Source organism: Vibrio sp. JCM 18905, from assembly GCF_055393305.1.
The window spans coordinates 692,058-749,589 of record NZ_AP043879.1 but is presented as its reverse complement, the minus strand read 5'-3'; the positions used below and the strand labels follow the sequence as shown (position 1 = coordinate 749,589).

General features: G+C 45.5%; 51 protein-coding genes and 21 tRNA genes (2 of these 72 only partly in view). 54 read left to right on the top strand and 18 right to left on the bottom strand.

Going from position 1 to position 57,532, the window contains the following annotated elements; translation table 11 throughout:
- Both ACZ5ZC_RS11720 and ACZ5ZC_RS11715 read left to right on the top strand, forming a co-directional pair.
- A protein-coding gene (locus ACZ5ZC_RS11720) for a heavy metal translocating P-type ATPase (protein WP_464931934.1) crosses the window boundary here: on the top strand, positions 1-1,450 show its 3' portion. It extends 1,280 nt beyond the left edge of the window; the window shows 1,450 of its 2,730 coding nt (coding positions 1,281-2,730); the start codon falls outside the window, past its left edge; it ends in the stop codon at positions 1,448-1,450.
- Between the two features lie 21 nt (positions 1,451-1,471).
- Positions 1,472-1,921, top strand: coding sequence for a DUF411 domain-containing protein (locus ACZ5ZC_RS11715; protein WP_012842060.1), 450 nt, complete (start codon positions 1,472-1,474; stop codon positions 1,919-1,921).
- Between the two features lie 55 nt (positions 1,922-1,976).
- Here the strand turns inward: ACZ5ZC_RS11715 and ACZ5ZC_RS11710 are convergent, their stop codons facing one another.
- Entirely contained in the window at positions 1,977-2,669 is a 693-nt protein-coding gene (locus ACZ5ZC_RS11710; RefSeq protein WP_005382004.1) for an oligogalacturonate-specific porin KdgM family protein, read from the bottom strand.
- A 438-nt stretch (positions 2,670-3,107) separates the two neighbouring features.
- Entirely contained in the window at positions 3,108-5,759 is a 2,652-nt protein-coding gene (locus ACZ5ZC_RS11705) for a beta-N-acetylhexosaminidase (protein ID WP_054868256.1), read from the bottom strand.
- A 494-nt stretch (positions 5,760-6,253) separates the two neighbouring features.
- Here ACZ5ZC_RS11705 and ACZ5ZC_RS11700 point away from each other — a divergent pair, with 494 nt between their 5' ends.
- Both ACZ5ZC_RS11700 and ACZ5ZC_RS11695 read left to right on the top strand, forming a co-directional pair.
- Positions 6,254-7,126: a TraB/GumN family protein gene (locus tag ACZ5ZC_RS11700; protein ID WP_006743037.1), complete on the top strand. Its 873-nt coding sequence runs from the start codon at positions 6,254-6,256 to the stop codon at positions 7,124-7,126.
- A 127-nt stretch (positions 7,127-7,253) separates the two neighbouring features.
- Complete coding sequence (locus ACZ5ZC_RS11695; protein ID WP_182037321.1) at positions 7,254-7,676, top strand: hypothetical protein; 423 nt, start codon at positions 7,254-7,256, stop codon at positions 7,674-7,676.
- Positions 7,677-7,860: 184 nt separating this feature from the next.
- Here ACZ5ZC_RS11695 and ACZ5ZC_RS11690 read toward each other — a convergent pair.
- Positions 7,861-7,937, bottom strand: a tRNA-Pro gene (locus ACZ5ZC_RS11690).
- Positions 7,938-8,197: 260 nt separating this feature from the next.
- On the opposite strand from ACZ5ZC_RS11690, the gene ACZ5ZC_RS11685 reads away from it, so the two are divergent.
- The 3 genes from ACZ5ZC_RS11685 (at position 8,198) to rluF (ending at position 10,305) form a co-directional block, all read left to right on the top strand.
- Positions 8,198-8,338 carry a DUF3149 domain-containing protein gene (locus ACZ5ZC_RS11685; protein ID WP_005382236.1) on the top strand — a complete coding sequence of 47 codons (141 nt, stop codon included), beginning with the start codon at positions 8,198-8,200 and terminating at the stop codon, positions 8,336-8,338.
- A 132-nt stretch (positions 8,339-8,470) separates the two neighbouring features.
- Positions 8,471-9,052, top strand: a complete 582-nt coding sequence (smrA, locus tag ACZ5ZC_RS11680; RefSeq protein WP_464931933.1) for a DNA endonuclease SmrA — start codon at positions 8,471-8,473, stop codon at positions 9,050-9,052.
- Positions 9,053-9,147: 95 nt separating this feature from the next.
- Positions 9,148-10,305, top strand: a complete 1,158-nt coding sequence (gene rluF / locus ACZ5ZC_RS11675; protein WP_054868252.1) for a 23S rRNA pseudouridine(2604) synthase RluF — start codon at positions 9,148-9,150, stop codon at positions 10,303-10,305.
- Between the two features lie 65 nt (positions 10,306-10,370).
- Here rluF and ybaK read toward each other — a convergent pair whose 3' ends face one another.
- The 8 genes from ybaK to hemA form a co-directional block, all read right to left on the bottom strand.
- Positions 10,371-10,844, bottom strand: a complete 474-nt coding sequence (ybaK, locus tag ACZ5ZC_RS11670; protein ID WP_005382231.1) for a Cys-tRNA(Pro) deacylase — start codon at positions 10,842-10,844, stop codon at positions 10,371-10,373.
- Positions 10,845-10,946: 102 nt separating this feature from the next.
- A complete protein-coding gene (gene ushA, locus ACZ5ZC_RS11665) occupies positions 10,947-12,629 on the bottom strand; it encodes a bifunctional UDP-sugar hydrolase/5'-nucleotidase UshA (protein WP_464931932.1) in 1,683 nt (560 codons plus the stop codon).
- 151 nt (positions 12,630-12,780) lie between these two features.
- Positions 12,781-13,632: a 3-deoxy-8-phosphooctulonate synthase gene (kdsA, locus tag ACZ5ZC_RS11660; RefSeq protein ID WP_005384095.1), complete on the bottom strand. Its 852-nt coding sequence runs from the start codon at positions 13,630-13,632 to the stop codon at positions 12,781-12,783.
- A 53-nt stretch (positions 13,633-13,685) separates the two neighbouring features.
- Positions 13,686-14,495: a SirB1 family protein gene (locus ACZ5ZC_RS11655; RefSeq protein ID WP_005384098.1), complete on the bottom strand. Its 810-nt coding sequence runs from the start codon at positions 14,493-14,495 to the stop codon at positions 13,686-13,688.
- Positions 14,496-14,501: 6 nt separating this feature from the next.
- Positions 14,502-14,885, bottom strand: a complete 384-nt coding sequence (locus tag ACZ5ZC_RS11650; protein WP_005382225.1) for a SirB2 family protein — start codon at positions 14,883-14,885, stop codon at positions 14,502-14,504.
- A 40-nt stretch (positions 14,886-14,925) separates the two neighbouring features.
- Entirely contained in the window at positions 14,926-15,780 is an 855-nt protein-coding gene (gene prmC, locus ACZ5ZC_RS11645; protein WP_203343825.1) for a peptide chain release factor N(5)-glutamine methyltransferase, read from the bottom strand.
- Between the two features lie 3 nt (positions 15,781-15,783).
- The gene (gene prfA, locus ACZ5ZC_RS11640) at positions 15,784-16,872 is read right to left on the bottom strand and encodes a peptide chain release factor 1 (protein WP_005382222.1); all 1,089 of its coding nucleotides are present in this window, start codon (positions 16,870-16,872) and stop codon (positions 15,784-15,786) included.
- Between the two features lie 29 nt (positions 16,873-16,901).
- Positions 16,902-18,158: a glutamyl-tRNA reductase gene (gene hemA / locus ACZ5ZC_RS11635; protein WP_005384104.1), complete on the bottom strand. Its 1,257-nt coding sequence runs from the start codon at positions 18,156-18,158 to the stop codon at positions 16,902-16,904.
- Between the two features lie 161 nt (positions 18,159-18,319).
- Between hemA and lolB the strand changes: the two genes are divergently transcribed.
- The 25 genes from lolB to ACZ5ZC_RS11510 all read left to right on the top strand — a co-directional run bounded on the left by lolB (position 18,320) and on the right by ACZ5ZC_RS11510 (position 25,335).
- On the top strand, positions 18,320-18,931 hold the full coding sequence (gene lolB, locus ACZ5ZC_RS11630; protein ID WP_464931931.1) for a lipoprotein insertase outer membrane protein LolB: 612 nt from the start codon (positions 18,320-18,322) through the stop codon (positions 18,929-18,931).
- Positions 18,928-19,800: a 4-(cytidine 5'-diphospho)-2-C-methyl-D-erythritol kinase gene (gene ispE, locus ACZ5ZC_RS11625; protein ID WP_042524125.1), complete on the top strand. Its 873-nt coding sequence runs from the start codon at positions 18,928-18,930 to the stop codon at positions 19,798-19,800. The genes lolB and ispE overlap by 4 nt, the downstream gene beginning before the upstream one ends.
- A 27-nt stretch (positions 19,801-19,827) precedes the next feature.
- Positions 19,828-20,772: a ribose-phosphate pyrophosphokinase gene (locus tag ACZ5ZC_RS11620; protein WP_005393176.1), complete on the top strand. Its 945-nt coding sequence runs from the start codon at positions 19,828-19,830 to the stop codon at positions 20,770-20,772.
- A 151-nt stretch (positions 20,773-20,923) separates the two neighbouring features.
- Positions 20,924-21,514, top strand: coding sequence for an aminoacyl-tRNA hydrolase (gene pth / locus ACZ5ZC_RS11615; protein ID WP_005384112.1), 591 nt, complete (start codon positions 20,924-20,926; stop codon positions 21,512-21,514).
- A 10-nt stretch (positions 21,515-21,524) separates the two neighbouring features.
- Positions 21,525-22,616 (top strand): redox-regulated ATPase YchF, encoded by a 1,092-nt coding sequence (gene ychF, locus ACZ5ZC_RS11610; protein WP_005393178.1) that lies wholly within the window; start codon positions 21,525-21,527, stop codon positions 22,614-22,616.
- Positions 22,617-22,900: 284 nt separating this feature from the next.
- Positions 22,901-22,977, top strand: a tRNA-Met gene (locus ACZ5ZC_RS11605).
- A gap of 40 nt (positions 22,978-23,017) precedes the next feature.
- A tRNA-Leu gene (locus ACZ5ZC_RS11600) sits at positions 23,018-23,102 on the top strand.
- Between the two features lie 32 nt (positions 23,103-23,134).
- A tRNA-Gln gene (locus tag ACZ5ZC_RS11595) sits at positions 23,135-23,209 on the top strand.
- A 77-nt stretch (positions 23,210-23,286) separates the two neighbouring features.
- Positions 23,287-23,363 (top strand) — tRNA-Met (locus ACZ5ZC_RS11590).
- Positions 23,364-23,417: 54 nt separating this feature from the next.
- A tRNA-Leu gene (locus ACZ5ZC_RS11585) sits at positions 23,418-23,502 on the top strand.
- A gap of 30 nt (positions 23,503-23,532) precedes the next feature.
- Positions 23,533-23,607 (top strand) — tRNA-Gln (locus tag ACZ5ZC_RS11580).
- 53 nt (positions 23,608-23,660) lie between these two features.
- Positions 23,661-23,745, top strand: a tRNA-Leu gene (locus ACZ5ZC_RS11575).
- A gap of 30 nt (positions 23,746-23,775) precedes the next feature.
- Positions 23,776-23,850: transfer RNA gene (locus tag ACZ5ZC_RS11570), tRNA-Gln, on the top strand.
- Between the two features lie 69 nt (positions 23,851-23,919).
- Positions 23,920-24,004 (top strand) — tRNA-Leu (locus ACZ5ZC_RS11565).
- Between the two features lie 30 nt (positions 24,005-24,034).
- Positions 24,035-24,109: transfer RNA gene (locus ACZ5ZC_RS11560), tRNA-Gln, on the top strand.
- 53 nt (positions 24,110-24,162) lie between these two features.
- Positions 24,163-24,247: transfer RNA gene (locus tag ACZ5ZC_RS11555), tRNA-Leu, on the top strand.
- A 22-nt stretch (positions 24,248-24,269) separates the two neighbouring features.
- Positions 24,270-24,346, top strand: a tRNA-Met gene (locus ACZ5ZC_RS11550).
- A 54-nt stretch (positions 24,347-24,400) separates the two neighbouring features.
- Positions 24,401-24,485 (top strand) — tRNA-Leu (locus tag ACZ5ZC_RS11545).
- Between the two features lie 30 nt (positions 24,486-24,515).
- Positions 24,516-24,590, top strand: a tRNA-Gln gene (locus ACZ5ZC_RS11540).
- Between the two features lie 53 nt (positions 24,591-24,643).
- Positions 24,644-24,728: transfer RNA gene (locus ACZ5ZC_RS11535), tRNA-Leu, on the top strand.
- Between the two features lie 22 nt (positions 24,729-24,750).
- A tRNA-Met gene (locus ACZ5ZC_RS11530) sits at positions 24,751-24,827 on the top strand.
- Between the two features lie 46 nt (positions 24,828-24,873).
- Positions 24,874-24,958, top strand: a tRNA-Leu gene (locus tag ACZ5ZC_RS11525).
- 29 nt (positions 24,959-24,987) lie between these two features.
- Positions 24,988-25,072: transfer RNA gene (locus ACZ5ZC_RS11520), tRNA-Leu, on the top strand.
- Between the two features lie 50 nt (positions 25,073-25,122).
- A tRNA-Gln gene (locus tag ACZ5ZC_RS11515) sits at positions 25,123-25,197 on the top strand.
- 53 nt (positions 25,198-25,250) lie between these two features.
- Positions 25,251-25,335 (top strand) — tRNA-Leu (locus ACZ5ZC_RS11510).
- A gap of 135 nt (positions 25,336-25,470) precedes the next feature.
- On the opposite strand, the gene ACZ5ZC_RS11505 is transcribed toward ACZ5ZC_RS11510, so the two are convergent.
- Entirely contained in the window at positions 25,471-26,649 is a 1,179-nt protein-coding gene (locus tag ACZ5ZC_RS11505) for a 2-octaprenyl-3-methyl-6-methoxy-1,4-benzoquinol hydroxylase (RefSeq protein ID WP_395219350.1), read from the bottom strand.
- Positions 26,650-26,906: 257 nt separating this feature from the next.
- On the opposite strand from ACZ5ZC_RS11505, the gene miaB reads away from it, so the two are divergent.
- The 5 genes from miaB (at position 26,907) to lnt (ending at position 32,525) form a co-directional block, all read left to right on the top strand.
- Positions 26,907-28,331: a tRNA (N6-isopentenyl adenosine(37)-C2)-methylthiotransferase MiaB gene (gene miaB, locus ACZ5ZC_RS11500; RefSeq protein WP_005391310.1), complete on the top strand. Its 1,425-nt coding sequence runs from the start codon at positions 26,907-26,909 to the stop codon at positions 28,329-28,331.
- 73 nt (positions 28,332-28,404) lie between these two features.
- The gene (locus ACZ5ZC_RS11495; RefSeq protein ID WP_005373033.1) at positions 28,405-29,502 is read left to right on the top strand and encodes a PhoH family protein; all 1,098 of its coding nucleotides are present in this window, start codon (positions 28,405-28,407) and stop codon (positions 29,500-29,502) included.
- A gap of 2 nt (positions 29,503-29,504) precedes the next feature.
- Positions 29,505-29,969, top strand: coding sequence for an rRNA maturation RNase YbeY (gene ybeY / locus ACZ5ZC_RS11490; protein WP_005391311.1), 465 nt, complete (start codon positions 29,505-29,507; stop codon positions 29,967-29,969).
- Positions 29,970-30,074: 105 nt separating this feature from the next.
- Positions 30,075-30,974: a CNNM family magnesium/cobalt transport protein CorC gene (gene corC, locus ACZ5ZC_RS11485; RefSeq protein ID WP_005384118.1), complete on the top strand. Its 900-nt coding sequence runs from the start codon at positions 30,075-30,077 to the stop codon at positions 30,972-30,974.
- 33 nt (positions 30,975-31,007) lie between these two features.
- On the top strand, positions 31,008-32,525 hold the full coding sequence (gene lnt, locus ACZ5ZC_RS11480; protein ID WP_104974405.1) for an apolipoprotein N-acyltransferase: 1,518 nt from the start codon (positions 31,008-31,010) through the stop codon (positions 32,523-32,525).
- Between the two features lie 84 nt (positions 32,526-32,609).
- Here the strand turns inward: lnt and ACZ5ZC_RS11475 are convergent, their stop codons facing one another.
- A complete protein-coding gene (locus ACZ5ZC_RS11475) occupies positions 32,610-33,080 on the bottom strand; it encodes a zinc ribbon-containing protein (protein WP_005373024.1) in 471 nt (156 codons plus the stop codon).
- Positions 33,081-33,233: 153 nt separating this feature from the next.
- On the opposite strand from ACZ5ZC_RS11475, the gene leuS reads away from it, so the two are divergent.
- The 12 genes from leuS to lipA all read left to right on the top strand — a co-directional run bounded on the left by leuS (position 33,234) and on the right by lipA (position 45,766).
- Positions 33,234-35,807, top strand: coding sequence for a leucine--tRNA ligase (leuS, locus tag ACZ5ZC_RS11470; RefSeq protein WP_464931930.1), 2,574 nt, complete (start codon positions 33,234-33,236; stop codon positions 35,805-35,807).
- A 152-nt stretch (positions 35,808-35,959) separates the two neighbouring features.
- A complete protein-coding gene (locus ACZ5ZC_RS11465) occupies positions 35,960-36,499 on the top strand; it encodes an LPS-assembly lipoprotein LptE (protein ID WP_005373019.1) in 540 nt (179 codons plus the stop codon).
- A gap of 5 nt (positions 36,500-36,504) precedes the next feature.
- Positions 36,505-37,524, top strand: coding sequence for a DNA polymerase III subunit delta (gene holA, locus ACZ5ZC_RS11460; protein WP_054867907.1), 1,020 nt, complete (start codon positions 36,505-36,507; stop codon positions 37,522-37,524).
- A gap of 88 nt (positions 37,525-37,612) precedes the next feature.
- Positions 37,613-37,930 carry a ribosome silencing factor gene (rsfS, locus tag ACZ5ZC_RS11455; protein ID WP_005373015.1) on the top strand — a complete coding sequence of 106 codons (318 nt, stop codon included), beginning with the start codon at positions 37,613-37,615 and terminating at the stop codon, positions 37,928-37,930.
- A gap of 4 nt (positions 37,931-37,934) precedes the next feature.
- Complete coding sequence (gene rlmH / locus ACZ5ZC_RS11450) at positions 37,935-38,405, top strand: 23S rRNA (pseudouridine(1915)-N(3))-methyltransferase RlmH (RefSeq protein ID WP_017821762.1); 471 nt, start codon at positions 37,935-37,937, stop codon at positions 38,403-38,405.
- A gap of 29 nt (positions 38,406-38,434) precedes the next feature.
- Positions 38,435-40,351: a penicillin-binding protein 2 gene (mrdA, locus tag ACZ5ZC_RS11445; protein WP_012842067.1), complete on the top strand. Its 1,917-nt coding sequence runs from the start codon at positions 38,435-38,437 to the stop codon at positions 40,349-40,351.
- A complete protein-coding gene (gene rodA, locus ACZ5ZC_RS11440) occupies positions 40,351-41,472 on the top strand; it encodes a rod shape-determining protein RodA (RefSeq protein ID WP_005391317.1) in 1,122 nt (373 codons plus the stop codon). The genes mrdA and rodA overlap by 1 nt, the downstream gene beginning before the upstream one ends.
- 2 nt (positions 41,473-41,474) lie before the next feature.
- The gene (locus ACZ5ZC_RS11435) at positions 41,475-42,278 is read left to right on the top strand and encodes a septal ring lytic transglycosylase RlpA family protein (RefSeq protein ID WP_012842068.1); all 804 of its coding nucleotides are present in this window, start codon (positions 41,475-41,477) and stop codon (positions 42,276-42,278) included.
- Positions 42,279-42,368: 90 nt separating this feature from the next.
- Positions 42,369-43,547 carry a serine hydrolase gene (locus ACZ5ZC_RS11430; protein WP_012842069.1) on the top strand — a complete coding sequence of 393 codons (1,179 nt, stop codon included), beginning with the start codon at positions 42,369-42,371 and terminating at the stop codon, positions 43,545-43,547.
- 139 nt (positions 43,548-43,686) lie between these two features.
- Positions 43,687-43,965, top strand: a complete 279-nt coding sequence (gene ybeD / locus ACZ5ZC_RS11425) for a DUF493 family protein YbeD (RefSeq protein WP_005384135.1) — start codon at positions 43,687-43,689, stop codon at positions 43,963-43,965.
- 176 nt (positions 43,966-44,141) lie between these two features.
- On the top strand, positions 44,142-44,804 hold the full coding sequence (gene lipB / locus ACZ5ZC_RS11420; protein ID WP_005391320.1) for a lipoyl(octanoyl) transferase LipB: 663 nt from the start codon (positions 44,142-44,144) through the stop codon (positions 44,802-44,804).
- Positions 44,801-45,766, top strand: coding sequence for a lipoyl synthase (lipA, locus tag ACZ5ZC_RS11415; protein ID WP_005384139.1), 966 nt, complete (start codon positions 44,801-44,803; stop codon positions 45,764-45,766). The genes lipB and lipA overlap by 4 nt, the downstream gene beginning before the upstream one ends.
- Positions 45,767-46,213: 447 nt before the next feature.
- Here lipA and glyA read toward each other — a convergent pair whose 3' ends face one another.
- Positions 46,214-47,464, bottom strand: coding sequence for a serine hydroxymethyltransferase (glyA, locus tag ACZ5ZC_RS11410; RefSeq protein ID WP_005391333.1), 1,251 nt, complete (start codon positions 47,462-47,464; stop codon positions 46,214-46,216).
- Positions 47,465-47,811: 347 nt separating this feature from the next.
- Here glyA and ACZ5ZC_RS11405 point away from each other — a divergent pair, with 347 nt between their 5' ends.
- From ACZ5ZC_RS11405 to ACZ5ZC_RS11395, 3 genes are all read left to right on the top strand, one after another.
- Positions 47,812-48,414, top strand: coding sequence for a YitT family protein (locus ACZ5ZC_RS11405; RefSeq protein ID WP_031780204.1), 603 nt, complete (start codon positions 47,812-47,814; stop codon positions 48,412-48,414).
- Between the two features lie 90 nt (positions 48,415-48,504).
- Complete coding sequence (locus tag ACZ5ZC_RS11400; protein WP_256965266.1) at positions 48,505-50,025, top strand: winged helix-turn-helix domain-containing protein; 1,521 nt, start codon at positions 48,505-48,507, stop codon at positions 50,023-50,025.
- A gap of 131 nt (positions 50,026-50,156) precedes the next feature.
- Positions 50,157-51,056: a hypothetical protein gene (locus ACZ5ZC_RS11395; protein WP_048626102.1), complete on the top strand. Its 900-nt coding sequence runs from the start codon at positions 50,157-50,159 to the stop codon at positions 51,054-51,056.
- 101 nt (positions 51,057-51,157) lie between these two features.
- Here ACZ5ZC_RS11395 and treC read toward each other — a convergent pair whose 3' ends face one another.
- The 4 genes from treC to gmhB all read right to left on the bottom strand — a co-directional run bounded on the left by treC (position 51,158) and on the right by gmhB (position 56,136).
- Positions 51,158-52,843: an alpha,alpha-phosphotrehalase gene (treC, locus tag ACZ5ZC_RS11390; RefSeq protein WP_048626101.1), complete on the bottom strand. Its 1,686-nt coding sequence runs from the start codon at positions 52,841-52,843 to the stop codon at positions 51,158-51,160.
- Between the two features lie 87 nt (positions 52,844-52,930).
- Positions 52,931-54,355 carry a PTS trehalose transporter subunit IIBC gene (treB, locus tag ACZ5ZC_RS11385; RefSeq protein ID WP_046874302.1) on the bottom strand — a complete coding sequence of 475 codons (1,425 nt, stop codon included), beginning with the start codon at positions 54,353-54,355 and terminating at the stop codon, positions 52,931-52,933.
- Between the two features lie 178 nt (positions 54,356-54,533).
- Entirely contained in the window at positions 54,534-55,481 is a 948-nt protein-coding gene (treR, locus tag ACZ5ZC_RS11380; RefSeq protein ID WP_395214988.1) for a trehalose operon repressor TreR, read from the bottom strand.
- Positions 55,482-55,584: 103 nt separating this feature from the next.
- Entirely contained in the window at positions 55,585-56,136 is a 552-nt protein-coding gene (gene gmhB / locus ACZ5ZC_RS11375) for a D-glycero-beta-D-manno-heptose 1,7-bisphosphate 7-phosphatase (RefSeq protein ID WP_046874304.1), read from the bottom strand.
- Positions 56,137-56,477: 341 nt separating this feature from the next.
- Between gmhB and metN the strand changes: the two genes are divergently transcribed.
- Together metN and ACZ5ZC_RS11365 are read left to right on the top strand one after the other, a co-directional pair.
- Positions 56,478-57,512: a methionine ABC transporter ATP-binding protein MetN gene (metN, locus tag ACZ5ZC_RS11370; protein ID WP_005391353.1), complete on the top strand. Its 1,035-nt coding sequence runs from the start codon at positions 56,478-56,480 to the stop codon at positions 57,510-57,512.
- Positions 57,502-57,532 carry the 5' portion of a methionine ABC transporter permease gene (locus ACZ5ZC_RS11365; protein ID WP_005391355.1) on the top strand. 647 nt of this gene lie beyond the right edge of the window, so 31 of the gene's 678 nt are visible here — the first part of the coding sequence; the start codon lies at positions 57,502-57,504; its stop codon lies beyond the right edge, outside the window. The genes metN and ACZ5ZC_RS11365 overlap by 11 nt, the downstream gene beginning before the upstream one ends.

Here is a 57,532-nt window from a genome sequence, read left to right as displayed (position 1 = left end):
AGAGAAAGTGCCCGTCGACGGTACGGTAATCAATGGTGAATCGTATATCGATGAGTCCATGCTAACAGGTGAGCCCGTTCCTGTATTAAAAGCACAAGAGGCACATGTATCCGCAGGGACATTGAATACCGACGGCTCTCTCACTATAGAGGCTACCGGAATCGGCGCAAATACGATGCTCGCACGTATTATTCGTATGGTGCGCAGCGCTCAGAGCAGCAAGCCCACCATCGCGAAATTGGCAGACCAGATTTCATCGGTGTTTGTCCCTGTCGTTGTAGGCATAGCAATACTGGCCGCGCTTGTTTGGTTTGCCGTTGGCCCAGAGCCAAAAGCGAGCTATATGCTGGTGGTCACCACAACCGTACTTATCATCGCCTGCCCTTGTGCTCTAGGCTTAGCAACCCCACTTTCTGTTACGGTGGGAGTGGGTAAAGCCGCAGAACTCGGCATTTTGATCAAAGATGCTGATGCCCTGCAGCTAGCGAGTAAAATAGATACGGTTGTGTTCGATAAAACAGGCACGCTTACCCAAGGTAAACCAAGTGTGCAGCAAGTGTTTACTCACACCACCAGCCAAGAAGAGCTGTTGGGGTTAGCGTACGCCGCCGAGCGTCAGTCAGAGCACCCACTAGCAAAAGCGGTATGCGACTTTGCTAATCAGCACGACACACAAGAAGTGACTCTCGATAAATTTGAAAACGTTCGCGGACGCGGCATTTTGGCAACGTATCAAGGTAAACCGCTGCTTATTGGCTCGCTTCAATTTATGCAAGCGGAAAACGTTGCAACAGAGGCTCTTCAGGATGCAATTGACGAATGCGCTCAGAATGCATGGACTCCGGTTGCCGTTGCGCTCGATGGTGAGTTAGTCGGCCTGATCGCCATTGCTGACCCAATCAAATCGGATGCAAAACACGCTCTCTCTGCATTAAAATCGCAAGGCATCAAAACGGTAATGCTGACGGGTGACAACCAACACGTAGCCAACGCTATCGGTCAAGAACTTGGTATTGATGAAGTAATCGCTCAAGTAATGCCAGATGAGAAAGCTCAGCACATTGAGCAACTTCAATCCCAAGGCCATGTTGTGGCAATGGTTGGGGATGGCATTAACGACGCCCCTGCTCTCGCGTTAGCCAACCTTGGTATTGCAATGGGTAGCGGCAGTGATGTCGCCATTGAAAGTTCGCAAATGACCATCCTGAACACGTCACCAATGGCGGTGGTACATGCGATTGAACTGTCGCGCGCTACACTTAAAAACATGAAGCAAAACCTATTTGGTGCCTTCGTTTATAACTCACTGGGGATCCCTGTTGCCGCAGGCGTACTTTATCCTGCATTTGGATTTTTGCTCAGCCCAGTTGTCGCAGGTGCGGCAATGGCGCTGTCATCTATTACTGTCGTTAGTAATGCAAATCGACTACGACTTTTTTCAGTAAAATAACCACTTATATTTGAGGCTATTATGAAGTTGAAATTATTGACCTTTGCAATGCTTGCGACCGCATCCGCCAACGTATTGGCAGCTGATGTCATTAACCACAAATCGCCATACTGCGGCTGCTGTGGTGAATGGACAAAACACATGGAAGAGAACGGATTTACGGTCGAAGAGAAATTGCACGATGACATGAACGCCATAAAACGCGATCTAGGCATCAAGAACGAACAGCTTTACTCTTGCCACACAGCAGAAATCAACGGCTATGTGTTCGAAGGTCACATTCCAGCCGAAGACATTAAAGCATTCTTAGAAAATCCACCACGTAACGCAAAAGGGCTCTCGGTACCGGGCATGCCAATGGGTTCCCCTGGTATGGAGTATGGCGATAAAAAAGACAGCTACACTGTTTACGCCTTTAACGAAAAAGGCCAAGTGTTCGAATATAGCCACCACGAAGGCAACGACAAATAACAAGAAAGCCCAGCAAATCAATTGCTGGGCTTTTTCTTAATGGACAAATATAAGATTAGAAGCCGTAAGAGGCACCAAATACAAACGCATTGTTAACTAGGCTATCACCACTTGCGTTTTCTGCACCGTGTGCTTGGCTACGGAACTCAAAGTAAGGCTGAACACCTTTACGTGTCCACGTTGCGCGAAGCTCGTGGTCCATCGTTTCCGCTTCAATCATGTAGACGTTGTTGTAGCTTAGCGTCACATCTTCATTCATCACGTAACCAATACGGTTATCCATACGGTAATCTGTATCCGCATCTGCGTCTGTCGCATCAATATGCGCACGAGTACGGTTACTTAGCGAGATACCGTTATCGAAGTTGTAACCGATCTTAACCAATGGACGGTACTGTACGTTCTCGCCAGCAGAGAACAAGTGTTGGTAACCCGCTGCAACCCATAAATGATCGGTAATGTTAAATGACTGCTCACCACCCACAGTGATTGCTGGTGTTGTGTTACCCGCGCCACCGTTTTCTGTTTCCAGTTTACCCAGCTGAATACCATCAAACTCGGTGTAAACCGTAAAGCCACCGAATTGGTTATCAAAAGTATGACCAGCTTCCAATGTAGACGTAACGTCCGAACCATGGATTCGACCATCATCGTGGAATTGAACGTTACCTGTTACGTAAGAAGAACCAGCAAAAGCGCTAGAAGCGAAAGCGAGAGAAAGAGCACTCAGTGCAAAAATGTTTTTCATAATTACTGCCTTTATTTATTCACGTTATGCGACGGTTTTAAAGGGCTTCTCTTCCCTTTTATCGCAAACTTTGGAATGTGCCTCCTTGGCGATCGCAATATTGTTCCAATTAATTCGCGATGGAAAATAAAACATTTTAAAAAGTGATCTTGTTCAAACCGACGCTCAACAACCCTGATAAAAGTATGGCAAATACAGGCACTTACCGTATTTTTCTATAATGATTCAAAAAATAGAAGTGTGATCATAAACAGGTAATTTATTGACATTTAGCAAATTAAGTCGATCCAGTTCACAATAACCCTGACCATTACAAGCTAAAACTTATTTATCAATGAAAAATAATCAGACATTGGTCACACTTAATTTCCCATAAAAATAAAGAAACCCTCAACATGACATTGAGGGTTTGCTTAAATTTAGCTGAGAAGATTAAGGTTATTTCACGCTAGTTACGCGGCTTGCTCTTTCCCCTGTCGCCGATACAGAGCGGATAAACACTTCTCCTTTCACACTTGGACGAGCATTGTCTGCGTAAGTCAGCCAGTTTTGACCGTCTAATGAGTATTGCAGTTCAACGCCAGGGAACTGAACGTTCATAGCTAGCTTGCCGTTTTCTACTTTCGCACCAGGAATTGGAAGGCGGTAGTCGATACCAGATTTTTCTAGCTTAGCCAGTTCACGTTGGCCAAGCACGTTCGCAAAGCGGTTGTAGTCTTGGTTTAGCGATGCTTTATCAACTAGGTTAGAGTTTTGCGAGTACTCAACACCGACTTTGTAGTCGTTCTCCCAAACTGCGCGGTGCCATGCACGCTCAGCGGCTGCGAGTACGCGAGGGAATACCATGTACTCGTATTGCTCATCGTTACGTACTGTCTCAGACCAAAGCTGTGCTGATAGACCGTAGAAAGGTTTCGCTTCGATTTCACCTTTACCAGTAAAGCCGTTGCCATCGCGGTCTACAGAGGTTTCTGCGTTCTGAGGCATGTTCTCTGGTGCAAAGCCAAACATCTTACGCGTATCGGTTGCACGTGTTGCCCAGTAGTAACCACGCTCTTTCGGATCAACTTCGTATGGCATGTCCATGTACACATAGTCAGGGTTAGAAACGATCACGTCGTAACCTTTCTCAGACCACTCGTACACTGATGATGTACCACCCCAGTAAAGAACGTCCCAGAAGTTAACACGCGTATTTTCTGTTGCGAATGCTTTCTCACCTTCGCTGTATTTCAAACCATCTTGCCATGCTTGGAAGTTTGGAATGCCTTTCTCAGCAACTAATTTTGATACTTCTTGCGCAAAATGACTCGGTAGGTGAGCAAAATCACTCACTGTGCCTTCTGCGATTAACGCCTGACACTGTGGAGATTGCGCGAATGGCTTGTCTTGTTTCGACAGGTCAATCGTGCCTTTCCAGCTTACTTTGTCTTCTGCGTTAACGTCTTGGAAACCAGCACCTAGCTTGATGTTCTTCGCCTCGTCACCACCAAAGTGCCATGTCGTTAGCGGTGCCCCAGCTTCAGCGTGCATTGCTGCCACTTCTGAAATCACTTTATCTACAAAGCGAGTGGAAGATTCCATACACGGGTTGATAAAGCTTTGCTTATCGTAGAACTGAACCGTAGTGACATTAGAAGCATCTTGAGGATCCATCAGGCGGTATTCGTTCGCTTCAGCTTCCTTACCTTCTTCCATCAGGCGGTCGTAACGTGCTTCCATTGATACTACCGCTGCACGCGCGTGTGCTGGCATATCGATTTCGGGAATGACTTCAATGTTACGCGCTTTCGCGTATTTCAAGATTTCCACGTAGTCTGTTTTACTGAAGTAGCCAGAGCCAAAGTTGTCTGTCGTTGGACCGGAACCAAGCTGAGGCAGTACGCAGCTTTTCTCTTGTGTATCGAAACAACGATTAGCGCCAACCTCTGTCAACTCAGGTAGGCCTGGGATTTCCAAACGCCAGCCTTCATCATCGGTTAGGTGAAGGTGAAGTTTGTTCATCTTGTACGCTGCCATTTGGTCTAGCGTTGCAAGAATGGCGTCTTTAGAGTGGAAGTTACGAGCTACATCTACCATCACACCACGGTAATCAAAGCGAGGTGCATCTTGAATAGACAGTTGTGGTAGAGAATCAGCATTTTGGCTATCTACCAGGCCAAAGATAGATTGTACTGCGTAGAAAGCACCTGCTTGGTCAAACGCTTTAATCGCAATACCATCGCCTTTGATGCTCATCTCGTAAGCACCAGATTTTGCCAATTCACCGGTGAAGTCTGCAGGAACAACAGTGATGCTTACAGGAAGATCACCACGAACGTCCACACCTACCACTTCTGCACGATCTTGAATTGCTGCGTATTGAGTCGCATCGAATGCGTCTTTAGGCAGCGCAATACCCGCCGCGATATCTACTGTACCTTTGCCTGCTTCAACAGACATTGGCGTTGGTAGTAACGTGGTTGATACGTCTTGTGTTGCTAGGTCTTCGTTCTTCTCGAAACGAGACACAGCGTTTGCAAATACGTTGTTGTCATCTGGCGTACGTTTTAGGTTGTTACCTTCAAGGCCAGTCACGAAAGATGCAACGTCTTCTGTGTTAAGAGAAGCGATCATCTTAGGTTCTGCGTTTGGTGCAGCCACGAAAGCGCCTGGCATAAAGTCGGTTTCAAATAACTGCCAGTATTCGCCAATTAGTGGAAGTACCACTTCTTCGCCCGCCGCAAAGCCATCAAACTTATCTGTTGGTTCCAGTTTGTGTAGGTCACCCGTTACACGAGAAATTTTGAACTGATCATTATCTACATCCAAAATCAGACGAATGCTGTGGAAGTAGATAGCCCAATCTTTAGAGTTAACCGCTTCACCTTGGTTAACTAGCGTCATGTTCACCTTGTTACAAGAAGCCCACTCAGCTCCTAAATCCTGACAAGCAAGACCTTCGTTTGCACCGTGGTTAGTCAACACTTGGTATTGAATATCAAGGTTATTAGCCAGTGAATTTACAGCTTGTTGCTCAGAGCTTTGCAGAGCAGAGCAACCTGCTAATGTGGTGATAACAGAAACAGCAATCAGACTAGGTTTAAACATCTTACTTCCCCAAAAAAGTCAGTGGTTCAAAACGACAATGATAAAAATCGCGGCTCCTCAAATGCGAGGGGCCTAACAGTTGCATTCAACATACAACCAGTTATTTCTAAGCGTAAAATAAATAGAAATAGGAAGTGATCTAGTTCAAAAAATGATACTCAGCAAAAACCATAAAAACTTAACTTTCATGAAGTTACAAGCCACGTCAAAATCGAACAACTTGTTTTGACGAGTTTGCTGCGATCTAGGTCACTAATATTCATGAGTTACGACTGATTTTGTAAGATTTGGATCACGCCTAATTATTTTGTGAACCATTAGTAAGCGAATGACCTATTTATCTTTCGTGAAGTGACTCTCATTTATTCATCGTCAAAACTCGTCAATATTTTTAGAAATGACGATTTTGTCGAATATCCCCACTAGAGAAATTGCACTTAACCTCAAGCATTTTTGCGTATAAAGTTTAAAGGTACTTACCTGAGGACCATTCTATGTTTCGTCTCTTGACACTCATATCATCCCTACTTGTTGCCTTTGCTCCCTTTTCCTCTTATGCAGAACCGCAACATTGGCTAGCAAAAAAAGGGGAAACCGAGCTGATGATCATTGGCTCTGTGCATGTGGGCGATAAAACGATGTACCCGCTCCCTAAAACTATTACTCAGCACTTAAGCCAAAGCGCTGGATTGATTATCGAAGCTGATGTCAGAAACTCTGAAGGCTTGGTTTACCCACAAACAACCATTCTTTCTAAAGATGTTTTAGACAAGGCTCAACGTCGCCACTTAGTCGAGATAGCACAAGATTTAGGGTTGCCAGAAACTCAACTTTTGAATTCTCCACCATGGACGGCTGCATTAACCATCCAACTCGCTTTAGTTAACAAACTGGGGTATGTCTCTGATAAAGGGGTCGACATGCACTTAATAGGACTCGCTGATAAAAAACAAATCCCGGTCATTCCACTGGAGTCCGTGCAATTCCAAATTGATTTAATAGCAGGTCAATCAGAAGGCGGTAAAGAGATGCTCCTCTCGTCAATTGAAGAATATGACGGTGGGGAAGAATTGGTTCAGTGTTTGATAGAAAGCTGGAAGAGCGGTGATGGTAGTATGTTGGTCGAGGCATCATTAACCGATCAAGCAACAGAAGATTTTAATCAGGCTTTCTTATATGAGCGCAATCGAGATTGGGCAAAAAAGCTTGATACTGGCAGTGTCCTACCTCAACGTTCGGGTCGCTATACCGTTGTTGTCGGCAGTTTGCATTTAGTTGGTAAAGATAATCTAATTGAGCTGCTTAAAAAAAGGGGCTTTGACATAAAACCACTCGGTAAAACCCGCCAAGCTAGGTGCCATATTTAGAAATTTATTTGAAGGCAGCCGGCCTCATCAATGATGAATAGCCAGGCATCACGCTAACACGATCACTGACAATGGTTTACTCCTCTGCTAAAACGACTCTAACCTATGCGGATACATAATAACTCATATGAAATTTAAAGCTTTATTCCTATGCGTGAGCAGCATGATGCTCACTTCATCGCTTGCTTATGCTAAACCGTCATGTAACGTAGAAAATTTTCAAGCTATTGATATAACCCCAGAAGCAAAAGGCGGGGTATTAGATAAAGAGAGTGGCCAGTTTCTTATTACCGAAAAACCAATGATGCGTTGTGCGAACATCACTTTTTCCACTAACCATACCCGAAATCGCGTCGCACATATGATGAATCAAGGCTTTGAAGCTGTTTACTTTGATGGAAGTACGAGCAAATCTCAATCTGTCACGTTTGATGAAGACGAACTAAAAGCAGGTTACATCAAAGTTGGTCCAAACCATCCAAAGACCGCTTATGTTTGCTTCACAACTTCTGAAACTCCTATCAGCACTATCTCGTGTGACATCAAGTAATAAATTTACTCGCTCTAAAAAATGAAAAGGCCCTACATCTCTGTAGAGCCTTCCTCTTAATACGTGTCGGTGAAGTGCCATATTCTAACGTCAGGTGAACCCATTTGGCTCGATACTATTGAAGTCTAAAATTACTAGCGCTAAAAACGACGAAAGCCTGCTCATTGAGCAGGCTTTCTAAAAGTGGTCGGTGAAGAGGGATTCGAACCCCCGACCCTCTGGTCCCAAACCAGATGCGCTACCAAACTGCGCTATTCACCGAGATGTTTAACTGAGGACTTGTCCCCGTCAACGAATGCGTATATTACGGATTCTGAACTGTGACGCAAGTGCTTTTTACAAAAAAACCTTAGGTCTTAATTCGTTTGATGAATAACTGAACACTAGCACGTAAAATGTGACTGATAACTCACAACAAAATACAGTTTATTAACCTTAGCAACATAATTGATCCAGATCAGTGTGCAACAAGGCACTGCCATTTAGTTTTATGCCTGTCGGGAACATCTTGGAGGAAACGTATGGACTTTTGGCTTGATCTCCTATTTGGTAATGCAGTGGGTCTATCGTCAATGATAGTAATCTTTGGGGCAATTGGTCTGATGTTATTTTACGGCGGTTTCTTCATATACAAGATCATGAACGACAAATCTCCTCACTAGATCTCGCTTAGCTCTAGAAACGCTTTGCACCGGAGTCGGTTACTTGCCTACTCCGGTTTTTTATTTGATCTCAATGCACCACTCATTGATATAATCCTATTATTCCTCCCTGTTCTTAATGAGATTACTACTATGTCTCACGATGACGATTTTGATCTGTTCCAACAGATGATGGGCGATGTAAAGCCGATCACTCAAGACACCGCCGAACACAAAAAAGTACACCAAGTAACCGAAGCGCAGCTCGCCAAGAGAGAAGCGGCAATCTGGCTAACAGAAGATGACCCAGAATACCTGTCACTTGATCACGCAGAAATGCTGAAACCAGAGGACTTTGTTGAGTTTAAACGTGATGGCGTACAAGACGGGGTTTACCGCAAGCTTCGTCTTGGCAAATATCCAATCCAAGCAAGCCTAGATCTGCATCGTAAAACATTGAAAGAAGCTCGTGATGAAGTCGTAAAGTTTTTAAAACAGTGCCTATCAATGGACATACGAACGGTCGTTATTGTCCACGGCCGAGGAGAACGCTCAAATCCACCAGCACTAATGAAAAGCTTTGTTAGCAGCTGGCTACAACAAATCAGGGAAGTTCAGTGCGTGCATAGTGCGCAACGCTTTCACGGTGGAACCGGAGCCGTTTACGTTCTACTTAGAAAAAGTGCGGAAAAGAAATTAGAAACTCGCGAACGTCACCAAAAACGGTTGGGCTAAATTTCACCCTAATGCTAGAATGCCCGCCCTTATTCTTCCTTCCCTTTCACGGGAAGGAAACTTCATTCGCCGTTGTGAAACGTTAGGAGACAAAAATGTCACAAGACAACGCTAAACGATTAAATAAATTCATCAGTGAAACTGGCTTTTGTTCACGCCGTGAGGCAGACAGACTAATTGAACAAGGTCGTGTCACCATTAATGGAAACAAGCCTGAAATGGGTACAAAAGTGCTACCTGGTGATGATGTTTGTGTGGATGGTAAGCCAGTTGCAGCAAAAGAGAAGCCGATTTATATCGCTCTCAATAAACCAACAGGCATCACCTGTACAACAGAACGAGATGTACCTGGAAACATCGTTGATTTTATCGGTCACAAAAAACGTATCTTTCCGATCGGCCGCTTGGATAAACCCTCTGATGGTCTGATTTTTTTGACCAACGATGGCGACATCGTTAACAAAATCCTCCGTGCTGGCAACAGCCACGAAAAAGAGTACGTTGTGCGCGTGGACAAACCGATTACAGGTGAGTTTCTCAAACAGATGTCGAGCGGCGTTAAGATTCTCGATACCGTCACTCTACCTTGTAAGATAACGAAAGAGACTAAGTTCTCTTTCCGTATTGTGCTCACTCAAGGACTTAACCGCCAAATCCGTCGTATGTGTGAAGCACTAGGTTACGAAGTCTTTAAGCTTCGTCGTGTTCGAATCATGAATATCTCTCTTGACGGTATTCCGAACGGAAAATGGCGTTACTTAACTGACGATGAAGTCGCTGAGATTCTTGCTATGTGCGATGGTTCGGTGGGTACAGAAGAGGCATCAAAAACAGACTCTAGAGGTCGTAATATTCGTAAAGCGACCGACGCAAAGCTGTTTGATAGCCGTGAAGAAAACCAAGATTCTACTGCTCGTCGTAACCAGAAGACACGAACTTTCCGTGGTAACAATGCTGATGAATTCCGTCACGCACCAAACTCGAAAAAAGGCCAACAAAAGCGTCGTCAGCGTGATGATGAAGGCGGACGTCCAGCTAAAGAACATTACAAAGCGAAACCACAAGGTGAACGTAGCAGACCGCAAGGCGAGCATGGAAAATCGCACCGTAAACCAGATGCATCGAGCAATACGCACTCAGCAAACAAGCCTCAATCACCGAGTAAGCCTAAGCAGCATTACATGAACCCAAATGCCACGAAGCCAAGCAAACCAGCTAAACGCACCGGTGGTACATTGAGTCTGAAGAAGTAACGCTTCACTAACAGGCAAGATCAAAAAAAGGACGCTCATGAGCGTCCTTTTTATTTGTCATGAGTTTACAAACAAAGAGGTGCAAACTGACCGCGAGTTAAGCTCAGCAAATCTCTCGGGGCTAACTCGATTTCTAAACCACGTTTACCTGCACTCACACAGATGGTGTCTTGCTCTGCTGCGCTTTCGTGCAAAAAAGTAGGTAAAGCTTTCTTCTGCCCCAGTGGGCTAATCCCACCAACAACATAACCTGTGGTCTTTTGCGCGATTTCCGGATCAGCCATATCGGCCTTTTTGCCCTTCGCTGCTTTCGCTGCCAGTTTTAGGTTCAGCTTTTGATCAACAGGGATAATCGCAACCGCAAGGTTCTTTGGCTCGCCGTTCAAGCAGAACAGCAAGGTTTTAAATACTGTTTTCGGATCCTGCCCCAGTACTTCAGCAGCCTCCAAGCCATAACTATCGGCTCTAGGGTCGTGCTCATACTGATGAATCGTGTGTGGAATTTTTTTCTTTTTCGCAAGATTAATGGCCGGAGTCATCAAGATTCTCCTCATAAAAACAAAAAGCGCAGATTGAATCGGCTCTGCGCTTTTAGTTAATGATATCAGCGAGTTTGAGTCAATCGCTTTTTCTCTGTTGGGTTACTGATCAATCGCCGTATCAACTAAATACGTGATTTCACCTGAAGGGGCATACTCATTAACATCAATAGGGCTATGTGTTTCTAAATAATCCTTCAAAACCTCAGCATCGGTAAAACCTGTATTTACATACCCTGGATGATCGTCGATTTTAGGGTAACCATCACCACCAGCGGCATTATAGCTTGGTACGGTAAAGCGGTAATTACCATCTAAGCGAAGTTGTTTATTCCCAATGAACACATTGGTTACCTCACCATTATTGATACTCATCGCAATACCCGCAAACTGCGCGTAAGCTCCAGAGTCGACAGGCTTAGTTGCAACGACATTTAGGTAATCCAATACTTCTTTGCCCGTCATATCAACGTAAGAGACCATATTGCCAAATGGCTGAACAGTCAGCACATCTTTGTAGGTAATGTCACCTGCTGCAATCGAATCACGAACGCCGCCAGAATTCATTACGGCGAAATCTGCTTTTGCACGTTCCATATGAGCCGTTGCAATCAATCGACCTAAGTTAGTTTGCTGGTAACGCACCACATTGCGGTCACCCTCAAGCTTACCGTTAGATTCTGCAATCTTCACGTTTAGCTTGCCCTGACCTTTTTCTTGATAAGGACGAAGAAACTCAAGCATCGCTTCGTCTTGTTCAATCTCTTCTTGGATCAAAACTCGTTGCGACTGACCATCAACTTTAATTTTCTTTTTCAAGTTTACTGGGATCAGATCGTAGCTCACCATCGAGAGTTCACCATTACGAAACTCGTAATCGGCGCGTCCCACATATTTCCCCCACTCATGTGCCTGAACAATATAAGCACCATTTTGTTGATCAGGCTGACATTCATCACCCGGTTGAAAGCTCTTTTTGATGACGTTTGGACCTTCCATGCAAACCGGCTCTTGTGAGTGACCACCGACAATCATATCCAGATCACCTTCACTCAAATAACGAGCTAACGCCACATCGCCAGGGGCATTGATGCCTCTATTGCCATTCTCATAGTGTCCCATATGTGTGACAGCAAAAATAAGGTCTGGGTACTCTGTTTCTTTCAGCTCAGCAATTAGATTCTTGGCTTCTTCTTTTGGGTCACGGAAGTCAATTTGTTCAATGAATTCAGGGTTGCCAAGTTTCGCTGTATCTTCGGTTGTAAGACCAATTACTGCAATCTTAATACCCTGTTTTTTAAACATCGCGTACGGTTGGAATAGGCGCTTGCCAGTATTTTTATCGTAAATATTGGCAGACAACATCGGAAAACTTGCCCACTCTTGCTGCTTGAAAAGCACATCCAATGGATTATCAAACTCATGATTACCTAGCGCCATCGCATCGTAACCAATTTTGCTCATGCCTTTAAAATCTGGCTCGGCATCTTGTAAATCAGACTCAGGTACTCCAGTGTTGATGTCACCACCAGAAAGCAGTAACACACTGCCCCCCTCTGCTTGTATTTCTTCACGCAAATCATCTATTAACGTTTTACGTGCCGCCATACCGTACTCGCCGTATCGATTTTGCCAAAAACGACCGTGATGATCGTTAGTGTGTAGCACGGTCAATTTATAGGTTGTATCTGCATTCCATTCTGGTGCAGGTTGCGTAGCACACCCAGCTAACGAGACCAAAATAGCGGCACTCAACGCAGTTTTAATAATCAGACGCTGATTCATTTATTTACCTTTTTTCTTATTGGGAGTCACTGATGCACATTCCCAGCGGCCTAGAGCCTTTACAGCAAGAAGCTGAGAATGATGCGCCATCTGATAAAAAAATAGCCAACACGAGGTTGGCTATTGCATTTGATCACCAGTCATCTGGCGTTTACTTGATATCGATATCTGCAAAGCTCTTGATCAGATCATCAAGAGATTTCATTTGCGCTAGGAACGGTTCTAACTTGTCTAGCGGCAGTGCAGATGGGCCATCACAGCGTGCTTGGTCTGGGTTTGGATGCGCCTCGATAAATAGACCTGCGATGCCTGTTGCTAGACCCGCTTTCGCAAGTTCAACTGTCTGCTCACGACGACCGCCAGATGCCGCACCTGACGGATCACGCATCTGTAGTGAGTGCGTTACGTCAAAGATGATTGGGCTGCCTTTCGATGCATTTTTCATCACACCAAAGCCAAGCATGTCTACGACTAGGTTATCGTAGCCGTGGCAAGAGCCGCGCTCACATAGGATGATCTTGTCGTTACCGCATTCCGCGAACTTCTCAACGATGTTACCCACTTGACCTGGGCTCATAAATTGAGGTTTCTTCACGTTGATAACCGCACCTGTTTTTGCCATTGCTTCAACAAGGTCAGTTTGACGAGCTAGGAATGCAGGAAGCTGAATAACGTCTACCACGTCAGCGACAGGTTGAGCTTGCGCCTCAGTGTGAACGTCAGTGATGATCTTCACACCAAATGTGTCTTTTAGCTCTTGGAAGATTTTCATACCTTCTTCAAGGCCTGGGCCACGGTATGAATGAACAGAACTGCGGTTTGCTTTGTCAAACGACGCCTTAAATACGTAAGGAATGCCAAGTTTTTCCGTTACTTTTACGTAGTGCTCACAGATCTGCATCGCAAGATCACGAGACTCAAGAACGTTCATACCTGCAAATAGGGTGAATGGCTTGTCGTTAGCAACCTGAATGTCGCCGATATTAACGATTTTCTGTTCCATTTTGATTCTCTTTTTCTGTCCACGATACGCCACAGTTCGGCACATCGATAAAATTAGTGAAGTGTGACGTGCGTTTCACTCATCACATTAACTTGTGATTTTAGTAGCTCAGAAGCCGGATCGTCAGGGCATTGGTCAATAAAGTACTGAAAATCTGACACCGCCACTTGAGGGCACTCTAGCTGTTGGAAAATAAAACCACGGTCACGAATCTCGTATGGGTCATCTGGCACAAAGGTTAACGCAAGGTTCGTACAACGCAACGCCAGCGTGTAGTGCTCTTCACGTAACATCGCGCTTTTGATCAACGCTAACCAGCGACCAATAATGGTTGGATTGTCAGCTTCTTCAAAGTGTTCTGGCTTTAGCTGAGCTAGCGGTCCTTCTTGGCCAATAAGCCAAGCTTGAAGAATCCTTTCACCTACATACTCACCATTAAATGGGTTGATGTAGTCTGGCTTTTTATGCATCCAGTCTACTTTTAACAGGAACTGAGTAGGGAAAGTAACTCCCTTCAACGGGAACCCCAGCTTTTTGCCTAGGTATAACAAAATCGAACCTAAGCTCACGGGAATACCTTTTCTGCGCTCCAACACTTTATCGATAAAGCTGTTGTCCGAAATAAAGTATTCCTGCTCGTCGCCTTTGAATCCCCACTCATGGAAAAACAGTCGTAGGAATGCATCAAATCTCTGCTCTTCATCCGTTTCATGAACAAGCGTGGCTTCTGCATCTTTGTAAAGACGCTCTAACTCTTGTTTCGCCCAATGTACTTTGGTTTCTGGGTTAATCGCTTTGTTTAGCTCAAGCGCACCTTCCACCAACGGTATATTGTCAAAATCTTCGTCAAAAAACTCTAACATGACGTCTTATCCAAATAACGTAGGGCTCTTAGACACAGCAATGTTTGCAGCCATGACCAACCAACCTAATGCGCCGAAAAAGCCAAATATCTTCAGTAGGTTGTTTTTCGCAAGCTTCAACGAGAAGAAACCGAGTGCAATGTACGCCAGTACGCAGGTGATTTTGTTTGTTAACCACGGTGCGGCATCAGTAAACGGGATGAAACCAGTAATGAAAATAAGCGCGATACCTGACACTAGCAATGCAGTATCAACGATGTGGGGAAACACTTTCAAAAAGCGATTATTTCGCTTCGGTGAGTTCATCATCATTAACACGAATCGGATCGATAATAGTGTCGCGCTGAGCGCAATCGTCACTAAGTGTATGTGTTTTAGAGCTACGTACATTTTTCTTCTCTTTTTAGTTAGTGTTTGCTGACTTCCGTGATTAACAGGCAAAACAACCGAGCGTTACTCGATCGTTACCGCCGTAATCTTTTTCCGTGGCAACTTGTTGGTAACCAAAACCACGCATTATCTCACGTACGGCATCACCCTGATCATAACCATGTTCGAATGCCAGCCAACCGCCCACTTCAAGATACTGACGAGCAAGATCCGAGATATGGCGGATATCGGCTAAACCATTCTCCTTAGCAACTAATGCAGATTTTGGCTCAAAGCGCACATCACCTTGGGATAAATGTGGATCTTTTTCATCAATATACGGCGGATTGGAGACAATTAAAGCAAACTTCGTACCTTCTGTAATAGGCTCGAACCAACTGCCTTGAGCAAAGGTCACATTTTTGATGTTTAGCTGCTCAGCATTATACTCTGCAAGTGCTTTCGCTTCTTGCTTGAGATCTACGCCCATCACTTGACGTTTTGGCATTTCAGATGCGAGTGCGATAGCAATTGCCCCCGTCCCCGTTCCAAGATCTAAAATAGGTCCTGTTTGCTCATAGGTCTTATCGAGTGCAACTTCGACCAAACGTTCTGTATCCGGTCTTGGGATCAAGGTAGAGGGAGAAACTTTGAACGGTAGAGACCAAAACTCTCGCTCACCAATAATATAAGCGACGGGTTCACCAGCTAAACGTCGTTCAAGTAGAGCGTCGAATTTCGCTTGTTGCTCTGCTTCTAATGCTTTTTCTGGCCAGGTCAGTAGATAAGTTCGTGGTTTGCCAAGGACATGGCAGAGGAGTACAGCTGCATCGAGAGAAGGCGACTCTTTGCCGCCTTCTGCCAGTTTCACCGTCGCACTTTTCAGTGCTTGCTCAATTGATTGAACTTGGCTCATCGATTAGCCGTTCTCTGCGAGCGCCGCAAGTTGGTCTGCTTGGTGCTCTTGAATCACAGGATCAATCAAGCTCTGCAGGTCACCTTCCATCACTTCGTTCAAACGGTAGATGGTCAGGTTGATGCGGTGATCAGACACACGACCTTGTGGGTAGTTGTATGTACGAATACGGTCACTACGGTCACCAGAACCTAGAAGGTTACGACGTGTATCAGACACTTCTGCGGCACGACGCTCTTCTTCCGCTTGAACGATACGAGCAGCAAGAACTGCCATCGCTTTCGCTTTGTTCTTGTGCTGTGAACGCTCGTCCTGACACTCTACTACCGTACCCGTTGGTAAGTGGGTAATACGGATTGCAGAATCCGTGGTGTTAACGTGCTGACCACCCGCGCCAGATGCACGGAACGTATCGATTTTCAGGTCTGCCGCTTTGATTTCTGGCAGATCCGCTTCTGGGATTTCCGCCATCACCGCTACGGTACATGCAGAAGTATGTACACGGCCTTGGGATTCAGTTGCAGGAACACGCTGTACACGGTGACCGCCAGACTCAAACTTCAGTACGCCGTACGCACCGTCGCCGCTCACTTTTGCGATCATCTCTTTGTAACCACCGTGTTCAGCTTCGTTTGAAGACATCACTTCGATGCGCCAACCACGCTTTTCTGCGTACTTGCTGTACATACGGAATAGATCACCCGCGAAGATACCCGCTTCGTCGCCACCCGCACCTGCACGAATTTCTAGGAAACAGTTACGATCATCGTTCGGATCTTTTGGCAGAAGAAGAATCTGTAACTCATCAGTAAGACGCTCAATCGTCGCTTTCGCTTCTTTGATTTCTTCTTGCGCCATTTCACGCATTTCTTCGTCGTCTTCGTTTGCCATCTCTTCAGCGGCGACAAGATCTTCTTGTGCTTGTTGATAAGCTTGGAAGCACTTGGTTACTTCTTCTAGCTGAGAGTACTCTCTTGATAGAGCACGGAATTTGTCCTGATTTCCAATTACATCAGGATCACCAAGAAGATGTTGAACTTCTTCGTAACGTTCTACTAGCGTTTCTAGCTTAGTCAGAATAGAGGCTTTCATAGTGTCGTTTTCTTAATAAAAAGCGTGAGTTATAGATCATCCAAGCCGAGTGTCTGGCGGATAATCGTTAATTTTGCTGGTTCGCCTTGCTCTGCCGCACTTTGCAATGCGCGAGTTGGAGCGTGAATCAGTTTGTTGGTGAGTTTATTACTCAGCTCGCGCAGCACTTTCTCTGGATCTGCGCCCGCCGCTAAAGATTGCAAACTTTTGCTCAGTAACTCTTCACGAATTTCGTTGGCTGATTTGCGATAGTCGCGAATACTATCGACGGCTTGCAGTGAACGCAACCATGTCATAAACGCAGCGCTTTCTTCACTAACAATCGCTTCGGCTTGAATCGCTTCGACTTTACGCTGCTCAATGTTGCTGTCGATGATAGATTGCAAGTCATCAACCGAATACAAATATGCGTCGTTCAGTTCACCGACTTCCGACTCTACATCTCGCGGCACCGCAATATCGACTAACAAGATAGGTTGATGTCGGCGCTGCTTCAGAGCCGTTTCGACCATACCTTTGCCAATAATAGGCAATGGGCTCGCCGTTGAGCTAATCACGATATCCGCTTTCGCCAAATGTTCAGGAATTTCGTTCAAACTGATCACTTCTGCGCCAAATTGATCCGCTAAGCCTTGCGCACGCTCTTTAGTGCGGTTCGCGACAATCATTTTTGTGCAGCCGTTGGATGCTAAATGCTTCGCGACCAGTTCAATCGTCTCTCCCGCACCAACCAAAAGCACGGTTGAATCAGATAACGACTCAAAAATATGTTTTGCCAATGTACATGCGGCATAAGCCACGGACACAGCATTACCGCCGATATCTGTTTCTGTTCTCACACGCTTGGCGACTGAGAACGTCTTTTGAAACAGTTTATCAATTGAAGCATCGACAGCTTGATGATCTCGCGAGTCAGAAAATGCTTGTTTTACCTGCCCCAAAATTTGAGGCTCACCCAACACCAGAGAATCTAGCCCGCATGATACGCGCATCAAATGCTTAATTGCGGCTTGTTCTTCATGCACATACAAACTCGGCATTAAATCTTCGCGGCTCACTTGATGAAACTGAGCAAGCCAATCGATTAACTTATTTCGCGCTCCTTGCTTAACATCGCAGTACAACTCAGTTCGGTTACAGGTTGAAACAATCACACTGCCGTTAACCGCTTCGTGCTCTCTAAGTTGCTCGAGTGCAGGGCCGAGTTTATCCGGACCAAACGCCACCTTCTCTCGCAAGTCGACAGACGCTGTATTGTGATTGATTCCAATAGCAAGCAAGGACATCTAACGTGGTATCTCTGGGATAGGTTATAAAATAGGTCCAGAATTTTACTGTAAGCACGCATTTATTGAAAGGGTAAGCCGGATTTGTTTTCCTAACTGCGACTTTTCAATGCTATAGTTGTGAGCGATTCCCGACGAAACTGATTAATAAGCCATCAAACATGACGTTACGCTCCTTTATTCTTTTTTTCTTGTCGAGCTTACTGCTCGCTGGTTGTTCCTCCGTTCCTGAAAGTGTTACCAGCGTTGAATGGCAAGCTCATGAGCAACGACTCGAGACCATCCAAGATTTTCAAGCAACGGGAAAACTTGGTTATATTGGCCCAGACCAAAGACAAAATTTAAATTTCTACTGGAAACATTCTTCAGCACTAAGCCAGTTGCGTTTAACTACGATTCTCGGACAAACGGCATTAAAGCTCACCATCACCCCACAAGGTGCCACAGCAGAAACTTACGACGATCAGGTCCTTTCCTCTCGCAGTGCAAACCAGCTAATTTACCGTCTTACGGGGTTAATGATGCCCGTTGAACACATGCCTGACTGGCTATTAGGCCTACCGACCGATGCCGACAAATTCCAATTGTCCCCAACCAATACACTGCAAGCGTTAAACAAACAAATTGGTTTAAATGATTGGCGTATTGCTTATCAACGGTATGGCGATGTTCAATGGCATGAGCAGTCTCTACCACTGCCAAATAAGCTGAAACTCACCACTGCTGACGTCAAAATAAATCTAGTGATCACAAAATGGAACATCACCCAATGATCGAACTTTCAACCCGCTGGCCATCACCAGCGAAATTGAATCTCTTTCTATACATCAACGGTCGCACAGAAAATGGCTACCACGAGTTACAAACCTTATTCCAATTCGTCGATCACGGCGATGAGCTCACCATTCAAGCAAACCATTCTGGTGATATTACGATTTCTCCAGATATAGAAGGTGTGCCTCTTCAAGACAATTTAATTTGGAAAGCAGCAACCGCGCTTCAAGCTTACTCAAACTGCCCTTTTGGCGCGCATATTGAGCTACAGAAAGTGCTGCCTATGGGTGGGGGCATTGGTGGGGGCTCATCGAATGCAGCTACAGCACTAGTGGCACTGAACTACTTGTGGCAACTGAATCTAACTGACGATGAACTGGCTGAAATTGGTTTAAAGTTGGGCGCAGACGTGCCCGTATTTGTGCGCGGATTTGCAGCTTTCGCTGAAGGTGTTGGCGAGAAACTCTCCCCCGCTTATCCAGAAGAAAAGTGGTATTTAGTCGTCAGACCGAATGTTTCTATCGCAACCGTCGACGTTTTTTGTCATCCAGATCTAACGCGAAACACCCCAAAACGAGATCTAGAAACACTTTTAAATACGCCAAGCGTAAACGATTGCGAAAAAATTGTACGAATGCTCTACCCAGAGGTTGATAAGCAACTTTCTTGGCTGCTACAATACGCGCCGTCAAGATTGACGGGGACAGGATCTTGCGTTTTTGCTGAATTTTCGAGCAAATCTGAAGCAGAAACTATCCTTGCACAACTCTCTGATAAAGTCTCGGCATTTGTCGCTCAAGGGCGCAATATTTCGCCATTAAAAGAGACTTTGGCTGAATACCAATCAGCCTCACACCGACCTATTTAAACTGGACGCAAACCCGAGGTTTCCACCGTGCCTGATATGAAGCTATTTGCTGGTAACGCAACACCTGAACTAGCCCAACGTATTGCTGATCGTCTTTACATCTCTCTTGGTGATGCATCTGTTTCTCGCTTTTCTGATGGCGAAGTTGCAGTTCAAATCAATGAGAATGTTCGTGGTAGCGATGTTTTCATCATTCAATCCACTTGTGCACCGACTAACGACAACCTAATGGAATTGGTTGTTATGATTGATGCAATGCGCCGTGCTTCAGCAGGCCGTATCACTGCAGTTATCCCTTACTTCGGCTACGCTCGCCAAGACCGTCGTGTACGTTCTGCGCGTGTGCCAATTACTGCAAAAGTTGTTGCTGATTTCCTATCTAACGTTGGTGTTGACCGCGTTCTAACTATCGACCTACACGCAGAGCAAATTCAAGGCTTCTTCGATGTACCTGTAGACAACATCTTCGGCACGCCAGTGCTACTTGAAGATATGCAGGCTCGCGGTCTAGATAACCCTGTTGTGGTATCTCCTGACCTAGGTGGCGTTGTTCGTGCTCGCGCAACAGCAAAAGCACTAGGCGACATCGACATCGCAATCGTAGATAAGCGTCGTCCACGTGCAAACGTTTCTGAAGTAATGAACCTAATCGGTGATGTTGAAGGTCGTGACTGTGTGATCGTTGATGACATGATCGACACAGGTGGCACACTATGTAAAGCAGCTGAAGCACTAAAAGAGCGCGGTGCTAAGCGTGTATTCGCTTACGCTACTCACGCAGTATTCTCAGGCAACGCTGCGGACAACATCAAGAACTCAGTTCTTGACCAAGTTATCGTAACTGACTCTATCTCTCTATCTAAAGAGATGGCTGCAACAGGCAAAGTGACAACACTAAGCCTATCTCGCATGCTGGCTGAAGCGATTCGTCGTATCAGCAACGAAGAGTCAATCTCTGCAATGTTCAACTAATCCGAACATTTCAGTTACACTGATTTCAAAAGCACCCCTCTTTGGGGTGTTTTTTTATTTGTACTGATAACCAGAAAATCCCTTGGTCGCCCACTGCGAGAATTCTGTGCTATCATACTGCGCTTTTTGAGATTCCAGAGAGATCCTAACCTTGAGTCAACAAATCAAACTTCTTGTTGGTCTTGCTAATCCAGGACCAGAATACGCCAGAACTCGTCACAATGCGGGCGCTTGGGTTGTAGAAGAATTAGCACGCGTTCACAACGTTACACTGAAGAACGAACCAAAGTTTTTTGGTCTAACAGGACGCATTATGGTCAATGGCCAGGATCTCCGTTTGCTTATCCCAACCACCTTCATGAATCTATCAGGTAAATCGATCGCAGCGCTTGCGAAATTTTATCAAATTAAACCTGAAGAGATCATGGTTGCTCATGACGAGCTAGACTTACCGCCAGGTGTCGCTAAGTTTAAAAAAGGTGGGGGTCACGGTGGACACAACGGTCTGCGTGACACCATTAGCAAACTGGGCAATAACAAAGATTTTTATCGTCTTCGCATTGGCATTGGTCATCCGGGACACAAAGATAAAGTGGCGGGTTTTGTATTAGGTAAAGCGCCAGCTAAAGAGCAAGAGCTTTTAGATGCAGCAGCTGATGAGGCTGTTCGTTGTCTAGATATCCTGATTAAGGATGGCCTATCTAAAGCACAAAATCGCCTCCACACGTTCAAAGCTGAATAAGGTTACTATCATGGGTTTTAAATGTGGCATCGTTGGTCTACCTAACGTAGGTAAATCAACTCTGTTCAACGCACTAACTAAAGCGGGTATCGAAGCAGCAAACTTCCCGTTCTGTACCATTGAACCAAACACTGGTGTGGTTCCTGTGCCAGATCTACGTCTAGACGCACTAGCTAAGATCGTTAACCCACAGAGAGTTCTTCCAACGACGATGGAGTTCGTGGACATCGCTGGTCTTGTTGCTGGTGCATCACGTGGTGAAGGTTTAGGTAACAAATTCCTAGCTAACATCCGTGAAACAGACGCGATTGGCCACGTTGTACGTTGTTTTGAAAACGAAAACATTGTTCATGTTTCAGGTAAAGTTTCACCTATCGAAGATATCGAAGTGATCAACCTTGAACTTGCAATGGCTGACCTTGATTCTTGTGAGCGCGCGATTCAACGTAACGCGAAGAAGGCAAAAGGCGGCGATAAAGACGCAAAATTTGAACTAACAGTACTAGAAAAACTGTTACCAGTACTAACTGAAGGCGGCATGGCACGCACAGTTGAGCTATCTAAAGAAGAGTTAGCAGCAATCGGCTACCTAAACTTCCTTACACTGAAGCCAACTATGTACATTGCAAACGTAAACGAAGATGGTTTCGAAAATAACCCATATCTAGATGCGGTTCGCGAGTTCGCAGAAAAAGAAAACAACGTCGTTGTACCTGTATGTGCAGCTATCGAATCTGAACTATCTGAACTAGAAGATGAAGATCGCGAAGAATTCCTAGCGGATATGGGGATCGAAGAACCGGGACTGAACCGTGTAATTCGCTCTGGTTACGAGCTACTAACTCTACACACCTACTTCACGGCAGGTGTTAAAGAAGTACGTGCGTGGACAATCCCTGTTGGTGCAACTGCGCCTCAGGCGGCAGGTAAGATCCACACTGACTTCGAGAAAGGCTTTATTCGTGCAGAAGTAGTCGGTTACGACGATTTCATCCAATTCAATGGTGAAAATGGCGCAAAAGACGCAGGTAAATGGCGTCTAGAAGGTAAAGACTACATCGTAAAAGATGGTGATGTTGTACACTTCCGCTTCAATGTTTAATTAAATGAATGAATTTTAAACACTTCATTTACACTAAAAGCCAGCTGCTCAGCTGGCTTTTTTAATACCTTAAGTAAATGAGCAAAAATAAATTACCTAACTGCGAGCTAATTTATTTCCAGTTTTAGATCATAAACACGCCTCTTTGTTTAAAAAGGAAGCGAACGAGGTTTTTTCCGAAATTTATTAAAAAAAACTGTTGACGGATCTCACTCAACTTCGCATAATGCGCGCCGTTCCCAACGACAAGGCAACAAAGCGTTGAGAGCAAAAAATATGGTTTTGGCTACGTAGCTCAGCTGGTTAGAGCACATCACTCATAATGATGGGGTCACAGGTTCGAATCCCGTCGTAGCCACCATTCCTAAGTGTTCTTTTTATCAGAGCAATTAGGAATAGATGCGGAAGTGGCGGAATTGGTAGACGCACCAGATTTAGGTTCTGGCGCCGCAAGGTGTGAGAGTTCAAGTCTCTCCTTCCGCACCATATTTTAAATAGTCATTGTGACTATTGCCTGCAGGTCTATCGCCAAGCGGTAAGGCAGCGGCTTTTGATGCCGCCATTCCCTGGTTCGAATCCAGGTAGACCTGCCATTATTCAAGTGAGATTCCTTTATAAAAGGGGTTGTCACTGAGAGCTTGAAGGTTTATATTGTCTCGCTCCAAAAGATGGCTACGTAGCTCAGCTGGTTAGAGCACATCACTCATAATGATGGGGTCACAGGTTCGAATCCCGTCGTAGCCACCATGAATAACGTTATTTAGGTTTTTACCAATTACCTTGATAACTACAGAATAAGTTGCGGAAGTGGCGGAATTGGTAGACGCACCAGATTTAGGTTCTGGCGCCGCAAGGTGTGAGAGTTCAAGTCTCTCCTTCCGCACCATTATTTAAGTCTCTTGTATTAGAGCAAAGTAGGGCTATCGCCAAGCGGTAAGGCAGCGGCTTTTGATGCCGCCATTCCCTGGTTCGAATCCAGGTAGCCCTGCCATATACAATGATATTGAGATTTTACCAATTATCTTGATATCTACAGATCAAGTTGCGGAAGTGGCGGAATTGGTAGACGCACCAGATTTAGGTTCTGGCGCCGCAAGGTGTGAGAGTTCAAGTCTCTCCTTCCGCACCATTATTTAAGTCTCTTGTATTAGAGCAATGTAGGGCTATCGCCAAGCGGTAAGGCAGCGGCTTTTGATGCCGCCATTCCCTGGTTCGAATCCAGGTAGCCCTGCCATTATTTTCCTTGAAATACAGGAACGATATTGAGATTTTACCAATTATCTTGATATCTACAGAATAAGTTGCGGAAGTGGCGGAATTGGTAGACGCACCAGATTTAGGTTCTGGCGCCGCAAGGTGTGAGAGTTCAAGTCTCTCCTTCCGCACCATTATTTAAGTCTCTTTTATTAGAGCAAAGTAGGGCTATCGCCAAGCGGTAAGGCAGCGGCTTTTGATGCCGCCATTCCCTGGTTCGAATCCAGGTAGCCCTGCCATATACAATGATATTGAGATTTTACCAATTATCTTGATATCTACAGATCAAGTTGCGGAAGTGGCGGAATTGGTAGACGCACCAGATTTAGGTTCTGGCGCCGCAAGGTGTGAGAGTTCAAGTCTCTCCTTCCGCACCATTATTGGTCGAAGTTTTAAAATGGCTACGTAGCTCAGCTGGTTAGAGCACATCACTCATAATGATGGGGTCACAGGTTCGAATCCCGTCGTAGCCACCATAAACAACGTTATTTAGGTTTTTACCAATTACCTTGATAACTACAGAATAAGTTGCGGAAGTGGCGGAATTGGTAGACGCACCAGATTTAGGTTCTGGCGCCGCAAGGTGTGAGAGTTCAAGTCTCTCCTTCCGCACCATTATTTAAGTCTCTTTTATTAGAGCAATGTAGGGCTATCGCCAAGCGGTAAGGCAGCGGCTTTTGATGCCGCCATTCCCTGGTTCGAATCCAGGTAGCCCTGCCATATACAATGATATTGAGATTTTACCAATTATCTTGATATCTACAGATCAAGTTGCGGAAGTGGCGGAATTGGTAGACGCACCAGATTTAGGTTCTGGCGCCGCAAGGTGTGAGAGTTCAAGTCTCTCCTTCCGCACCATTCTTGATCAAAAGTTTAAAATGGCTACGTAGCTCAGCTGGTTAGAGCACATCACTCATAATGATGGGGTCACAGGTTCGAATCCCGTCGTAGCCACCATTGATTGGATTGCTAGCATAAGCTATCAGTCACGTAGATTTAAGATGCGGAAGTGGCGGAATTGGTAGACGCACCAGATTTAGGTTCTGGCGCCGCAAGGTGTGAGAGTTCAAGTCTCTCCTTCCGCACCATCTTAAATTAATCTACACTATCAGAATACGCGGAAGTGGCGGAATTGGTAGACGCACCAGATTTAGGTTCTGGCGCCGTAAGGTGTGAGAGTTCAAGTCTCTCCTTCCGCACCATTCTTTCTCTCGATAAGAGAGCTTAAGTAGTCTTTGGCTATTTACACTGTAGGGCTATCGCCAAGCGGTAAGGCAGCGGCTTTTGATGCCGCCATTCCCTGGTTCGAATCCAGGTAGCCCTGCCATATACAACGATATTGAGATTTTACCAATTATCTTGATATCTATAGATTAAGTTGCGGAAGTGGCGGAATTGGTAGACGCACCAGATTTAGGTTCTGGCGCCGCAAGGTGTGAGAGTTCAAGTCTCTCCTTCCGCACCATTATCGGAAAACCCAGCATGATTTTGCTGGGTTTTTTCTTTTTTTGGTTCTGGACTCGGGAAATCATTAGATTTGCCGAATTAAAAAAGCGAGCTCATGGCTCGCTTTTTTTCTATCTGTGGATTGAGTAACTTACTACATACCTAAAGCGTATTTCAGTACTTGAGCCTTGATCGGTCCTGAGTTTTCAGCAAACTTCAATGCAGCATTACGTACAAACTTCAATGGCCCAAGATCGTTGCTAAAACTTTTATAGAAAAAGTCCATGCCCGTCTGCATGAGTAAGTTGTCAGGTCGACGTGCACGTTCGTATTTCGCGAGTAAGGCATCTTCCAGCTGTTCTTTGTGTTCTGTTACCGAAAGGAGAACGTCTACATCTTTGAATCCTAAGTTTACCCCTTGCCCTGCAAGCGGATTGATCGTATGAGCAGAGTCACCCACTAATACGCAATTTTTGCTTGAGTAGCCTTGCGCATGACGACGAGTGAGTGGAAATGAGCCAAACTGTAAAACTTCAATATCGCCCAATTCAGCAGGGAAATGACGTAAGATTTCTTCCCTTAGTTGAGGCTTACCCATCGCACACAGTTGTTTAATGCGTTTTGGCGAGTCATACCAAACCAACGAACCTTGGCCTACTTCTTGACCGTCTTCATTAGTCAAAGAGCACAAAGGTAAAAATGAACGCGGGCCTGAAGGAGTAAATTGTTGCCAAGTGATATCTTGCTGTGGCAATTCTGTTTTCACGTTAATCAACATGCAGTGTTGTCGGTAATCCCAGGCAGTCACACCAATTCCAGCCAATTGACGAACTTTAGAGTTTGCACCATCAGCACCAATTACCCAGTTAGCTTCAAACTGCACCCCACTTTCTAGTGTCACAAGGTTTACATCTGCAAACTCAATGTCTTTTAATCGCTCGGGACACATCACGGTTAGATTGTCATACTGAGAGAAGACTTGCCAAAGACCTAATTGGATTAGGCGGTTTTCAACGATATAACCTAGTTGCTCCAATGACAGTTCATCAGAGTGAAAACGAGTACGGCACTCCGGGTGCTCCCAAGTCTCTAAACGCCGATAAGGGCAAACTCGCATACTTTTAATTTCTGACCATGCGCCGAGTGAATCAAGTAACTCCACCGACTGGTGCGAAATCGCAGATACGCGAATATCCATCACCTGAGCGGCATCAAAAGCTTTGGGTTTTGCACCTTCAACCAAGACAACGCTTCTGCCCTGCTTGGCAAATCCAACAGCGACGGCTGCCCCAACCATACCGCCACCGATCACGGCGATGTCATACTTGTTCATTTTTTACTCTTCATCGTGCTGATTAATTGGCGTTTTTTATTGTACTTTCCATGGCTATTTTTACAAAATTGTTTAACAAAAAACCTTGTTCTGCATAGGGCGAAAAACTAGATTTCATCAGGCTTTGCAGAGAATTAGCCAGATCACTAGTCAGGTGCTTTTTAAAGCAGTACAATACGCCGCTTACCGCCGTGATGGCGGCTATAATTTGAGCAATAGCTCTCCAATTTAAGTACAACTGAACGAGCGAAAGTGAGATGAGTAAGAAACTGCTAATTAAAACCTGGGGCTGCCAGATGAACGAATACGATTCATCAAAAATGGCCGACCTGCTTAATGCTGCAAACGGCTACGAGCTGACGGAAGAGCCAGAGGAAGCAGACGTACTTCTACTTAACACCTGTTCGATCCGTGAAAAAGCGCAAGAGAAAGTTTTCCACCAGCTTGGTCGCTGGAAAACACTAAAAGATAAAAAACCTGGCGTAGTTATCGGTGTAGGTGGTTGTGTAGCAACGCAAGAAGGTGACCATATTCGTGAACGTGCACCATACGTCGACGTTATTTTTGGCCCACAAACTCTGCACCGCCTACCTGAGATGATCAAACAATCTCAGTCGGATGACGCACCAGTTATGGACATTTCGTTCCCAGAGATCGAAAAGTTCGACCGCCTACCAGAGCCTCGTGCGGAAGGCGCGACAGCATTCGTTTCTATTATGGAAGGCTGCTCGAAGTACTGTACTTACTGTGTCGTACCGTACACTCGTGGTGAAGAAGTAAGCCGTCCAATGGATGATGTGCTGTTCGAAATCGCACAGCTTGCTGAACAAGGCGTACGTGAAGTAAACCTACTGGGTCAAAACGTAAACGCGTACCGCGGTCCAACACACGACGGTGAAATCTGTTCATTTGCAGAACTGCTTCGTTTGGTTGCGTCTATCGATGGTATCGACCGTATTCGTTTCACAACGAGCCACCCGCTAGAATTCACTGACGACATCATCGCGGTTTACGAAGATACGCCTGAGCTTGTGAGCTTCCTGCACTTACCTGTGCAAAGTGGTAGTGACCGTATCCTAACTATGATGAAACGCCCTCACACCGCTATCGAGTACAAGTCGATCATCCGTAAACTGCGTAAAGCTCGTCCTGATATTCAAATCAGTTCAGACTTTATTGTTGGTTTCCCTGGTGAGACAGACAAAGACTTCCAAGACACAATGAAGCTAATCAAAGATGTAGACTTTGACATGAGCTTCAGCTTCATCTTCTCTCCACGTCCAGGTACGCCAGCAGCGGATTACCCTTGTGATGTATCAGAACAAGTGAAGAAAGAGCGCCTTTACGAACTACAGCAAACTATCAATGCTCAAGCGATGCGTTACTCTCGCTTAATGCTTGGCACAGAACAACGTGTTCTAGTTGAAGGTCCTTCGAAGAAAAACCTAATGGAACTGCGCGCTCGTACAGAAAACAACCGTGTAGTAAACTTTGAAGGTAGTGCAGACCTAATTGGTCAGTTCGTTGATGTGAAGATCGTAGACGTATTTGCGAACTCACTGCGTGGTGAGCTAGTACGTACTGAAAAAGACATGGATCTTCGTAGTGTGATTTCCCCAACGCAGATGATGGCGAAAACACGTCGCGAAGATGAGCTGGGTGTAGCTACTTTTACGCCATAAGCTCGTATAAATAGCCATGGAGAGCCTGGTCGTTATCAGGCTCTCATTAAGTGGCAAAAAATGAGAGGCAACATTGAGTAATAAAATCGTAACTCTAGAAATTAACCTAGAACCTTCCGACAACCGCCGACTTGCTAGCCTGTGCGGTCCATTCGATGACAACATCAAGCATTTAGAACGTCGTCTAGGCGTTGAAATTAATCACCGTAGTGACCATTTTACAATTGTCGGTAAACCTCATACCGCATCAGCTGCGCTGGATATCCTGAAAACTCTGTATGTTGATACCGCACCTGTACGAGGTGAGATCCCAGACATTGAGCCTGAACAGATCCATTTAGCGATTAAAGAGTCTGGTGTTCTTGAGCAGAATACTGAGTCTAATATCGAGCATGGTAAAGAAGTCTTCGTCAAAACCAAGAAAGGCGTGATCAAACCACGTACGCCAAACCAAGCTCAGTACTTGGTTAATATGGTCACGCATGATATTTCTTTTGGTATTGGCCCAGCTGGTACAGGTAAAACTTATCTTGCTGTTGCAGCAGCAGTTGACGCACTAGAGCGCCAAGAGATCCGTCGTATTCTATTGACGCGCCCTGCGGTTGAAGCCGGTGAGAAACTGGGCTTCCTACCTGGTGACTTAAGCCAAAAAGTCGACCCATACCTACGTCCGCTATACGATGCCCTATTTGAAATGTTGGGCTTTGAGCGCGTAGAGAAGCTGATTGAACGTAACGTGATTGAGGTAGCCCCTCTTGCTTACATGCGTGGTCGTACTCTAAACGACGCTTTCATCATTCTTGATGAGAGTCAGAACACCACGGTTGAGCAGATGAAGATGTTCCTAACGCGTATTGGTTTTAACTCTCGCGCAGTTATCACTGGTGACGTCACGCAAATCGACTTACCTCGTGGTGCAAAATCAGGTCTTCGTCATGCTATTGAAGTACTAAGCGAAGTCGACGACATCAGCTTTAACTTCTTTTTAGCAGACGACGTTGTACGTCACCCAGTGGTTGCTCGTATCGTTAACGCGTATGAGAAGTGGGAAGCACAAGACCAGAAAGAGCGTAAAGAGTTCGAGAAGCGTCGTCGTGAAGAACGCGATGCGAAGTTACTAGAAGCAGCAAAAGCTGAACTGAATGCACAAGTTGCTTCCACTAAGGAATAATCATGGCGATTGAACTTGATCTGCAACTGGCAGTCGAAAATGAAGAAGGGCTGCCTTCGCAGCAAGATTTCCAATTGTGGCTAGATAAAACGATTCCTCTCTTCCAGCCACAAGCCGAAGTCACCATTCGCATTGTGGATGAACAAGAAAGTCACACGCTTAACCATGAGTATCGTGGTAAAGATAAACCGACCAATGTGTTGTCTTTTCCATTTGAAGCCCCTCCAGGTATGGAAATAGATTTACTTGGCGACTTAATTATTTGCCGCCAAGTCGTTGAAAAAGAGGCAATTGAACAGAACAAGCCTCTGTTAGCACATTGGGCGCATATGGTTGTACATGGCAGCTTGCATCTGCTAGGTTATGATCATATTGAGGATGACGAAGCCGAAGAGATGGAGTCCCTCGAAACCGAAATCATGCAAGGTATGGGCTATGAAGACCCTTACATTGCTGAAAAAGAGTAGCCATTGGCTATTCAGCAGGGAAAGGCGAACCACCAAAATGATTCTCGTGTTCGCCTCTCTATGTGTGCTATCACACTTCTGATAGCGTTACTTAATTGAGAAACAATGAACGAAGATAATTCTCCCTCTTCTAACGAAGATAAGAAAGAAAAGGCAGAAGGTCCGAGTAGAAAGTCCTTCTTTGAACGTCTAGGTCAATTATTTCAGGGCGAGCCAAAAGATCGCCAAGAGCTTGTGGATGTTATCCGTGACTCTGAAGTCAATGACCTGATTGACCATGACACCCGCGATATGCTTGAAGGTGTTATGGAAATCTCCGAAATGCGCGTGCGTGACATTATGATCCCGCGTTCGCAAATGGTTACGGTTGAGCGTACTCACGACCTTGATACCTTGGTTGCCTTGATTACCGATGCTCAACACTCTCGCTACCCTGTGATCAGCGAAGATAAAGACCATGTGGAAGGCATTCTTCTTGCGAAGGACTTACTTAAATACTTAGGCTCAGGCAGTAATCCATTTGATATCGAAGAAGTTATTCGACCAGCCGTTGTGGTACCGGAAAGTAAACGCGTTGATCGACTGCTGAAAGAGTTCCGTGAAGAACGTTATCATATGGCCATTGTTGTCGATGAATTCGGTGGTGTTTCTGGTCTTGTGACCATTGAAGATATCCTTGAAGAAATCGTCGGGGATATCGAAGATGAATTCGATGAAAGCGAAGAGACAGACATTCGTAAGCTTAGCAAGCATACGTTTGCTGTCAGAGCGCTGACAACCATCGAAGAGTTTAATGAGACATTTGGAACTAACTTCAGCGATGAGGAAGTAGATACCGTTGGTGGCATGGTCATGACTGCCTTTGGTCACTTACCTTCTCGTGGTGAACTGGTTGAAATTGAAGGTTACAACTTCAAAGTCACCGCTGCCGATAACCGTCGTGTCATTCAACTCCAAGTGACGATCCCAGACGAAGAAACCCTGGTTGAAGCCACTCAAGAGTAACGCGATACCCATTGGGAATCTCAGAAAATTATAATGATGAATGAACTCTTTCATCGCCTCAAGCGGCCCTTAGTGGCCGCTTTTGTTGGCGCCTCTACTACGCTCGCTTTTGCACCTTACCAGTTGTGGCCTATTGCCATTCTTAGCCCAGCTATTCTACTGATTCTTCTTGCTAACCAAACTCCGAAACGTGCACTGTGGATTGGCTATGCTTGGGGGTTGGGTCAATTTGCAACTGGCGTTAGCTGGGTGTACGTCAGTATCTCCGGCTTTGGTGGCATGCCACTGATTGCCAATTTATTTTTAATGGGCTTGCTTGTCGCCTACTTGGCTGTTTATTCAGGCTTATTTGCTTGGCTTAACAACAAGCTATTTCCTCAATTCACACTCACAAAAGCGCTTCTCGCTGCGCCCGCTTTATGGCTAATCAGTGATTGGTTGCGTGGTTGGGTGATGACCGGCTTCCCGTGGCTATGGCTAGGCTACAGCCAGATTGATGCTCCACTAGCAAGCTTTGCGCCTATCGGTGGCGTGGAACTGCTCACTCTGTTTATCCTTATTAGTGCGGGGGCATTAGCCTATGCTTGGGTTCATAAACAGTGGCTGATGGTGATTATTCCTGCGGTACTACTCAGCACAGGCTTTGGGATTCGTAACTACGATTGGGTAACACCTCGGCCAGAAGACACGACTAAGCTCGCGCTGATTCAAGGTAACGTTGACCAAAACCTTAAGTGGCTGCCAAGCCAACGTTGGCCAACCATCATGAAATACGCCGATCTCACTCGTGAAAACTGGGACGCTGATATTATCGTCTGGCCAGAAGCTGCAATTCCTGCTTTTGAAATTGAAGTGCCTTCATTTTTGAGCAATATCGACAGTGCAGCAAAAATGAATAACAGCGCAATCATCACTGGTGTCGTCAACCAAGCTGAGGATCGACAGTTCTACAACAGTATTCTGTCCCTTGGCATCACACCATACGGTGACTACAGTTTCGACTTGAGCGAACGCTACCATAAGCATCACCTATTACCGTTTGGTGAGTTTGTACCATTTGAAGATATTTTGCGCCCATTAGCGCCATTCTTTAACTTACCGATGTCGTCGTTTAGCCGTGGGGCTTTTGTGCAGCCCAACATCGTTGCGAATGGCATGCACATGGCACCAGCGCTTTGCTATGAGATCATCTTTAATGAGCAAGTGCGTCAAAATGTGACTGACGAAACAGACTTCATTCTAACGCTATCGAACGACGCATGGTTTGGTCACTCTATCGGCCCTCTTCAGCATATGGAGATCGCCCGTATGCGTGCCTTAGAATTAGGTAAACCGCTCATCCGCTCGACTAACAACGGATTAACAGCGGTAACCGATCACAAGGGTAAAATCGTTGAGCAAGTACCGCAGTTTGAAACTGCAGTACTGCGCGCAGAGCTCACCCCAACCGATGGGAAAACGCCATATCGAATCGTTGGTACTTGGCCATTGTATATTTGGGTTGGGTTAAGTTTAGCGCTGGCTTTCGGTTTAAGAAGAAAACAGAGCTGATAACAGCTTGAAAGTAGAAAAGACAAAAAAGAGGCGACCAAGCCTCTTTTTTATTCATTACATTATACAGTCGTTACGCGCCACTTATGGCTTTAATGACTGGCGAGTAAAGCCTTTGTGACCACATTTAATACACGGAATGATTACAGTTGGGTGGTTATACGTTGTCTTGTGACCACACTCATCACAGACCAAGGTACCTAAGCCTATCACCTCTCCTGCTTCATATAGCCCTTGATGCTCTAAGTCATCGAACAACTCAACCCACTCAACTTTAGTTCGGTCTGTAATCTCTAACAGCCCTTGCCATATCGAATCCGCAATCGTTAAGTAAAACGGACCACTTTTACTGTCCTCGTAACTCTCTGAAAACTCTTTTAAGTCTGCTTTAAGGTACGCTTTGATTAAAGCCAATTCATCTTTGGTCAAGTCATTAGCAGCATCCACCACTTTGCCCGACGTCTCAATCGCTTTGTTAACTTCTTCCGGACTGTGCTTCAAGGTTTCAATCACATCCTCGAGCATTTCCTCATAACCTGTTTTACGTTTAGGCATAACTGACCTCCATCTTTCTCCTACCTGCGTCACTTAAGGGCGCATGGGTACAGATTGGCTATTGTTGTGATCCCTAGCTTTAGGTATTCTATGACGATCTATTTAAGTCTGTTCTAACCGAACTCACAAATTCCAAGATAACGGATACCATCGATGCAAGAACAATACAACCCACAACATATTGAACAAAAAGTTCAAAAGCACTGGGATGACAACAAAACCTTTGTTGTAAGTGAAGACCCAAATAAAGAAAAATTCTACTGTCTATCCATGTTCCCATACCCAAGTGGTCGACTGCACATGGGTCACGTGCGCAACTACACTATCGGTGATGTAGTATCTCGTTTCCAACGCCTACAAGGCAAAAACGTGATGCAACCAATCGGTTGGGACGCATTCGGTCTACCTGCAGAAAACGCAGCAGTAAAAAACAAAACTGCACCAGCACCTTGGACTTACGAAAACATCGAATACATGAAGAACCAACTTAAGCTTCTAGGCTTTGGTTACGATTGGAACCGTGAATTCGCAACATGTACACCGGAGTACTACCGCTGGGAGCAAGAGTTCTTCACTAAACTTTACGAGAAAGGTTTAGTTTACAAAAAGACTTCTTCTGTTAACTGGTGTCCTAACGACCAAACTGTTCTTGCAAACGAGCAGGTTGAAGACGGTTGTTGCTGGCGTTGTGATACGCCTGTAGAGCAAAAAGAAATCCCTCAATGGTTCATCAAAATCACTGAGTACGCTCAAGAGCTACTAGACGACCTAGACAAGCTTGAAGGTTGGCCTGAAATGGTGAAAACCATGCAGCGCAACTGGATTGGCCGCTCTGAAGGCGTTGAGCTGAAGTTTGAAGTTAAGGGTCAACAAGACCTAGAAGTTTACACAACACGTCCAGATACGCTAATGGGTGTGACTTACGTGGGCATCGCTGCTGGTCACCCTCTTGCAGCTCTTGCTGCAGAGAACAATCCAGAGCTTGCAGCGTTTATCGACGAATGTAAGAACAACAAGGTTGCAGAAGCTGAGCTAGCGACAATGGAGAAGAAAGGTATGGCTACTGGCCTTACTGCTATTCATCCATTGAACGGCCGTGAAGTACCAGTATACGTAGCAAACTTCGTATTGATGGACTACGGTACAGGCGCGGTAATGGCAGTACCTGCACACGACCAACGTGACTACGAGTTCGCAACGAAGTACGGTCTAGACATCGTGCCAGTTATCAAGCCTGCTGATGGCAGCGAGCTAGACATCTCTGAAGCAGCATACACAGAGAAAGGCGTACTGTTCGATTCAGGTGAATTCGACGGCCTAGAATTCCAAGCGGCGTTCGATGCAATTGCAGCGAAGCTAGAAGCAGAAGGCAAAGGCATTAAGACTGTAAACTTCCGTCTACGCGACTGGGGTGTATCTCGTCAACGTTACTGGGGCGCACCAATCCCAATGGTAACGACTGAAGACGGTGAAGTTCACCCAGTACCTGCTGACCAACTACCAGTGATTCTTCCAGAAGACGTGGTAATGGACGGCGTAACCAGCCCAATCAAAGCAGATAAAGAATGGGCGAAGACCACATTCAACGGCGAACCTGCTCTACGTGAGACAGATACGTTCGATACGTTCATGGAATCTTCTTGGTACTACGCGCGTTACTGTTCACCGCAAGCAGACGACATCCTAGATCCAGAAAAAGCAAACTACTGGCTACCAGTAGACCAGTACATCGGCGGTATCGAGCACGCTTGTATGCACCTACTGTACTCTCGCTTCTTCCACAAGTTGCTACGTGACGCGGGCTACGTAACGTCTGACGAACCGTTCAAGCAGCTACTGTGTCAAGGCATGGTACTGGCAGACGCGTTCTACTTCGAGAACGAGAAAGGCGGTAAAGAGTGGGTAGCTCCAACAGACGTAGCCGTTGAACGTGATGGTAAAGGCCGCATTACTTCTGCTAAAGACACTGAAGGTCGCGATGTAACGCACTCAGGCATGATCAAGATGTCTAAGTCTAAGAACAACGGTATCGACCCTCAAGAAATGGTAGACAAGTACGGCGCTGACACAGTACGTCTATTCATGATGTTCGCGTCTCCAGCAGACATGACGCTTGAATGGCAAGAGTCTGGCGTAGAAGGTGCGAATCGCTTCCTGAAACGTGTTTGGAAACTAGTGAAAGAGCACACAGCGAAAGGCGCAGCAGAAGCAGTAGATACCGCAGCGCTTTCTGGTGATCAAAAAGCACTTCGCCGTGACGTTCACAAAACTATCGCGAAAGTGACGGACGATATCGCTCGTCGTCAAACATTCAACACCGCGATCGCAGCGATCATGGAGCTGATGAACAAACTAGCGAAAGCGCCTCAAGAATCTGCGCAAGATCGTGCAATCCTTGACGAAGCACTGAAAGCTATTGTTGTCATGCTTTACCCTATCACTCCGCATATCTCATACGAGCTATGGGCAGCACTAGGTGAAACAGACATTGATAACGCGGCATGGCCGACGTTTGACGAAAAAGCGCTAGTTGAAGACGAAAAAACTATCGTTGTTCAAGTTAACGGTAAGCTACGTGCGAAGCTAACAGTCCCAGCGGATATCTCTAAAGACGATATCGAACAGCTTGGTCTAAACGACGAAAACGTGGTTAAGTTCACTGATGGCCTGACTATTCGTAAAGTCATTTACGTTCCAGGTAAACTGCTGAACATCGTTGCAAACTAATCACAGCTTGCAATTTGTCTCTGTTTAGCGAACTTATTTGTTAACCAAGAGTCATTAAACAGGGTAGTTCGCTACCCTGTTTATTTACCTCAAACCATTCACATGAGTGGTTTAAGGTAAATAACCCCTTCAATTTAGGATGAATACAATCAATGCGCTTTTTCTCTTTGATTAAACTACCAGTGGTATTGGTATTAGCGGGGCTTCTTTCTGCCTGTGGTTTTCACCTTCGCGGCGAGTATTCCGTACCGGAAGAGCTGCACACTATGTCTTTCTCCAGCTACGATGAATACAGTGAATTAACTCGCTATGTTCGCTCTCAACTCGAACTGAACAAAGTTGAACTTGTTCAACCATCATCGACTGTACCCAACCTTCATTTGACGGAAGCGACTATCGATGAGCGTACACTGTCTCTGTATCAAAATAGCCGTGCAGCAGAAAAAGAGCTGACATACGTAGTAAAATACCGTGTGACGATTCCTGGCTATGGCTCTAAAAACTTTACGACAACAGTAAACCGCAACTACCTAGACAACCCGTTGACGGCACTTGCAAAATCTGTTGAACGTGACGTAATTGAAGACGAGATGCGCTTGCAAGCTGCAAAACAGATGATGCGCCAGTTGGGCCGTATTCGTGCCGAATATGAAGCAGGACAAATCTCTGAGCCAGCGAACACAAACTCTTAATCACTATGCGAATTTATGCCGATAAATTAACGGATCATTTAACTAAACACGTTAAACAAGTTTACCTAATCTTTGGTAATGAGCCGTTACTGATTCAAGAGAGCCGCCAAGCAATCCAAAAGGCAGCGTTTCAACAAGGTTTTGAGGAAAAACACCGTTTTGCGGTAGACACAAGCATCGACTGGAATCAAGTTTACGATTGCTTCCAAGCGATGAGCCTGTTCTCAAACCGTCAATTGATCGAGCTTGAAATTCCAGAAAGTGGCGTGACAACCGCCGTCAGCAAAGAGCTGCAAACACTGTGTGATATGCTGCATGATGACATCATGCTCGTCATTGTTGGTAGCAAACTGACCAAAGCCCAAGAAAATGCGAAATGGTTCAAAGCATTAAGCTCAAAAGGCGACTGGGTAAGCTGTTTGTCGCCAGATCTACAACGCTTACCTATGTTCATTCAGGCACGTTGCCGCGCGTTGGGCCTAAAACCCGATCAACAATCACTGCAAATGTTGGCTCAATGGCATGAAGGTAACCTGTTTGCATTGTCACAAAGCTTAGAGAAATTGGCCCTACTCTACCCGGATGGTGAGCTGACCATCATACGTTTAGAGGAAGCCCTAAGTCGCCATAATCACTTTACTACGTTTAACTGGATCGACGCCTTACTGGCAGGTAAAGCAAACCGTGCACAACGTATTCTTCGCCAACTTGAGGCGGAAGGGGTCGAGACCGTGATCTTGATTCGAAGTGTACAAAAAGAGTTGAGCCAACTTTTAAATATGCATCAAGACTTAACTCAAATGGGAATGAACCAGGTATTTGAGAAATATCGAGTTTGGCAAAACAAGCGTCCACTCTATAACGCAGCACTGACCCGCTTATCGGCGAGTCGTATTTGTGCATTGCTCTCCTTGTTGGCTCAAGCAGAGATAAAAGCCAAAACTCAATATGACGAGTCTGTATGGCCAACTATTCATCAGTTGAGCTTAGAAACCTGCTCTCCTGATATTAAGCTGGCAATTTAAAAATCAAAGCGTGATATAGTGCGCGACCTGTTTTGCAAGCAAGAATGTAAAACACTGTAGAGATAAGAGACAAACCGAGGAAAACCGAGTGCTTCGCGAAGAACTGAAAGACTTTTTAGCTGATAAAGCCGACGACATGAAAGCGGAAGACATTATCGTCCTAAACGTGGAAGATAAATCAAGCGTGACAGATTACATGATCATCTGTACTGGCACATCCAAACGCCACGTTTCATCCATCGCTGACCACGTTGCAACAGAAGTGAAAAAAGCCGGTCTTGAGCCACTAGGAATGGAAGGTGAAAACGAAGGTGAATGGGTAGTCCTAGATATGGGCGACGCCATGCTTCACGTGATGCAAGAAGAGCACCGCGAACTCTACCAGCTAGAAAAACTCTGGGGTTAATCTTTTGAAAATTCAACTAATTGCTGTTGGCACAAAAATGCCAAAATGGGTTGAGGAAGGCTTTCAAGAATATCGTCGCCGTTTCCCACATGATATGCCATTGGAGTTGATTGAAATCTCTGCTGGCAAACGTGGAAAAAATGCCGATATCGCTCGCATCCTGCAAAAAGAAGGGGAAGCGATGCTCGCTGCGGTACCAAAAGGCAACCGTATCGTCACGTTAGATATCCCAGGTAAAAAATGGGACACTCCTCAACTTGCTGAGCAGTTAGAAGCTTGGAAATTAGATGGCCGTGATGTATCAATCTTAATCGGCGGTCCTGAAGGACTCGCTCCTGCATGCAAAGCTGCAGCAGACCAAAGCTGGTCATTGTCTGCCTTAACGCTACCCCACCCTTTAGTGCGTATCGTAATGGCAGAAAGCTTATACCGAGCGTGGAGCATCACCGCGAACCATCCTTACCACCGCGAATAATCGTTGTTTAACTTTAGAGCCAAGCGTTAATGATTCGTAAGCGCCGCAGTCAAATCCGAGATTATCAAGCCGAAGCGCGTCTGTTTGCCAGCCGCGCTATTGTCGCTTTTATCGGCATTGTTCTCTTGATGGGAGCTCTGGTCGCCAACATGTACAACATTCAGGTGAACCAGTTTCAAGATTATCAAACCCGCTCGAACGATAACCGTATCAAAGTTGTTCCTATCGCGCCCAACCGAGGTCTGATTTATGACCGAAATGGTGTTTTACTGGCAGAGAACCGTCCCGTCTTTAACTTAGAACTGACTCCAGAAAAAATTAAAGACATTGATGCAACCATCCAAGAACTACAAACCATTCTGGAAATTACCCCAGATCAGATTGAACGTTTCCACCAAGAGCGTAAACGGACTCGTCGATTTAAGTCAGTCCCACTGCTGACCCAACTGAACGAAAAACAAGTAGCGGTATTCTCCGTCAATCAGTACCGCTTTCCTGGTGTAGAAATAAGTGCGACCTTAAAGCGCTATTACCCTTTCAGCGAAGTCTTAACCCACGTGATTGGTTACGTTTCTCGAATCAATGATCGCGACATGCAGCGCCTGATCCGAGAAGAAAAAGACGCAAACTATCAAGCCACTCGCGACATTGGTAAGCTGGGTATCGAAAAATACTACGAAGACCTCTTACACGGTACGGCCGGATATCAAGAAGTCGAGGTAAACAGCCGCGGCCGAGTAATTCGTACGTTAAAGTACGTTCCACCTGTACCCGGAAAAGACATCGTTTTAAACCTTGATATCAACTTGCAGCTGTACGTACACCAATTATTGGATGGCCGCAGAGGCAGTGCTGTAGTGATCGATCCTAGAGACAACGGCGTACTGGCTATGGTTTCAAGCCCTAGCTACGATCCTAACTCGTTCGTGCACGGAATCTCAGGTAAAGACTATCGCGCCCTTTTGAACGATAAAAACCGTCCTTTGGTCAACCGTACCACACTTGGCATTTACCCACCTGCGTCTACCATCAAACCATTTATGGCGGTAGCCGCGCTACAAGAAGGTGTCGTCACACCGAACACTACGCGAAATGATCCAGGTTATTGGCGCATACCAAACTCCAACACTCGCCCATTCCGTGACTGGTTGCGTTGGGGACACGGACGCGTCGATATCATTAAGTCGATCGAAGAGTCTGTTGATACCTTCTACTATCAAATCGCTTATGACATGGGTATTGACCGTATTTCGAATTGGATGATGATGTTCGGTTTTGGTGATTACACTGGCATCGATATCTACGAAGAAAGTAAGGCGAATATGCCGACTCGTGACTGGAAAATGTCTCGCCATAAAACCCCGTGGTACAAAGGCGATACGATCCCTGTGGGTATCGGCCAAGGTTATTGGACAGCAACGCCAATGCAAATCGCCAAAGCGACCTCCGTATTAGTAAATGAGGGAGAAGTGATTGCACCTCACTTACTAAAAGCGACGATAGAGAACGGCAACGACTTCGAAGAACAACAAACAACAGAATACGTGACTTACCCGCCAATCAAGAATGTACCGAAAAAGTACTGGGATATGGCGAAAGAAGGCATGCGTCGTGTAAACCATGGCACGCGCGGAACAGCTCGCCGCTCATTCTACAAAATGAGTTATCAAACAGCGGGTAAATCAGGTACTGCGCAAGTCTTCGGTCTGGGTGAAAACGAAGAGTACAACGCAGATGAGATCGCCGAACACTTACGTGACCATGCGTTATTTACTGGCTTTGCACCATTTGATGATCCTAAAGTGGTCGTCACTGTAGTGTTAGAAAACGCCGGCGGTGGTTCTAGCAACGGAGCCCCTGTAGTGAGAAAGATCTTTGATCGAGTCGTACTTGGCCCAGAAGAAATTGAGCCTGATAACAATGCGAAGAAAGAGGTAAAACAGTAATGAAGATGGATCCCTCTACAGGTAAAAATCGCGCCCTGTTTGAACGCTTCCATATCGACTTACCACTCCTACTTGGCATATTGGCCCTGATGGGGTTTGGCCTCGTGATCATGTACAGCGCCAGTGGCCAAAGTTTACTGATGATGGATCGCCAAGCTATGCGAATGGTGCTTTCACTCGTTGTGATGATCGTTCTTGCGCAGCTTTCTCCACGAACCTACGAGAGCCTGGCACCTTTGATGTTCGTCGGCGGCGTCATACTGCTCTTTGGCGTGTTATTTTTCGGTGAAGCCTCGAAAGGCGCACAGCGTTGGCTTAACCTCGGTTTTGTGCGCTTTCAACCTTCCGAGTTATTGAAGCTCGCGGTGCCATTAATGGTGGCACGCTATGTTGGTCGACAGCCCCTTCCGCCAACGCTAAAAACACTCATCGTTGCACTGATTATGGTCTGCTTGCCAACCATCCTCATTGCAAAACAGCCTGACTTAGGGACCTCTATTCTAATCGCCGCTTCCGGTATTTTTGTTATCTTCCTCGCGGGCATTAGTTGGAAAATCATCGCTGGTGCTGCAATTGCACTGGGTGGTTTCATTCCGATTTTGTGGTTTTTCTTGATGCGTGAGTATCAAAAAGTACGAGTTCGTACTCTGTTTAATCCAGAGTCAGATCCGCTTGGTGCGGGCTACCACATTATTCAGAGTAAAATCGCGATTGGCTCTGGTGGTATTTCAGGCAAAGGTTGGTTGCAAGGTACGCAGTCACAACTGGAATTTCTTCCTGAACGACACACTGACTTTATCTTTGCAGTAATTGCTGAAGAATGGGGTATGATTGGCTTCCTTTGCCTTTTAGCCATCTATCTATTTATTATTGGACGAGGTTTATACCTCGCCAGCCAAGCGCAAACCGCATTTGGACGAATGATGGCAGGCAGTATTGTACTCAGCTTCTTCGTGTATATTTTTGTAAATATTGGCATGGTAAGTGGCATCCTACCTGTAGTAGGTGTACCGTTGCCACTCATTAGTTATGGCGGCACATCAATGGTAACCTTGATGGCTGGCTTTGGTATTCTGATGTCAATTCATACGCACCGAAAAGCATTCTCTAAGGCGACCTAGACATGCAAAAACGCGCTTTATATTCCTTGGTTTTCTCAGCTCTTATTTTGGCAGGCTGTTCATCCACCAGCCAAAAAACGCAAGACGGCCGTTACGAACTCGAATCCGATGTTGCACCTGATACACCGCTTTCAGTCGAACACATCGAGGATGCGCACCCTAAATATGAACCTTACAGCTTAGGTGGCAACAAGGATTACCACTTGCGCGGAAAAGACTACAAGATAGTTCGCGATGCCAAAGGCTTTAAGGAAAAAGGCCGAGCGTCTTGGTATGGGAAGAAGTTCCAAGGTCATTTGACTTCTAATGGCGAAATCTATGACATGTACTCAATGACGGCTGCGCATAAAACGCTACCGTTACCAAGTTACGTAAAAGTCACCAACACTGACAACGGCAAAACTACCGTAGTACGAGTTAATGACCGAGGTCCGTTTCACGATGGCCGTATTATCGATTTAAGCTATGCCGCAGCACATAAGTTAGATGTGATAAAAACAGGTACAGCGAACGTGGAAATTGAAGTAATCAGTATCAATCAGCCCACGGATAAAAAATCATTAGAAGCGCACCCTAAGTACGTTATTCAGGTGGCATCATCAAAAAATGAAGAACGCGCACGAACTTTAGGGACAGAGCTTGGTCAAAAACTGGATACAGAAACTTTCCTAGAAAATGCGAAAGAGTCTTATCGCTTGTTGTTAGGGCCATTTACTGACTATTCCCTGACGCAAGCCACTCTAGATAAAGTAAAGTTGCTCGGCTATTCGTCTGCATTTATTAAAAAACACAACACTGCCAAATGACCTAGTGTCATGAATTTCTCCTCGATCCCCTCTTACATAGCTGGGGATTCTGATAAGATGTCCGCAGTTAACCCAAAAATTTGAATTACCATGAATAAAAATAAGTTTGTGAAATCTATTCTCGTTTCTTCGGTTGCCCTTTCTGCAACTTTCGCTCAATCTGCTCTTGCATCACCTATCGTTGTTCCAGATGCCCCTCAAATCGCTGCGAAGGGCTACGTTCTGATGGATTACCATTCAGGTAAAGTACTGGCAGAGAAAGAGATGAACACAAAGTTGTCTCCAGCCAGTCTGACTAAGATGATGACCAGCTACGTAATCGGCCAAGAACTAGCGCGTGGTAATATCTCAGAAGATGACGATGTCACCATCAGTAAAAATGCATGGGCGAAAAACTTCCCTGAATCATCAAAAATGTTCATTGAAGTGGGCACAACTGTAAAAGTACGTGACCTAAACCGCGGTATCATCGTCCAGTCTGGTAACGATGCCTGTGTAGCAATGGCTGAACACATTGCAGGCTCAGAAGATGCGTTTGTTGATCTAATGAACGCTTGGGCCAACACACTAGGTATGACGAACTCGCACTTTGCCAACGTTCATGGTCTAGATAACGCCGAGCTGTACTCGACACCATACGACATGGCATTGCTAGGTAAAGCCCTGATCCGTGACGTACCAAATGAGTACCGCGTGTACTCAGAGAAGAAATTTACTTACAACGGCATCACCCAATACAACCGTAACGGTCTACTTTGGGATAAGAGCATGAACGTTGATGGCATCAAAACGGGTCACACAAGCAATGCGGGTTACAGCCTAGTAAGTTCAGCAACTGAAGGCCAAATGCGTTTGGTTGCGGTCGTAATGGGCACTAAAGATGCCAATGCTCGTAAGTCAGAAAGCAAAAAGCTACTAAGCTACGGCTTCCGTTTCTTCGAAACAGTAGCGCCGCACAAAGCAGGTGAAACGTTCGTTGAAGAAAAAGTGTGGATGGGTAACAAAGACACTGTAGCGTTGGGCCTTGACCAAGATACTTACGTAACACTACCACGTGGTGAAGCGAAAAACCTAAAAGCCAGCTTCGTCCTTGAAAAAGAGCTAGAAGCCCCAATTAATAAAGGTGATGTAGTTGGTAAGCTATACTATCAGATCGATGGTGAAGATATTGCCGAATACCCACTAATGGCACTAGAAACCGTAGAGCAAGGTAGTCTATTTAGCCGCATGTGGGATTACATCGTATTGTTATTCAAGAGCTTCTTCTAAGAAGAACGTTAGAGTAGCAAACTTATTCGCAAAGCCGCCTGAAAGGGCGGCTTTTTAAGTTTGAGATCCTCGTCTTGAGTTCCCCCTAATTTGACTGTACTATTTCGCACCGCAACGAATATCTACTGGAGTTATCGATATGCTAACCATCAACTCTGATGCAAAATTAAAAGACCTGCTTGAGTTCCCTTGTTCATTTACTTACAAGGTAATGGGTCATGCAAAGCCTGAACTTCCAGAGCTTGTTCTTGAAGTTATTCAGCGCCATGCTCCAGGTGACTACAGCCCGACCGTTAAACCAAGTGCTAAGGGCAACTACCACTCGGTATCAATCAACATCACTGCAACGTCTATCGAGCAAGTTGAGACGCTATACAAAGAGTTAGGTGAAATTGACATCGTGCGCATGGTTCTATAATTTTTTGATAGATTAAATTTTTTTTGAAAGCAGCTTCGGCTGCTTTCTTTTTATTTATCAACCAGATAACAAAACTTTACATCGCTTTCAGTTAAAAATCTGTTACTCAGCGGTAGAGCATCAGGGTTATCCGGTTTATAATCCAAAAACTTTATATATTAGCAACAGGAATTCCCATGCAACACCAACTTGTTGTAAAACGACTTGGCCGCCAAGACTATGAGCCTGTATGGAAGGCGATGCATGAGTTCACCGACCAACGCACAGAAGAAACCCCTGATGAAGTCTGGTTGGTAGAACATAACCCAGTATTTACGCAAGGTCAGGCAGGTAAAGCTGAGCACCTTATTAACACTGGTGACATTCCTGTTGTACAAAGTGATCGCGGAGGCCAGGTTACGTATCATGGCCCTGGTCAGTTGGTCGCCTATTTCTTGATCAACTTACGCCGCAAAAAATTAGGTGTACGAGATCTCGTTACCACTATCGAGAACCTCGTGATCAACACGCTAAAAGCATACAATATCGATTCGGCCGCGCGACCTGACGCACCAGGCGTTTACGTTGACGGTAAAAAAATATGCTCTCTCGGTTTACGCATTCGTAAAGGATGCTCGTTTCATGGCTTAGCCTTGAACGTAAATATGGATTTAACACCGTTTCTGCGTATTAACCCTTGTGGTTATGAAGGTATGGAAATGGTTCAGGTCAGCCAATTTGGCGGCCCAGACAATGTAGAAGCCGTAGAAAAACAATTAATAGAAGAACTCGTTACTTTGCTCGACTATGAGCAAGTAGAATTCAGCACAGAAGCACCTTCTCAAGGTAATAAAGCATGAGCAAACCAATCCAGATGGAAAAAGGCGTTAAATATCGTGACGCCGATAAAATGGCATTGATTCCCGTAAAGAACATGCCTACAGAGCAGAAAGAAGTGCTACGTAAGCCTGATTGGATGAAGATCAAGCTACCAGCCGACAGCCAACGAATTCAAGACATCAAGGCGGCGATGCGCAAGAATAAACTTCACTCCGTATGTGAAGAAGCATCTTGCCCTAACCTAGCGGAATGTTTTAACCACGGTACAGCTACCTTCATGATCCTAGGTGCTATTTGTACTCGTCGTTGTCCTTTCTGTGACGTTGCTCATGGCCGCCCATTACCACCGGAAGCAGAAGAGCCTCAAAAACTGGCGAAAACCATCGCCGATATGAAGCTGAAATACGTAGTAATCACTTCTGTAGACCGTGACGATCTGCGTGATGGTGGTGCACAGCACTTTGCCGACTGTAACCGCGAGATCCGTGCGTTGAACCCGCATATTAAGATTGAAACTCTGGTTCCTGACTTCCGTGGTCGTATGGACGTAGCGCTTGATCTAATGAAAGATAACCCGCCAGATGTCTTCAACCACAACCTAGAAACAGCGCCACGTCTTTACCGTAAAGCTCGCCCAGGTGCAAACTACAAGTGGTCGCTGGAGCTTCTTAAGAAGTTCAAAGAGCAGCATCCAAATGTACCGACCAAATCTGGTTTGATGATGGGTCTTGGTGAAACCAAAGAAGAAATCATCGAAGTACTGAAAGATCTACGCGCACACGGCGTAACGATGCTGACTCTAGGTCAGTACTTAGCGCCAAGCCGTCACCACTTGCCAGTAGAGCGTTACGTTCCGCCATCAGAGTTTGACGAGCTAAAAGAAGTTGCACTAGAGCTTGGCTTCACGCACGCAGCGTGCGGTCCATTTGTCCGCTCTTCTTACCATGCCGATATGCAGGCTCAAGGCATCGAGATTAAGTAAGCTCTCGTTTGTTTTCAAAAGAAAGGTTGGCTCAGTGCCAACCTTTTTTGTATCTGTCAAATGATGATAAAAAGCCATTCTACCTCCGTCATTCTGAACAGCGAGGAACGAGCGTGATTGAGAATCAGTTTCCAACGTACTGATGATTTTTAGGGAAACTCTGAGTAAAAGAGTGTGCCTCAACAATATTCCTGATCTCGCCTAGGCTCGTCGGAATGACGTGGTTTGGATATATTGAAAAGGGACAGTGTTGGTAGCCATCTCCTTATCACACACTCTTCGCTATATCTCATTCCAAACGCCAGACAAACAAAAAGGCCCTCAATTGAGGACCTTTAGTATATCAATGTTCAAAATAGATGAGTCGAGTTCTAGGAGAACACACGGAGTTTGCGCGAGCAAGTGAGTATGTTCGACACCGAAATTGACTCATTCTATGAAGAATAGTTAGGCGTAAACCGGTAGACGCTTACAAATTTCGAGCACTTTCTGTTTAGTCGCTTCGATAACTTCTTCGTTGCCGATGTTATCTAGAACGTCACACATCCAGTTTGCTAGCTCTTTTGCGTCTTCTTCAGTGAAGCCACGACGAGTGATCGCTGGCGTACCTACACGAATACCAGACGTTACGAATGGGCTGCGTGGGTCATTTGGTACTGAGTTTTTGTTCACTGTGATGTTTGCTGCACCTAGTGCCGCGTCTGCATCTTTACCAGTGATGTCTTTGTCGATCAGGTCCACAAGGAACAAGTGGTTTTCTGTGCCGTTAGATACGATTTTGTAGCCACGCTCTTGGAATTGACCAACCATTGCTTTTGCGTTTTTCACTACGCGAGCTTGGTAAGCTTTGAACTCTGGCTCCATCGCTTCTTTGAACGCTACTGCTTTACCAGCGATAACGTGCATTAGAGGGCCACCTTGACCACCAGGGAACACTGCTGAGTTCAATTTCTTGTACATATCTTCGCCAGCATTTGACAAGATAAGACCACCGCGAGGACCTGCTAGTGTTTTGTGTGTTGTTGTTGTTACTACGTGAGCGTGTGGAACAGGTGTTGGGTATTCGCCTGCTGCGATAAGACCCGCTACGTGCGCCATATCAACGAAAAGGTAAGCATCTACTTTGTCAGCGATTTCACGCATGCGCTTCCAATCAACGATTTGCGAGTAAGCAGAGAAACCACCGATGATCATCTTAGGCTTGTGCTCAAGCGCTAGCTGTTCCATCTCGTCGTAGTTGATTTGACCCGCTTCATCGATACCGTAAGGGATAACGTTGTAGTGCTTACCAGAGAAGTTTACTGGAGAACCGTGAGTCAGGTGACCACCGTGCGCTAGGCTCATGCCTAGAACTGTATCGCCTGGGTTAAGAAGCGCCATGTAAACCGCGCTGTTTGCTTGAGAACCTGAGTGAGGCTGTACGTTCGCGTATTCACAACCGAACAGTTTGCATGCACGGTCGATAGCAAGTTGTTCCGCTTTATCTACGTACTCACAACCGCCGTAGTAACGCTTGCCTGGGTAGCCTTCAGCGTATTTGTTCGTTAGCTGAGAACCTTGCGCCTCCATTACACGTGGGCTTGTGTAGTTTTCAGAAGCGATAAGTTCAATGTGTTCTTCCTGGCGAAGAGTTTCTTCCTGGATAGCTGCGAACAGTTCCGCATCGTAATCTGCGATGTTCATATCACGCTTAAGCATCTGTATCTCCTGACTCAGATTAGTACTGAAAGTTGCAAAAAAACTGTTGAATGACCCTACGCAAACGTTTTCGTCACCCTAATGGCGCGCATTCTACATAATTTGATCTGGGTCATAAAGAGAAATTTATAATTTTTCTCATGCAGTTTTTTCATGATGGCAAGCAATCTGTATCACGCCCGCATTGCAATTGCATAACGACGATCTATTGCCTGTCAATTTTGTGCTTTACACCCTGTAAAACAGCAATTACATAGGTTTACCGTAAATTTTACCCTCTAGCTACCGAAAAGATCATCTTTTTACTACTATGCACGCCTTATTTATCACTAATGACTGCAACATTGATGGAAAAACACTCATTAAAAGAAGACTGGATAGCGATTCTCACGGGTACCTTTTTGGTAGCTCAAGGCGTTTTCTTTCTCCAATCCGCAAACCTCCTAACAGGGGGTACGACAGGATTGGCTCTGCTTATTAGCCAATTTACACCTTTTACGTTTGGTGTGCTGTACTTTTTAGCAAACAGTCCCTTTTACTTGCTAGCATGGAAACGCTTCGGCCGTCATTTCGCCATTAATAGTGCCATTTCTGGCGCTTTGGTTTCTATCTTTGCCGATCATCTTTATTTGCTAATCTCGCTCGAATCGGTAAATGAAGTTTATTGTGCCGTCGCAGGTGGGCTTTTAATGGGACTCGGTATGCTGATCTTGTTCCGACATCGCTCCAGCTTAGGTGGCTTTAACGTGCTGTGTTTATTTATTCAGGACAAATTTGGCATTTCAGTTGGCAAAAGCCAAATGGCAATCGATGCGTGCATCCTGTTTGCGTCATTCTTCTTTGTCACTCCAGAAGTAATTGGTCTTTCGATTTTGGGCGCGTTTGCACTGAATGTCGTGTTAGCGATGAACCACAAGCCTCATCGCTACTCCGTGACCTACGGCTCATAAACTTTTGATGATAATTGGAGCGCAATTTATAAGATTTCGCGCTCCAATCGCTATATAATATTTCGCCATTTCCAAATAACGCGGTGCGGTATGCGCGATTTTTTGCAACAAGCCAAACAAACTCACAGTTGTATTACGATTGGCGAGTTGGTCTATAATCCGAAGACACAAACTCTTCATCAAGACACTGTCGCGATTGATCTCGAACCTCGTACCATTGAGTTATTAGAGCTGCTGCTAACCAGCGTGGGACATCCGCTTTCTGCCGATACCATTATCGAAACTATTTGGCAGAGCAAATTCATCTCTAAGAATGTACTCACTAACCGCATTAGCACCTTACGTGCGCTGCTACAACAGCATCTCCCCGAGTACGATGCGACTAAGCTCTTGGTCACTTATCCTCGCAAAGGTTACTTTCTAAACCCAGCGAATATCCGTTTAGTGCCACCAGCGAAAAACCATCGACGCGTTATCACAGCTCAAGTTACGAACCGTAAGAACATCAAGCTGATTTTTGCTTATAGCTTATGTGCCGTACTTACGGTTTGTAGCGTGACGCTCGCAAGCTTGTTATGGCAACGCCAAGAGATTTCAACGCAACAAACACGTCATCAGTTACTTATCCCCAAAGTCGAACTGCTGCTCAACCGTGTCGATGCGATTGGCTCCCAAGCAAGAAAGTATCGCATACTGGTCAAAGCCATCTTGCTGCAACAACAGGTCGAATATCCATACACCGACATCGCCAACCAAGACGCTCCCAGTTACTTTCTTGATCCTATCGGTCATACGCCGTATTTCCCTGGCGCGCGAAACATGCAGACCAGTGATTACGAACTCAACATAGAGTTAAAAGACGGCGCAGAGCAAGGCACCTTGAAAGCTCAGATGAACCTTATTTATCCTGCGACGGGGAAACTGGCGTTTCGCAACGAATACACACTGCACTTATCCGACCTACAATCGGATATCTTCCAAATTCACTCAGATGTCGCGCAATACTTCAACTTGCCTGCACCTTCGGCAAGCACATGGCAACTGTCAGACGTTCACCAAAAAATGCTGTTTGAGAATGTCTTTTCTAACCAACCTCTACAACAAGCTGATGAGTTTGCAGCTATCACAACCGCAAGGCATCTCGCTTTGTACGAGCAAGAACCTCAAAAGCTGGAGGCGTATTTGACGCAAGTGCAGTCGTCGTTCGATGTTTTGCCAGATGAGCTAAGCCTCTGGTTGGGCGTATTGCATTTCAAACTAGGTAACCTAGACCGAGCAAAAGTTCTGCTGACCACTCCAGATGGCGACTCACGTATTCAAAACGCGCTGATTTATACGTTTGTGTCTCACATCGCTTATAAACAAAACAAACTCGAACAGTTCCGTCTCAACTACATGGAATCACTGGTGGCACTGCTGCGCGTTTTACCGTCCGAGACATTGTTTGAACGTCTTTCTCAATCTGAATCGAAAGAGACTTGCCTTCAACCATGGAAAACGTTGCATGTCAGTTTGACCGATCAAGAAATTATCAGCCGATGGAAAGCGCTCATCAACGAGTATTGCACCAACGTAGCTAACGAAATAAGCCCAAATAAAACAAAGACTTAAATATAAAATTAAGCTTTCATTAAGCCCTATTAGCTTTTGTTTTTTGCCCTTTTTAGCTCACTAAACTTAGCATGCTCGCATTCAAGCAACGGCCCAACATGAAGCGGCCTAATCAATCAGGAATGTAAACCATGCTAAACAAAATGACGCTTATCGCAGCAGCAACTCTGGCTCTTTACGGCTGTGGCGGTGGTTCGTCTTCTGGCAGTGCTAATCCAAACAAAGTGCCTCAAGAAAGTTTCGACGTCGCGATTCAACACTCAATCTTCGCTCCCACGCCAAGCACACAACTAAACTACGCGTTTAGCCTGGATGGCCAACCTGAAGGCGAGATGAAACTGAGCTTCCAAGCGATGGATAACGAGCAATTGTTGGCAGCGTTGGCACAAATCCCAAACAGTGAGGCAATGGTCCTGTTGGTTAATGACTTGGTGAACTACGGCGCCAAACAGTTCTACTATTCTGACGAACAGTACAACGACGATGAAGAGAGCAATACACTTTATTTTGCAGGCTCTGATGGCGCACTTCATGAAGTCACCGACGCTTATTCCATTAACCAGCAGTTTGTTGCCATGCTGATGCACAGCAGCCCTATTTTCCGTCTCAACGGTGACGACGTAAAAGAGAAAAGCCCGAACATTGATATCGGTGAAGAGACCATATCTCTGCAAACCACTCTAACAGGCTACGCAGTTCACAACCTACTAGACAGTTTTGAAGATCATGAGTGGGTGCAAAACCTGCCAATGACAGCATCTTGCCAAGTGGTTTGGCAGCAGCAAATCCGAGAGACTGGCGTACGTAAAACGTTCTCGATTTCAAGCAAGAAAATTGAAGCGGCGTACCTGACGGAAGAGAATACTTACAACCTAAACTGCGATGGTATGGACTCAATGGAGTTCGCCACTTCGGCAGAACGTTGGTTTAACCCGAGCTTAGGTCTGATTGAGCAAATCGAGCTGCTAAAAGTACAACAAGTACAAATCAACGAAGAGAAAGTGCTGCTAACAGCAATTGAAACAAAATAAGCCTGTACTCCACAAGTATCTCGCATCTCAATAAAAAAGGCTTTGGGGAGCACACCAAAGCCTTTATCTCGAACATCAATCTTAGGGGGTGACACCCGAGTTTATTCTTCTATCAATAAAATACGAGTTTCGTAAGGTCGTAATACTTGATGGTTTGACGCGACTGCACTCGCTGAGTTTTGATAGTTAGATAGCAAGTTTTTCGCTTTACTCATATCAAAACGCTCTGGCAGAACGCATTCCACCTCTTCAGCGTAGTAATTGTTGATACACAGCAGCGTTTGTTTGTCGTTCTGGCGAGCGTAAGCAAAAATGCGTTGATGCTCTGGCAATAAATCTTCATAACGGCCATCGGTGATCACCGGAACCTGTTTACGTAGCTCAATTAAACGTTTGTAGAAATAGAACACCGAGTTTAAATCAGCAACCGCAGCTTCTGCGTTGATTTCAGAGTAGTTCTGCGCCACTTCAAGCCACGGTGTTCCTTCGGTAAAACCGGCGTGCTTTTGGCTGTTCCATTGCATTGGCGTACGTGAGTTATCACGCGACTTCTGCGCCAAAATCGCCATCATCTCCTCGTGTGATACGCCATCACGGTTGACCATGATGTCGTACATGTTGGTGCTTTCTACGTCGCGGTACTGGCTGATATCAGTGTAACCTGGGTTGATCATACCAATCTCTTCACCTTGGTAAACATAAGGTGTGCCTTGCATCATGTGTACAGACGCCGCCAACATTTTGGCTGATTCGACGCGGTATTGTTTATCATCGCCTAAGCGGCTGACCACACGAGGTTGGTCGTGGTTACACCAGAACAGCGCCCCCCACCCTTTGCCATTTAAGCCCGTTTGCCAATGGTTGAAGATCTGCTTTAACTGAATGAAATCAAACGGCGCTTTGGTCCATTTTTCACCATTCGGATAATCCACTTTCAGGTGGTGGAAGTTGAACACCATGGATAGCTCTTTGCCGTCTAGCGAAGAGTATTGCTGGCAGTGCTCTAGCGTGGTGGAAGACATTTCACCCACCGTCACGCTGCCGTACTTTTGGAACACGGCTTCGCTGATTTCTTGCAGATATTCGTGCACGCGAGGACCATCAGTATAGAAACGACGGCCATCGCCAATATCATCGCTTGGGAAATCTTGTTGTTTAGAAATCAGGTTGATGACATCAAGACGGAAACCATCCACGCCTTTGTCTGCCCAGAAGCTGATGACTTCTTTCACTTCTTCACGCACCACTGGGTTTTCCCAGTTTAAGTCCGCCTGCTCTTTAGCAAAAAGGTGCAAGTAGTACTGCCCTGTCGCTTCATCCAATTTCCAAGCATTGCCTCCAAACTTCGATTGCCAGTTGTTGGGCTCTGCGCCATCAACCGGATCTTTCCAGATGTAGTAATCACGGTATGGGCTGTTTTTGTCCCCTAACGCGGATTGGAACCAATGATGCTCAGTCGAAGTATGGTTGACCACGATGTCCATGATGATTCGAATGCCCAACTGATGAGCCTCTGCCAACAGGGTATCGAAATCTTGCATCGTGCCGAACTCGGGGTTGACCGCGTAGTAATCGGAGATGTCATAACCGTTATCAACCATTGGAGACTGATACACTGGCGTCAGCCAAATCGCATCCACACCGAGGTGTTTTAGATAATCCAGTTTAGAAATGATCCCTTTAATGTCGCCCGTGCCTTTACTGCCGCTGTCACAAAAGCTTTTTGGGTAAATTTGATAGATGGTTGCGGTTTTCCACCAGCTCTCATCATGCTTGGTCATAGCCATTTCTAACACTCACTTACCAGTAATCGGAAACTTAAAATTTGAAAAGAAAAATAGGAGGAGGCAGCCAAGTCACTGCCTCAAATTGAATTACGCGTTTGCCGCTTCAAGCTCACCTTTCGCTTGTGCACGCTTATAAAGAATTAATGTTAATGCGGCAGGTACCACCATCGCGACTAGCATCGCCAGAGCAAAGATGCCCCAGAACTGCGGCTGGATAGATAAGATACCCGGCAAGCCGCCTACGCCGATACCATTCGCCATTACGCCCGCACTACCACAGATAGCAGCAGCGCATGCACTACCGATCATCGCGCTCAACATTGGGAACTTGTATTTCAAGTTGATGCCGTACATCGCCGGCTCTGTTACGCCAAGGTAGGCAGAAATCGCTGCTGGCACTGAGATTTCACGCTCATCCTGCTTTTTACTGATGATAATGATGCCAACCACTGCCGATGCTTGAGCAATGTTCGATAGTGCAATCAAAGGCCAAATCGGCGTGCCACCCAATTCTTGCATCAACTGCAAGTCAACGGCGTTGGTTGTGTGGTGGATACCTGTGATCACAAGTGGCGCGTATAAGAAGCCGAAGATGGTTGAACCAATCATCGCAAAGTCACCCGTCATGGCTGCTTTTGCTGCGAATGCTACGCCGTCACCCAACATACGACCGAATGGGCCAATGATAGAGTGCGCAAGAATCACAGACACAATGATAGAAACAAACGGTACTACTACTAGGTAAAGGTAAGACGGAATGATGCGTTTTAAGCGTGTTTCGATAAACGCTAATGCGATACCTGCTAACATCGCGGGAATCACCTGCGCTTGGTAACCGACTTTCTCAATCGCAAACAACCCAAAGTCCCACACTTCAGGTACTTGCTTACCAATCAAGTACGCGTTCATTAACTGCGGCGAAACCAGTGTCACACCAAGCGTGATACCCAGAATCGGTGTACCGCCGAGCTTTTTCACGGTCGACCAACACACACCAACGGGTAGGAAGAAGAAAATTGCTTCACCAATTAACCATAGGAATGAATGAACAGTCGCCCAAAACTGACTGATTTCCGTTAGGGTTTGACCATCAAACATTTTGATGTCGCCAATCACATTACGGAAACCAAGAATCAAACCACCAGTAATGATCGCAGGCAACAGTGGTACAAAGATTTCTGCAAGGTGGGAAATACCACGCTCAACGATATTCATATTTTGACGAGCAGCATTCTTGGATTCGTCTTTGCTCGCTTCACTTTTACCGCTTAGCTCGATCAGTACTTTGTAAACCTCATCAACTTCAGTGCCGATGACGACTTGGAATTGACCTGCGTTGGTAAAGCAGCCCTTCACCATCGGTAATGCTTCTAACTGTTTTGTGTCTGCTTTGTCCGTATCGTTTAGAACAAAACGCAAGCGAGTTAAACAGTGGCTTACACTGGCAATATTGTCCGGCCCCCCGACCAGCTCAATAAGACGCTCCACGTCTTTACGCGCAATCTTACTCATAACTTTGTCCACCCTGTATTGGATACATTCAATTCATCATTTTATTTTTTTATAAATGGGAACATTCCCATTTCTTAATTTTAATATTGCCACTCAAAGACAAAAAACAAAATGGGAACAGTCCCATTAATTGAGAATGATCACAGTATAATTTTAGAGCAAATCGTTGTAGTGTGGATTAGCGGCAAATAGGTTGTTGAGTGAAGTGAACGACTTCTTCATCGCCATTTAATTGATTAATCAGCATTTTAGCGGACTTTTCACCCGCAAGGGTATAACCAGGATCGACACTAAATACTTTAGGGAAAAGGAAAGAAAGCAACTCGTTACCACCCACGCCTGTCACGACCACGTCTTCACGACCTAACTCTTGAAGACGCTTGATTACGCCCAATGCAATGGTATCGCTGGCACACACAATGGCTTGCGTGTCTGCTTTCAGAACGTGGTCCACCAACTGATAAGCACTTTCATGGCTAAGCTTACCGGTTTGGAAACAAGGTGTAATTTGCTTGCGTTTACACCACGATTTATAAGCATTTAGACGAGCTAAGCCAGTGGTTTTGTCTTCAGGATCAACACCAATATAAGCAATGCGAGATAAAAATTGCTGCTCAAGGTGAGACAAAGCCATGTCTATCACGCCTTGGTTATCATAATTGATGGAAGAGACGTTATCGGTATCCATCGCAATCACCACAATGCGATTGCCCCACTCGGCTAAGGCTTGCTCATCGCATCCTGTAAAGCCAAATACAATCACGCCATCCACATTGCGACGCTTAAGCACACTCAAGTGCTCATTGGTTTTGTCTCGGTCAAACTGACTCTCCATGATCACCGCATCATAACCAGCGGAATACAATGCATTGAGCATTGTACCAACAGCACGATTTTCGGATGGTGAGTCCAGACGGGAGATGATAACACCAATGACTTTTTGGCTACCGCCACGCATTGATTGCGCAGATTTGGACGGTACATAACCAGATTCACGAATGATTTGCTCTACTTTCTCTCGCGTTTGAGGTTTCACTTTTGGATCGTTGGTAAGCACACGGCTTACTGTTGATTTGCCAACGCCTGCCAATTTCGCGATATCAAGAATAGTGAGTTTTTTGCTCATAAGTGATCAAACTAGAGTGGATGAATGCTTAGGTGACTGAACTTTAACAGTAATAAGAGAAAAGGGAAGCAAACGCTTCCCTTAAATATGCGAATTGTGCAGATTATTTCTTTAGATATGCAGGCACGTCAGCAACACTATCAAGCACAACCGTTGCCAATACTTCACCTTGCTCGGTGATTGGCTTACCTGTGCGAACCAGAATCTTAGTGCCAACACCTGCGGCTTCTGCTGCCATCATGTCTTCGGCTTTATCACCAATCATCACAGATTTTTCCATGTCGATTTTCAAGAAGTCGCGAGCAGAGATAAACATACCAGGTTTAGGCTTGCGGCAATCACAATCTTGCTTGTAATCCCCAATGCCATGTTCAGGGTGATGTGGACAGTAGTAGATACCATCAAACTCAACACCATGATCAACAAAGTTCCAGTCCATCCATTGAGTCAGAGACAAGAAACGGTCTTCACTGAATTTACCACGTGCGATGCCCGATTGATTCGTCACTAGCACTAAGAGGTAACCTTGATCTTTCAGCGCTTTCGTCGCTTCAAACACACCATCAATGTACTCAAAATCATGTTCGTCATGAACGTAGCCGTGGTCAACGTTTATCACGCCATCACGATCGATAAAAACAGCAGGTTTTGCCAAAACGTATTTCTCTATTAACTCGGTTTAATCAGATTATTACATACCTTATAAACTTCAACACTATCTAATTCATTCTAGGCCTCGACAAAACAGTTGATTTGTTGGGCAAGAATCGGTAATTCTGAGTGGGCTCTCCACTTATCTTCTCCTCGTAACTTACTCCTCATTCTCTTCAAAACAGAACATCTATACATTTAGACGTCTAGACGTAAAAATATCTATTGACTTCATTCTGGTTAACCCATAGCATCAACTGAGAAGTGAGATAAAGCTCAACATTAAGTTCTGTCAAATGCCGTTTTTGACAGCGAAGTTCCCCGTATCTTTGGGCAGGTTGAAACATGATAGAAATAAAAAACGTTAATAAAGTGTTCTACCAAGGCAGTAAGGAAATCCTTGCCCTGAAAGACATTAACCTACACATCGCCAAGGGCACCATCTTCGGTGTTATCGGTTCATCTGGTGCTGGTAAAAGTACGCTGATCCGCTGCGTAAACATGTTAGAAGCACCAACATCTGGCTCCATCATCGTTGATGGCATTGATTTAACAAAACTCAGCAAAAAGCAGTTGGTCGAAACGCGCCGTAACATCGGCATGATCTTCCAGCATTTTAATCTGCTTTCGTCTCGTACTGTGTTTGATAACGTGGCGCTACCACTGGAACTGGCAGGCAAAGACAAATCGCAAATCACAACAAAAGTCACTGAGTTACTAAAACTTGTTGGCTTAGCCGACAAACACGAAAGCTATCCGTCCAACCTAAGTGGCGGTCAAAAACAACGTGTGGCGATTGCTCGCGCATTGGCATCCGACCCAAGCGTACTGCTGTGTGACGAAGCCACTAGCGCACTGGATCCTGCAACAACTCAATCTATCCTTGAGCTATTGAAAGAGATCAACCGCAAACTCAACATCACGATTCTACTGATCACCCACGAAATGGAAGTGGTAAAAAGCATCTGTCACGAAGTGGCGATCATCGGTGGTGGTGAATTGGTGGAGAAAGGCACCGTTGGCGATATTTTCGCGCACCCTAAAACGGAGCTGGCGCACCAATTCATTCGCTCAACGCTGGATCTATCCATTCCTGAAGATTACCAAGCACGTCTGCAAGCAGAGCGTGTTGATGGCAGCTACCCATTAGTTCGCTTAGAGTTTACCGGCGCAACCGTCGATGCACCGCTAATGTCGCAAATTTCTCGTAAATACAATATTGATGTGAGTATTTTGAGCTCCGATCTTGATTACGCTGGCGGAGTGAAATTCGGCATGATGGTCGCAGAGCTATTTGGTAACGAAGAAGATGACAACGCAGCATTGGAATACCTGCGTAAGCACAACGTAAAAGTAGAGGTACTTGGTTATGTCCTTTAATACAATTTCTGAATGGCTGA

What these genes read in the sequence shown, in the direction of transcription:
- ACZ5ZC_RS11715 (WP_012842060.1), top strand. Translation starts at nt 1,472, where the DNA reads ATGAAGTTGAAATTATTGACCTTTGCAATGCTTGCGACCGCATCCGCC.
- ACZ5ZC_RS11710 (WP_005382004.1), bottom strand. Translation starts at nt 2,669, where the DNA reads ATGAAAAACATTTTTGCACTGAGTGCTCTTTCTCTCGCTTTCGCTTCT.
- ACZ5ZC_RS11705 (WP_054868256.1), bottom strand. Translation starts at nt 5,759, where the DNA reads ATGTTTAAACCTAGTCTGATTGCTGTTTCTGTTATCACCACATTAGCA.
- ACZ5ZC_RS11700 (WP_006743037.1), top strand. Translation starts at nt 6,254, where the DNA reads ATGTTTCGTCTCTTGACACTCATATCATCCCTACTTGTTGCCTTTGCT.
- ACZ5ZC_RS11695 (WP_182037321.1), top strand. Translation starts at nt 7,254, where the DNA reads ATGAAATTTAAAGCTTTATTCCTATGCGTGAGCAGCATGATGCTCACT.
- ACZ5ZC_RS11685 (WP_005382236.1), top strand. Translation starts at nt 8,198, where the DNA reads ATGGACTTTTGGCTTGATCTCCTATTTGGTAATGCAGTGGGTCTATCG.
- smrA (WP_464931933.1), top strand. Translation starts at nt 8,471, where the DNA reads ATGTCTCACGATGACGATTTTGATCTGTTCCAACAGATGATGGGCGAT.
- rluF (WP_054868252.1), top strand. Translation starts at nt 9,148, where the DNA reads ATGTCACAAGACAACGCTAAACGATTAAATAAATTCATCAGTGAAACT.
- ybaK (WP_005382231.1), bottom strand. Translation starts at nt 10,844, where the DNA reads ATGACTCCGGCCATTAATCTTGCGAAAAAGAAAAAAATTCCACACACG.
- ushA (WP_464931932.1), bottom strand. Translation starts at nt 12,629, where the DNA reads ATGAATCAGCGTCTGATTATTAAAACTGCGTTGAGTGCCGCTATTTTG.
- kdsA (WP_005384095.1), bottom strand. Translation starts at nt 13,632, where the DNA reads ATGGAACAGAAAATCGTTAATATCGGCGACATTCAGGTTGCTAACGAC.
- ACZ5ZC_RS11655 (WP_005384098.1), bottom strand. Translation starts at nt 14,495, where the DNA reads ATGTTAGAGTTTTTTGACGAAGATTTTGACAATATACCGTTGGTGGAA.
- ACZ5ZC_RS11650 (WP_005382225.1), bottom strand. Translation starts at nt 14,885, where the DNA reads ATGTACGTAGCTCTAAAACACATACACTTAGTGACGATTGCGCTCAGC.
- prmC (WP_203343825.1), bottom strand. Translation starts at nt 15,780, where the DNA reads ATGAGCCAAGTTCAATCAATTGAGCAAGCACTGAAAAGTGCGACGGTG.
- prfA (WP_005382222.1), bottom strand. Translation starts at nt 16,872, where the DNA reads ATGAAAGCCTCTATTCTGACTAAGCTAGAAACGCTAGTAGAACGTTAC.
- hemA (WP_005384104.1), bottom strand. Translation starts at nt 18,158, where the DNA reads ATGTCCTTGCTTGCTATTGGAATCAATCACAATACAGCGTCTGTCGAC.
- lolB (WP_464931931.1), top strand. Translation starts at nt 18,320, where the DNA reads ATGACGTTACGCTCCTTTATTCTTTTTTTCTTGTCGAGCTTACTGCTC.
- ispE (WP_042524125.1), top strand. Translation starts at nt 18,928, where the DNA reads ATGATCGAACTTTCAACCCGCTGGCCATCACCAGCGAAATTGAATCTC.
- ychF (WP_005393178.1), top strand. Translation starts at nt 21,525, where the DNA reads ATGGGTTTTAAATGTGGCATCGTTGGTCTACCTAACGTAGGTAAATCA.
- ACZ5ZC_RS11505 (WP_395219350.1), bottom strand. Translation starts at nt 26,649, where the DNA reads ATGAACAAGTATGACATCGCCGTGATCGGTGGCGGTATGGTTGGGGCA.
- miaB (WP_005391310.1), top strand. Translation starts at nt 26,907, where the DNA reads ATGAGTAAGAAACTGCTAATTAAAACCTGGGGCTGCCAGATGAACGAA.
- ybeY (WP_005391311.1), top strand. Translation starts at nt 29,505, where the DNA reads ATGGCGATTGAACTTGATCTGCAACTGGCAGTCGAAAATGAAGAAGGG.
- corC (WP_005384118.1), top strand. Translation starts at nt 30,075, where the DNA reads ATGAACGAAGATAATTCTCCCTCTTCTAACGAAGATAAGAAAGAAAAG.
- lnt (WP_104974405.1), top strand. Translation starts at nt 31,008, where the DNA reads ATGATGAATGAACTCTTTCATCGCCTCAAGCGGCCCTTAGTGGCCGCT.
- ACZ5ZC_RS11475 (WP_005373024.1), bottom strand. Translation starts at nt 33,080, where the DNA reads ATGCCTAAACGTAAAACAGGTTATGAGGAAATGCTCGAGGATGTGATT.
- leuS (WP_464931930.1), top strand. Translation starts at nt 33,234, where the DNA reads ATGCAAGAACAATACAACCCACAACATATTGAACAAAAAGTTCAAAAG.
- ACZ5ZC_RS11465 (WP_005373019.1), top strand. Translation starts at nt 35,960, where the DNA reads ATGCGCTTTTTCTCTTTGATTAAACTACCAGTGGTATTGGTATTAGCG.
- holA (WP_054867907.1), top strand. Translation starts at nt 36,505, where the DNA reads ATGCGAATTTATGCCGATAAATTAACGGATCATTTAACTAAACACGTT.
- mrdA (WP_012842067.1), top strand. Translation starts at nt 38,435, where the DNA reads ATGATTCGTAAGCGCCGCAGTCAAATCCGAGATTATCAAGCCGAAGCG.
- rodA (WP_005391317.1), top strand. Translation starts at nt 40,351, where the DNA reads ATGAAGATGGATCCCTCTACAGGTAAAAATCGCGCCCTGTTTGAACGC.
- ACZ5ZC_RS11435 (WP_012842068.1), top strand. Translation starts at nt 41,475, where the DNA reads ATGCAAAAACGCGCTTTATATTCCTTGGTTTTCTCAGCTCTTATTTTG.
- ACZ5ZC_RS11430 (WP_012842069.1), top strand. Translation starts at nt 42,369, where the DNA reads ATGAATAAAAATAAGTTTGTGAAATCTATTCTCGTTTCTTCGGTTGCC.
- ybeD (WP_005384135.1), top strand. Translation starts at nt 43,687, where the DNA reads ATGCTAACCATCAACTCTGATGCAAAATTAAAAGACCTGCTTGAGTTC.
- lipB (WP_005391320.1), top strand. Translation starts at nt 44,142, where the DNA reads ATGCAACACCAACTTGTTGTAAAACGACTTGGCCGCCAAGACTATGAG.
- lipA (WP_005384139.1), top strand. Translation starts at nt 44,801, where the DNA reads ATGAGCAAACCAATCCAGATGGAAAAAGGCGTTAAATATCGTGACGCC.
- glyA (WP_005391333.1), bottom strand. Translation starts at nt 47,464, where the DNA reads ATGCTTAAGCGTGATATGAACATCGCAGATTACGATGCGGAACTGTTC.
- ACZ5ZC_RS11405 (WP_031780204.1), top strand. Translation starts at nt 47,812, where the DNA reads ATGGAAAAACACTCATTAAAAGAAGACTGGATAGCGATTCTCACGGGT.
- ACZ5ZC_RS11400 (WP_256965266.1), top strand. Translation starts at nt 48,505, where the DNA reads ATGCGCGATTTTTTGCAACAAGCCAAACAAACTCACAGTTGTATTACG.
- ACZ5ZC_RS11395 (WP_048626102.1), top strand. Translation starts at nt 50,157, where the DNA reads ATGCTAAACAAAATGACGCTTATCGCAGCAGCAACTCTGGCTCTTTAC.
- treC (WP_048626101.1), bottom strand. Translation starts at nt 52,843, where the DNA reads ATGGCTATGACCAAGCATGATGAGAGCTGGTGGAAAACCGCAACCATC.
- treB (WP_046874302.1), bottom strand. Translation starts at nt 54,355, where the DNA reads ATGAGTAAGATTGCGCGTAAAGACGTGGAGCGTCTTATTGAGCTGGTC.
- treR (WP_395214988.1), bottom strand. Translation starts at nt 55,481, where the DNA reads ATGAGCAAAAAACTCACTATTCTTGATATCGCGAAATTGGCAGGCGTT.
- metN (WP_005391353.1), top strand. Translation starts at nt 56,478, where the DNA reads ATGATAGAAATAAAAAACGTTAATAAAGTGTTCTACCAAGGCAGTAAG.